The organism is Paenibacillus mesotrionivorans, from assembly GCF_046098205.1.
GTDB lineage: Bacteria > Bacillota > Bacilli > Paenibacillales > NBRC-103111 > Paenibacillus_AR > Paenibacillus_AR mesotrionivorans.
Map to the genome: position 1 here is coordinate 1 of NZ_JBJURJ010000004.1, position 57671 is coordinate 57671.

At 48.0% G+C, this 57671-nt stretch carries 42 protein-coding genes, 11 tRNA genes and 2 pseudogenes (1 of these 55 running past the window's edge); 51 read left to right on the forward strand and 4 right to left on the reverse strand.

What is annotated here, in order from left to right; genetic code table 11:
- Positions 1 to 24 precede the first annotated feature (24 nt).
- From ACI1P1_RS06680 to ltrA, 35 genes and pseudogenes are all read left to right on the forward strand, one after another.
- Positions 25 to 97: transfer RNA gene (locus ACI1P1_RS06680), tRNA-Asn, on the forward strand.
- A 6-nt stretch (positions 98 to 103) separates the two neighbouring features.
- Positions 104 to 176 (forward strand) — tRNA-Thr (locus ACI1P1_RS06685).
- 8 nt (positions 177 to 184) lie between these two features.
- Positions 185 to 256: transfer RNA gene (locus ACI1P1_RS06690), tRNA-Glu, on the forward strand.
- Between the two features lie 10 nt (positions 257 to 266).
- Positions 267 to 342, forward strand: a tRNA-Val gene (locus tag ACI1P1_RS06695).
- 6 nt (positions 343 to 348) lie between these two features.
- Positions 349 to 420 (forward strand) — tRNA-Gln (locus ACI1P1_RS06700).
- Positions 421 to 426: 6 nt separating this feature from the next.
- Positions 427 to 499, forward strand: a tRNA-Lys gene (locus ACI1P1_RS06705).
- Between the two features lie 12 nt (positions 500 to 511).
- Positions 512 to 591, forward strand: a tRNA-Leu gene (locus ACI1P1_RS06710).
- 15 nt (positions 592 to 606) lie between these two features.
- Positions 607 to 681, forward strand: a tRNA-Gly gene (locus ACI1P1_RS06715).
- A 3-nt stretch (positions 682 to 684) separates the two neighbouring features.
- Positions 685 to 758, forward strand: a tRNA-Arg gene (locus ACI1P1_RS06720).
- Positions 759 to 771: 13 nt separating this feature from the next.
- Positions 772 to 848, forward strand: a tRNA-Pro gene (locus tag ACI1P1_RS06725).
- An 11-nt stretch (positions 849 to 859) separates the two neighbouring features.
- Positions 860 to 930 (forward strand) — tRNA-Gly (locus ACI1P1_RS06730).
- 933 nt (positions 931 to 1863) lie between these two features.
- Complete coding sequence (locus tag ACI1P1_RS06735) at positions 1864 to 2673, forward strand: helix-turn-helix domain-containing protein (protein WP_416215599.1); 810 nt, start codon at positions 1864 to 1866, stop codon at positions 2671 to 2673.
- Positions 2674 to 2894: 221 nt separating this feature from the next.
- Complete coding sequence (locus tag ACI1P1_RS06740; RefSeq protein WP_416215600.1) at positions 2895 to 3917, forward strand: ABC transporter substrate-binding protein; 1023 nt, start codon at positions 2895 to 2897, stop codon at positions 3915 to 3917.
- Positions 3918 to 4020: 103 nt separating this feature from the next.
- Complete coding sequence (locus ACI1P1_RS06745; RefSeq protein WP_416215601.1) at positions 4021 to 5067, forward strand: FecCD family ABC transporter permease; 1047 nt, start codon at positions 4021 to 4023, stop codon at positions 5065 to 5067.
- Between the two features lie 2 nt (positions 5068 to 5069).
- Positions 5070 to 6110, forward strand: a complete 1041-nt coding sequence (locus tag ACI1P1_RS06750; protein ID WP_416215602.1) for a FecCD family ABC transporter permease — start codon at positions 5070 to 5072, stop codon at positions 6108 to 6110.
- Positions 6111 to 6151: 41 nt separating this feature from the next.
- Complete coding sequence (locus ACI1P1_RS06755) at positions 6152 to 7438, forward strand: nitrogenase component 1 (protein ID WP_416215603.1); 1287 nt, start codon at positions 6152 to 6154, stop codon at positions 7436 to 7438.
- Positions 7439 to 7454: 16 nt separating this feature from the next.
- Positions 7455 to 8699 carry a nitrogenase component 1 gene (locus ACI1P1_RS06760; protein ID WP_416215604.1) on the forward strand — a complete coding sequence of 415 codons (1245 nt, stop codon included), beginning with the start codon at positions 7455 to 7457 and terminating at the stop codon, positions 8697 to 8699.
- 35 nt (positions 8700 to 8734) lie between these two features.
- Positions 8735 to 9694: an alpha/beta hydrolase gene (locus ACI1P1_RS06765; protein ID WP_416215605.1), complete on the forward strand. Its 960-nt coding sequence runs from the start codon at positions 8735 to 8737 to the stop codon at positions 9692 to 9694.
- Between the two features lie 143 nt (positions 9695 to 9837).
- Positions 9838 to 10845, forward strand: coding sequence for an ABC transporter substrate-binding protein (locus ACI1P1_RS06770; protein ID WP_416215606.1), 1008 nt, complete (start codon positions 9838 to 9840; stop codon positions 10843 to 10845).
- Positions 10846 to 10850: 5 nt separating this feature from the next.
- Positions 10851 to 11861, forward strand: a complete 1011-nt coding sequence (locus ACI1P1_RS06775) for a FecCD family ABC transporter permease (protein ID WP_416215607.1) — start codon at positions 10851 to 10853, stop codon at positions 11859 to 11861.
- 10 nt (positions 11862 to 11871) lie between these two features.
- Complete coding sequence (locus ACI1P1_RS06780) at positions 11872 to 12876, forward strand: FecCD family ABC transporter permease (RefSeq protein ID WP_416215941.1); 1005 nt, start codon at positions 11872 to 11874, stop codon at positions 12874 to 12876.
- A gap of 16 nt (positions 12877 to 12892) precedes the next feature.
- Entirely contained in the window at positions 12893 to 13690 is a 798-nt protein-coding gene (locus ACI1P1_RS06785) for an alpha/beta hydrolase (RefSeq protein ID WP_416215608.1), read from the forward strand.
- On the forward strand, positions 13690 to 14583 hold the full coding sequence (locus ACI1P1_RS06790) for an alpha/beta hydrolase (protein ID WP_416215609.1): 894 nt from the start codon (positions 13690 to 13692) through the stop codon (positions 14581 to 14583). Before ACI1P1_RS06785 ends, ACI1P1_RS06790 begins: the two co-directional genes overlap by 1 nt.
- Positions 14580 to 15443 carry an ABC transporter ATP-binding protein gene (locus ACI1P1_RS06795; RefSeq protein ID WP_416215610.1) on the forward strand — a complete coding sequence of 288 codons (864 nt, stop codon included), beginning with the start codon at positions 14580 to 14582 and terminating at the stop codon, positions 15441 to 15443. Before ACI1P1_RS06790 ends, ACI1P1_RS06795 begins: the two co-directional genes overlap by 4 nt.
- 777 nt (positions 15444 to 16220) lie before the next feature.
- Positions 16221 to 19010: a phosphoenolpyruvate carboxylase gene (gene ppc, locus ACI1P1_RS06800; RefSeq protein WP_416215611.1), complete on the forward strand. Its 2790-nt coding sequence runs from the start codon at positions 16221 to 16223 to the stop codon at positions 19008 to 19010.
- Positions 19011 to 19424: 414 nt separating this feature from the next.
- Complete coding sequence (locus ACI1P1_RS06805; protein ID WP_416215612.1) at positions 19425 to 20342, forward strand: DMT family transporter; 918 nt, start codon at positions 19425 to 19427, stop codon at positions 20340 to 20342.
- Positions 20343 to 20387: 45 nt separating this feature from the next.
- Positions 20388 to 20966 (forward strand): RNA polymerase sigma factor SigW, encoded by a 579-nt coding sequence (sigW, locus tag ACI1P1_RS06810; RefSeq protein ID WP_416215613.1) that lies wholly within the window; start codon positions 20388 to 20390, stop codon positions 20964 to 20966.
- Positions 20967 to 21042: 76 nt separating this feature from the next.
- Positions 21043 to 21651 carry a zf-HC2 domain-containing protein gene (locus ACI1P1_RS06815; protein WP_416215614.1) on the forward strand — a complete coding sequence of 203 codons (609 nt, stop codon included), beginning with the start codon at positions 21043 to 21045 and terminating at the stop codon, positions 21649 to 21651.
- A 137-nt stretch (positions 21652 to 21788) separates the two neighbouring features.
- Entirely contained in the window at positions 21789 to 22622 is an 834-nt protein-coding gene (cdaA, locus tag ACI1P1_RS06820) for a diadenylate cyclase CdaA (protein ID WP_416215615.1), read from the forward strand.
- Positions 22615 to 24000 (forward strand): CdaR family protein, encoded by a 1386-nt coding sequence (locus ACI1P1_RS06825; protein WP_416215616.1) that lies wholly within the window; start codon positions 22615 to 22617, stop codon positions 23998 to 24000. Before cdaA ends, ACI1P1_RS06825 begins: the two co-directional genes overlap by 8 nt.
- Before the next feature lie 128 nt (positions 24001 to 24128).
- Positions 24129 to 25469, forward strand: a complete 1341-nt coding sequence (gene glmM / locus ACI1P1_RS06830; protein WP_416215617.1) for a phosphoglucosamine mutase — start codon at positions 24129 to 24131, stop codon at positions 25467 to 25469.
- Between the two features lie 742 nt (positions 25470 to 26211).
- Positions 26212 to 28041: a glutamine--fructose-6-phosphate transaminase (isomerizing) gene (glmS, locus tag ACI1P1_RS06835; RefSeq protein WP_416215618.1), complete on the forward strand. Its 1830-nt coding sequence runs from the start codon at positions 26212 to 26214 to the stop codon at positions 28039 to 28041.
- Positions 28042 to 28221: 180 nt separating this feature from the next.
- The gene (locus ACI1P1_RS06840; protein WP_416215619.1) at positions 28222 to 28425 is read left to right on the forward strand and encodes a helix-turn-helix domain-containing protein; all 204 of its coding nucleotides are present in this window, start codon (positions 28222 to 28224) and stop codon (positions 28423 to 28425) included.
- A gap of 472 nt (positions 28426 to 28897) precedes the next feature.
- On the forward strand, positions 28898 to 30946 hold the full coding sequence (locus tag ACI1P1_RS06845; protein ID WP_416215620.1) for a hypothetical protein: 2049 nt from the start codon (positions 28898 to 28900) through the stop codon (positions 30944 to 30946).
- A 497-nt stretch (positions 30947 to 31443) separates the two neighbouring features.
- Positions 31444 to 32833, forward strand: a pseudogene (gene ltrA, locus ACI1P1_RS06850) (group II intron reverse transcriptase/maturase).
- A 460-nt stretch (positions 32834 to 33293) separates the two neighbouring features.
- Here the strand turns inward: ltrA and ACI1P1_RS06855 are convergent.
- Both ACI1P1_RS06855 and ACI1P1_RS06860 read right to left on the reverse strand, forming a co-directional pair.
- Complete coding sequence (locus tag ACI1P1_RS06855; RefSeq protein WP_416215621.1) at positions 33294 to 33932, reverse strand: DUF6037 family protein; 639 nt, start codon at positions 33930 to 33932, stop codon at positions 33294 to 33296.
- Positions 33933 to 34055: 123 nt separating this feature from the next.
- The gene (locus ACI1P1_RS06860) at positions 34056 to 34991 is read right to left on the reverse strand and encodes a DUF5677 domain-containing protein (protein WP_416215622.1); all 936 of its coding nucleotides are present in this window, start codon (positions 34989 to 34991) and stop codon (positions 34056 to 34058) included.
- Positions 34992 to 35208: 217 nt separating this feature from the next.
- Here ACI1P1_RS06860 and ACI1P1_RS06865 point away from each other — a divergent pair, with 217 nt between their 5' ends.
- Positions 35209 to 35571 (forward strand): hypothetical protein, encoded by a 363-nt coding sequence (locus ACI1P1_RS06865; protein WP_416215623.1) that lies wholly within the window; start codon positions 35209 to 35211, stop codon positions 35569 to 35571.
- 259 nt (positions 35572 to 35830) lie between these two features.
- On the opposite strand, the gene ACI1P1_RS06870 is transcribed toward ACI1P1_RS06865, so the two are convergent.
- The gene (locus tag ACI1P1_RS06870) at positions 35831 to 36304 is read right to left on the reverse strand and encodes a helix-turn-helix domain-containing protein (protein WP_416215624.1); all 474 of its coding nucleotides are present in this window, start codon (positions 36302 to 36304) and stop codon (positions 35831 to 35833) included.
- A 168-nt stretch (positions 36305 to 36472) separates the two neighbouring features.
- Between ACI1P1_RS06870 and ACI1P1_RS06875 the strand changes: the two genes are divergently transcribed.
- From ACI1P1_RS06875 to ACI1P1_RS06915, 9 genes and pseudogenes are all read left to right on the forward strand, one after another.
- Positions 36473 to 37303: a TnsA endonuclease N-terminal domain-containing protein gene (locus ACI1P1_RS06875; protein ID WP_416215625.1), complete on the forward strand. Its 831-nt coding sequence runs from the start codon at positions 36473 to 36475 to the stop codon at positions 37301 to 37303.
- Positions 37300 to 39456, forward strand: coding sequence for a Mu transposase C-terminal domain-containing protein (locus ACI1P1_RS06880; protein WP_416215626.1), 2157 nt, complete (start codon positions 37300 to 37302; stop codon positions 39454 to 39456). The genes ACI1P1_RS06875 and ACI1P1_RS06880 overlap by 4 nt, the downstream gene beginning before the upstream one ends.
- A gap of 1 nt (position 39457) precedes the next feature.
- The gene (locus ACI1P1_RS06885; RefSeq protein ID WP_416215627.1) at positions 39458 to 41218 is read left to right on the forward strand and encodes an AAA family ATPase; all 1761 of its coding nucleotides are present in this window, start codon (positions 39458 to 39460) and stop codon (positions 41216 to 41218) included.
- A gap of 66 nt (positions 41219 to 41284) precedes the next feature.
- Positions 41285 to 42667: a TnsD family Tn7-like transposition protein gene (locus ACI1P1_RS06890; protein WP_416215628.1), complete on the forward strand. Its 1383-nt coding sequence runs from the start codon at positions 41285 to 41287 to the stop codon at positions 42665 to 42667.
- Between the two features lie 32 nt (positions 42668 to 42699).
- Positions 42700 to 44586: a TnsD family Tn7-like transposition protein gene (locus ACI1P1_RS06895; RefSeq protein ID WP_416215629.1), complete on the forward strand. Its 1887-nt coding sequence runs from the start codon at positions 42700 to 42702 to the stop codon at positions 44584 to 44586.
- 283 nt (positions 44587 to 44869) lie between these two features.
- A pseudogene (locus ACI1P1_RS06900) lies at positions 44870 to 45712 on the forward strand (AlbA family DNA-binding domain-containing protein); the annotation flags it as partial.
- 87 nt (positions 45713 to 45799) lie between these two features.
- Positions 45800 to 46213 (forward strand): hypothetical protein, encoded by a 414-nt coding sequence (locus ACI1P1_RS06905; RefSeq protein ID WP_416215630.1) that lies wholly within the window; start codon positions 45800 to 45802, stop codon positions 46211 to 46213.
- Between the two features lie 147 nt (positions 46214 to 46360).
- Positions 46361 to 46540, forward strand: coding sequence for a hypothetical protein (locus ACI1P1_RS06910; RefSeq protein ID WP_416215631.1), 180 nt, complete (start codon positions 46361 to 46363; stop codon positions 46538 to 46540).
- Between the two features lie 145 nt (positions 46541 to 46685).
- A complete protein-coding gene (locus tag ACI1P1_RS06915) occupies positions 46686 to 48116 on the forward strand; it encodes a hypothetical protein (protein WP_416215632.1) in 1431 nt (476 codons plus the stop codon).
- A gap of 86 nt (positions 48117 to 48202) precedes the next feature.
- On the opposite strand, the gene ACI1P1_RS06920 is transcribed toward ACI1P1_RS06915, so the two are convergent.
- On the reverse strand, positions 48203 to 49225 hold the full coding sequence (locus ACI1P1_RS06920) for a DHHA1 domain-containing protein (protein WP_416215633.1): 1023 nt from the start codon (positions 49223 to 49225) through the stop codon (positions 48203 to 48205).
- Positions 49226 to 49506: 281 nt separating this feature from the next.
- On the opposite strand from ACI1P1_RS06920, the gene ACI1P1_RS06925 reads away from it, so the two are divergent.
- The 6 genes from ACI1P1_RS06925 to ACI1P1_RS06950 form a co-directional block, all read left to right on the forward strand.
- A complete protein-coding gene (locus ACI1P1_RS06925) occupies positions 49507 to 53115 on the forward strand; it encodes an AAA family ATPase (RefSeq protein ID WP_416215634.1) in 3609 nt (1202 codons plus the stop codon).
- 63 nt (positions 53116 to 53178) lie between these two features.
- Positions 53179 to 53601 (forward strand): hypothetical protein, encoded by a 423-nt coding sequence (locus tag ACI1P1_RS06930; protein ID WP_416215635.1) that lies wholly within the window; start codon positions 53179 to 53181, stop codon positions 53599 to 53601.
- 926 nt (positions 53602 to 54527) lie between these two features.
- A complete protein-coding gene (locus tag ACI1P1_RS06935) occupies positions 54528 to 54956 on the forward strand; it encodes a MarR family winged helix-turn-helix transcriptional regulator (RefSeq protein WP_416215636.1) in 429 nt (142 codons plus the stop codon).
- 145 nt (positions 54957 to 55101) lie between these two features.
- Positions 55102 to 55293, forward strand: coding sequence for a hypothetical protein (locus ACI1P1_RS06940; RefSeq protein WP_416215637.1), 192 nt, complete (start codon positions 55102 to 55104; stop codon positions 55291 to 55293).
- 274 nt (positions 55294 to 55567) lie between these two features.
- On the forward strand, positions 55568 to 56299 hold the full coding sequence (locus ACI1P1_RS06945; protein ID WP_416215638.1) for an NADPH-dependent F420 reductase: 732 nt from the start codon (positions 55568 to 55570) through the stop codon (positions 56297 to 56299).
- Positions 56300 to 56761: 462 nt separating this feature from the next.
- A protein-coding gene (locus tag ACI1P1_RS06950) for an MFS transporter (protein ID WP_416215942.1) crosses the window boundary here: on the forward strand, positions 56762 to 57671 show its 5' portion. The gene runs 191 nt beyond the window's last position; the window shows 910 of its 1101 coding nt (coding positions 1-910); it begins with the start codon at positions 56762 to 56764; its stop codon lies off the right edge, out of view.

Sequence of the window (57671 nt, forward strand, 5' to 3'; positions counted from 1 at the left end):
CAAGCTCTGAACTGTAGTGTATATTCCCTGATAGCTCAGTCGGTAGAGCACTCGACTGTTAATCGAGTTGTCGCAGGTTCGAGTCCTGCTCGGGGAGTACCATGCTTCCATAGCTCAGTAGGTAGAGTGCATCCATGGTAAGGATGAGGTCACCGGTTCGATTCCGGTTGGAAGCTTTGCAGTTGGCCCGTTGGTCAAGGGGTTAAGACACCTCCCTTTCACGGAGGTAACAGGGGTTCGAATCCCCTACGGGTCATACATATCCCGGGCGCTTAGCTCAGCCGGGAGAGCATCTGCCTTACAAGCAGAGGGTCGGGGGTTCGATCCCCTCAGCGCCCACCATTGTATTGGGGATTAGCCAAGCGGTAAGGCAACGGACTTTGACTCCGTCATTCCTAGGTTCGAATCCTAGATCCCCAGTATTATGAGCCATTAGCTCAGTTGGTAGAGCACCTGACTTTTAATCAGGGTGTCGTAGGTTCGAGTCCTACATGGCTCACTTTTGTCCTATGCGCGTGTGGCGGAATTGGCAGACGCACTAGACTTAGGATCTAGCGGGCAACCGTGGGGGTTCAAGTCCCTCCACGCGCATTTTACCTCTTTTTTGCGGACGTGGCTCAGTGGTAGAGCATCGCCTTGCCAAGGCGAGGGTCGAGGGTTCGAATCCCTTCGTCCGCTCCATATGCACCCTTAGCTCAGCTGGATAGAGCGTTTGACTACGAATCAAAAGGCCGGGAGTTCGAATCTCTCAGGGTGCGTTTTATTGTTTAACGGGACGTAGCTCAGCTTGGTAGAGCACCTGGTTTGGGACCAGGGGGTCGCATGTTCAAATCGTGTCGTCCCGACCATATTTTTTAATGCGGGTGTAGTTCAATGGTAGAACTCCAGCCTTCCAAGCTGGTAGCGTGGGTTCGATTCCCATCACCCGCTTAGCAAAAGCCGTCGCTGGACGGTTTTTTTGTTTATGATGGGAAGCGAACGTCAGGGTTCGACCGCTCGGCGAAACTCCAGCACAGCGGAGAGAGCCCTCAAGCGAGCGTCCGCGTCCCGAACGGCCAAAAGATTGGCCGAAAGACACGGAGTATTCCCATCACCCGCTTAGCAAAAACCGTCGCTGGACGGTTTTTTTGTTTATGATGGGAAGCCAACGTCAGGGTTCGACCGCTCGGCGAAACTCCAGCACAGCGGAGAGAGCCCTCAAGCGAGCGTCCGCGTCCCGAACGGCCAAAAGATTGGCCGAAAGACACGGAGTATTCCCATCACCCGCTTAGCAAAAACCGTCGCTGGACGGTTTTTTTGTTTATGATGGGAAGCCAACGTCAGGGTTCGACCGCTCGGCGAAACTCCAGCACAGCGGAGAGAGCCCTCAAGCGAGCGTCCGCGTCCCGAACGGCCAAAAGATTGGCCGAAAGACACGGAGTATTCCCATCACCCGCTTAGCAAAAACCGTCGCTGGACGGTTTTTTTGTTTATGATGGGAAGCGAACCCCAGGGTTCGCTTTTTTTGTTTTAGCTAACGGACACAGAGGCTGCTATAACGCCTAAAAGGGGTGATCCGCCAAGCTTACGGACCGTAGGGACGTTATATGAGAAAATCTGAGGGGTTTCTGGGCCTAATGATGACAATAAGGTTTCCTGTGTCCGCGAAAAGCCCGGAATCCTGCAAATTTGCGGAATAGCGGAAGGAAGGTCCGTTAGATTCCTCCTTTACCAATTATCAAACAACCTTCACGAATTCACTCCTTGGTAGGGCTTGTTATTTGCTATAATTGAAAATGATAATCAATATACATGATACGGCTGTGCGTTCTCAATTACCTGTATATGTACTTAAGGGCAAAGCAGAGGAGGCTGTTTCCGGACATGAATATCAATGAAATCATGGAGGAGTATACGTCGGAGCCGATTATGATTTTGCCGACCTATTACCGCCGCCACCCTGTAGGTTATGTGGAGCCCGGGTATATGACCAATGTATCGGCCTTCCTCTTTCCGGTGAAGGGAGAGGGATATTTTCATTTGGACAACCAGTCCTTCCGCTTCCGCCCGGGTATGGTGATTCACGGTTGCCCCGGCAAGTGGCTAACCTCCGGGAATATCACGGACAAGCCGCTGGAGTTCTACATTATGTATTACCGGCACGAGAAGGACAGTGACGGTTATATGCACCGGGCATACGAAATGGAGATTGGCTCCAGCCCCGGTTTGTTTGCCACTCTCAAAATGCTGACGGATGTGTCCAAACACCCGGATACCTTTTCCAAGTTCCAGGCGAAGGCTCTAGTTTACTCTGTGCTGTCGGAGCTGTTCGGCATTCTGAAAAGCGCCCGGAGCAATGAGGCTCAGAGTATGGTAGAGGAAGCGAGGGGTTACATCGAATTCCACCATATGCGGCAGCATACCCTATGCGACTTGGCCGGGCGGTATGGGATGTGTCCCAAGTATTTTTCGGAGGTGTTCAAAAAGTATATAGGTATCAGTCCCATTGATTACTTAATCGCATACCGGATGAAGGAAGCCCACCGCCTGCTGACGTCCACCTGTGCCACTGTCAAGGAAATTGCCGAGATGGTGGGCTACACCGATGCCTATTATTTCAGCAGACTGTTCAAAAAGCAGTTTGGCCTCGCCCCTACCCAACTCCGCGCACTTCCCATCGAACAGGCCAACTAAAACGAGCCCTATAGTATCGAAAGACTTCGCAGGTACCATCCCATTCCTTTTGGGGGAGTTTCGAGATAAGAAGGAAATTGTCCATCCCCGGTTCAGGAAATCCTCCATTTCTCTCACACTATGCACATGCTAGAATGCTTTATATGTTGCAATTGCGAATCGTTATCAATGAGGAGAGTTGCATAATAGAGAATCTGCATTCAAAAAGTGGAGGGATTAGATTGAAGAAGCTATTGGTATTATGTTTGACATTCGCATTTGCAGCCGGGCTGATGGCAGGCTGTGGCGGTAAAGATGCGGCTGATGGGAATGACTTGGCTGCCGGAGCAAGCCCCGCCGCAACCGCTGCGGCAAGCGCAAGCGCCGCTGCCTCTGCAGCTCCGAAAGCAGACACGGCTGTTTTTCCGCTGACATACAAGGACGCTCTGGGAAATGATGTTGTCATAAAGGAACGCCCGAAGCGCGTAGCGGTTGCTTTTTTCCATTTCCTTGAGCCCTGGTTTTCCCTGGGGGTGACCCCGGTAGCGGCGGACAATGCAAACTCTCTGTTCGGCTTCCTGTCCTTCCAGCCCTTCATCAAGGAGCAAGCCAATGTCCTCGATTTGGGCACCACCGTCAGTGTGGAAAAGGTACTGGAATCCAAGCCCGATCTGATTATCGCGGCTACCCCTTATAACGACAAGATTATGGACCAACTGAAGCAAGTGGCACCCGTTGTGGTATTTAAGAATGACCTGGATTGGAAGGGCCGCCTGCTGGAATTCTCCAAGCTGATCGGCGAGCCCAAGAAGGGCCAGGACAAGGTAGCAGAGATTGAGAAGCTGATTGTCACCAACCGTGAAAAGCTGGCTGCCAAGAAGGATCAGACAGTCGCCTTCATTTCCTTCAACAATAAAGGTACCTATACCGCGTTTGGCCTGGACCGTTGTGTGGCCTTCTATGACAAAACCGCAGGTTTGGGGCTGACCCCTCCTGCCAATTACCCTGCCGTGCATGGCAAGGATAACATCTTTACCCTGGAAGGGCTGCTCCAGCTGAACCCCAGCTATATCTTCCTGTGGGATGATATGACCAGCAATTCCGAAGAGACCACCCTGGAGGAATTGAAGAAGAACCCGGTATGGAATACGCTCACTGCCGTGAAAAACAACCATGTGTTCATTCTTGACCGGGCAGCCTTCTCCGCGGGACCTCTGGGTGTGGAATATGGTGTCAAAGCCATTTCGGAGTTTATGTTGAAATAATTGAAGCCCGACATAAACCAAACAGGTATCCGTCCAAATTACAAAGGGGCGGGGCCTGTTTTGGCATATTGTCCATGAGGTTACGGCGTAGGAGGCAACAGGAATGAACCGTGTTTCGGCAAAAGTGCTGGCAGTTCCCGGGGCTGTCAACAAATTTAAAATCCATACCGGCTGGCTGATTATTCTGGCCGGGTTTGCTGTATTGTTAACCGGAATGCTCTATTCCGTCTCCAAAGGCGCCATGCCCATTCCCTTTCAAGTGGCATGGGATGCGGTCGTTCACCGGGACGACACCAACCCGCAGCATATGGTCATCTACAATCTCCGGCTGCCCCGGGTGATTGCAAGTGCTTTGATCGGCGCCTCCTTCGGAGTGGCAGGGGCTCTTATGCAAGGGATGACCCGCAATCCCATGGCGGATGCGGGACTGATGGGCTTAAACGCGGGAGCAGGATTTATGCTGTCCATCTGCTTTGCGTTTTTTTCGGGAGTCTCCTATCTGCAAATTATGATGCTCTCCTTCGTCGGTGCTGCCCTGGGAGCGGGGCTCGTATATGGCATCGCCTCCTTGCAGCGCGGCGGGGCCTCCCCCATGCGGCTGGTATTGGCGGGAGCGGCAGTAACGGCGCTGTTGACTGCACTCAGCCAAAGCATTGCCATCTACTACAACGTAGCGCGCAGCTTGATGTTCTGGACCTCCGGCGGTGTGGCGGGAAGTGACTGGAGCCAGCTGAGGCTGGCGGCACCTATAATTATCGTAGCTATCCTTGGAGCTATGCTGCTCTCCCGGTCGGTTTCCTTGATGAACCTGGGTGAGGATGTGGCTCAGGGCTTGGGGCTGAAGACGGCGTTGGTGAAGACCATCGGGACCGTCCTCGTGCTTCTGCTGGCGGGGGTGTCTGTTGCCGTGGTGGGTGCAGTGGGCTTTATCGGTCTGGTGGTGCCGCATATGTGCCGGGCGCTGGTAGGCGTGGATTACCGTTACATTATTCCCGCCTCGGCAGTATTCGGGGCTTTGCTATTGGTGACAGCGGATCTGGCGGCGAGAACCCTCAACCCGCCTTCGGAAATTCCCATCGGGGCATTGGTGGCCCTGATCGGCGTGCCCTTTTTCCTTTATCTGGCCCGTAAACAAAGGAGGGCTGGTTAACGATGGCGCAAATCAGCTTGACCATGGAGCAGTTCCGCCGGAAAACCATCCGCCGGAATGTGGCCGTGGCGGTGGTGATCACGCTTCTGCTGGCCGTTTCTTTTGTCATCAGCATGAACACGGGTTTTTCCCGGCTGACGCCGATGGATACCATCCGGACCCTGTTCGGGGGTGGTACCGAGAAGGAGAATATGGTGCTCTTCCAATTCCGCCTGCCCCGGATTGTCCTCTCTCTGCTGGTGGGGGCTGGCTTGGGCGTAGCCGGTTCCATTATCCAGGGGGTAGCCCGCAATCCGCTGGCGGACCCCGGTTTGCTGGGCATCAACGCAGGCGCTGGGTTGATGGTCGTGCTCTTCATTATGGTGTTCGGCGCCAAATCCGCCGGTTCTATCTTCCTGCTGCCGGTTCTGGCATTGGCCGGAGCGGGTATGGCTGCCATCGTGATTTATGTCCTGGCCTACAAAAGAGAGGAAGGCATCAGTCCGATACGGCTGATTCTGGTGGGTATTGCTTTGCAGGCCGGCATTACATCTGCCATGACCGTACTGGTGATGAGTCTGGATGAAGCCCAGTTCGATTTTCTGGTGCAGTGGCAGGCGGGCAGTATTTGGGGCTCCAACTGGAAGTTTGTGTGGGCGCTTTTGCCCTGGCTGATCGTGCTGCTGCCCTATGTTTGGTCCAAGTCCCGGATGCTGGATGCCCTGAACCTGGGGGATGATGTGGCCGGAGGGCTGGGAGCCCGGGTAGAGAAGGAGCGGCGCAGCCTGCTTATAGCCGCAGTCGGACTGGCTGCCTCGTGTGTGGCGGTCAGCGGCAGCATCAGCTTTGTAGGGTTGATTGCCCCGCATCTGGCCAAAATGCTCACCGGCACCCGCCACCATGTCCTGCTTCCCATCTCTGCTTTGACGGGAGCGTTGATTGTATCCGCCGCCGATACCCTGGGACGGATTGTGGTCAGCCCCGATGAGCTTCCCGCGGGCCTGATTGTGGCAGTGGTGGGTGGGCCGTACTTTCTTTATCTCTTAATCAAAAGCGGGAGATAAGCCTTATTCAATTATTAAAAAGAAAGCGGGTGAGTCCGACGATGATTCAAGACAGCACGGCTTCCGGGCTTAAGCACCTGCGCCGGTTGTCCGCAGTGAAGTCGGAGCGGGCAATTGAAATGCTGACTCCGGCGGCCAACCCGGGCAGCCATTGCCCCATGCACACCACCTTGTCCCTGGCCGGGCGGATGGCCGGTGTGTCCACCTTGGTGATCGGCATGCCGGAATGCGGCACCTACAGCAAAATGGTTATACCGGAGCCGTTCGGCAAAGCTGGCGAGCTGCATTGGGTGTACCTTTTGGACGGAAACGAAGTGGTATTCGGCTGCAGCAAGGGACTGGGCGAGGCCATCAAGGAAATGGATGCTGCGGGAGCGCGGGCCATTCTGCTGATTGTCACCTGCATTCCTAATCTGATTGCGGAGGATGTGGAGCTGCTGGTCCAGGAGATGGAGCCGCAGCTTTCAACGGCAATGCTTGCCGTGGTACAAGCCGCCCATTTTACATGCAGCAGCTATCCCACTGGATACTGGCGGACGTTAGCCGCCATGGGCAGCCTCATGGAGGAAGGGCCGGAAACCGGAACTGCCCGCACCATGAACATCATGAGCTTCGGAGCGCAGCGGACTGCTGCAGGTCCGGAGCTGGGGGAGCTGTTGGAGGGGCAGGGCTGGCGCATCAGGCATCTGGGTCCCGGCTCAGCCTTAGAGGACTATCTGGAGGCGCCCGAGGCGTCGCTTAACATTGTGGCTTCCCCGCATTTTGCCGAGCTGGCGGCTGTGATGGAGAAACGCTTTGGTATTCCTTCCGTTCAGCTGCACAGTGCGTATAGCTGCACGGAAATCGAGCAGGCGTATGAGCGCATTGCGGAGCTATTGGACATTCCCCAACAGAAGGCAACATACCCGGCACGCCAGGAAGTGCTTGCGCTGGAGCGGGAAATAGAAGCACGTATGAAGGGGGTAACCTTTGCCATTACGGAAGGGTGTGTAGATCCGCTGCCATTGGCGGCGTATTTTACCCGGTTGGGGCTGGAGCCCGTTCTGATTCATATGGAAGGCTTCGGACATGGAGATAAGGCGTGGGGGCGGACTATTGTCAAAAGCGGGTTTGATCCGCTGGTTTGTCACATGGCCAGTCCGGAAACGGACGGAGCTGTTATAGCGGAGCTGTCACCGGGCCTATGTGTAGGACGGCCCTTGATCCCCCGTGCACAGGGAACGGTTTATCTGGAGGGGCAGGCTACATCTGCGGCCACCTGCGGCTTCGGGCGTAGCATCCGGCTGTTGGAGAGTTTGTCCAAGGCCATGGCTATGCAGCAAGAGTAAAAAGGAGGAGAGTGCTGTGGGATTGTACAGGTTTCGTCCCCCTGCATCGGGGCGGATGGGAATCCTGTGGACCCTGTCCACCATCCGCAATGCCGCCTTGGTGGAGTTTGGCTCCATGGGGCATATGGTGTATGCGCGGGTTACCTTGGAACGGATGGGAGTAAGCGGGGCTTGCGGATTATATGCGACGCACTTGAACGAAAACGATATTGCATTGGGCTCCACGGACCGGCTGCTGGACGCAGTTCGGAATGTTATCCAAAAGGATGCGCCGCAGGCGGTATTCCTGCTGCCTTCCTCTGTTCCGGAAATTATCGGGACGGATCTGGGGGCGTTGGCCCGGGAGCTGGGCGGGCTGTACCCGGAGGTCCCGGTGGTGGCCTTTGGCAAAGGGGGCTTTCACGAGGTTGCCTGCCATGGCGTGGAGGAGGCGCTGGCTGTTCTGGCCCGGGAGCTGGCTCGGCCGGCGGCGGGCCAGCAGCCGGAAGGCGGGCGGAGGGCAGAACCCGGCACCTACAACATTATCGGCTCCTGTGCCGACCGTTTCCGCTTCCGGGCGGAGGCCGCCGAGCTGGAGCGCCTGATGTGGGGAGGCCTCGGGATGAAGCCTCAATGTGTTATGACCGCAGGGGCTTCGGTGGAGGAGCTGCGCACCCTTGGCAGTGCCAGCCTTAATCTGGCGGTGCGGGAAGAGGCGCTTGCTGCAGCCGAATGGCTGAAGGACAACCATGGGACCCCCTATGTGTTGGGCTGCCCCTACGGAATAGAAGGAACCACCCGATGGCTGGTGCAGGTGGGTGAAGCCATCGGACGCAAGCCGGATGCCGGATTTATCAGCCGGGAGTCAGCGGAGGCCAGACAAGCCTCCCGCCAGTTGGTGCCGGCTATCCGTTACCGGAAGGGAAAGGCCCGTCTGTTTTTGGGCGGACCTTCCGAAAGTGTGGCGGGAATAGGCGCTTTTGCCAGAGAGGAGTTGGACATGACGGTGGAAGCCGCGTGGCGCGACAGTCCCTACGGGAATAGCAGCACACTGCCATTTTACACGGAACGGCAGTGGATGGAGGCGGCCAAGGCTGCAGAGGGCGCCATCCTGATGGCCAGCGGCCAAACCCTGCAATGGGCGGGGCAGCCGGATACCCTGCAGATCGCCAACCCTGATCTGGCCTGGCGGATCAATCCCTATGCACCACCTTTTGCCGGCTACCGGGGGGCGATGCACCTGATGGAGCTCTGGGCTAATGAAATCAACCGGAACGGCTGAGAAGCTGTACGATCAGAGAAAGGGGAGTCCGGCCAATGGCTAATGAAATGCCGCGAAAAACTGTGGATTTGTCAACAAAGGAGCCTGGGGCGGGAGATGGATTTGCTTTGGCGGGTACGGAATGTATCGAGGTCTGCTCCTCCGTCTCCGGCCGGGAATACCGGATTATGCTTGCCACCCCGCAGACCTCGTCTCCCGCTGCCGGGTATCCCGTTATTTATCTGCTTGATGCGGAAATGTGCTTCGGCACAGCCGTGGAAGCGGTGCACTGGCAGACGAAGCCGCCCAAGGGATATGATCCCGCCGTGGTGGTTGGCATCGGGTATCCGTCCCGGCTGGACCGGGTGCGGGAACGGTTCCTGGATTATACGACTCCTGCCGACCCAGCCCAGCTGCCTGTCCGGGGAAACAGAGAACCTTGGCCGCCCTTAGGCGGGGCGGATGCATTCCTGGACTTTATCGAGCAGGAGCTGATGCCGGTGGTGGAGGCCCGTTATCCAGTGGACCGGAGCAGACAGGCGTTTATCGGGCATTCCATGGGCGGTTTTCTGGTGCTGCATGCGCTGTTTACCAGAGCACCTGTGTTCCGGACCTATGTGGCGGGCAGCCCCTCCATCTGGTGGAACGGCCATACCCTGCTTGAAGAGGAGAGGGCCTTCCGGCGGAGGCTCATGGAGAGGGCGGACGGGCAGAAGGCGGCCGAGTCTGTAGGGAGGGTTGAGTCTCCTGAGAGGGCGGAGACCCTTAGTTCGGCAGATCCCGAACGTCTCCTGCTGATTGCCGCAGGCGGGCATGAAGGCGGGGGAGACAGCCGGATGCTGGAGAACGCCATGGAATTGGGAGCCCGTCTTTCGGCTCTTCACCACCCGTTGCTGACTGTAGTTGTGAAGGAATTCGAAGGAGAAGGCCATATTTCGGTGGTGCCGGCCTTGTTGGCCAAGGGAATTCGGCTTTCATTAGCAAAGACCCGGGAGGAGCGGGAGTGGAATGTGTAACGATGTTCTGACCGCTGGCCGGAAAAAAGTCTTGCGTACGGGGGCCTATCCTCTTATAATGATAACAGTTCTCATTTAGAATGATAATGCGAATCATTATTATTTACGGGAAACTAAAAGCCATGAGGGGAGTAATTGGTGTTATGAAAAAGGTTGGTTTGACAGCATCGCTCGTATTGGGTCTGGGTATGATTCTGGGGGCCTGCGGCAGCAGCAACAATGCGGCTGATCCCTCCACCGCTGCTTCTGCCAGCCCGGCAGCCAGCGCACCAGTTGCAGCTTCTGCAAGTCCTGCTGCAGCTCCGGCGGATCAAGGCCCCAAGACCATTACATATTTGGATAAGCAATATCAGCTGGCCGGCACGAAGAATATCGTCGTCGCCAGTCTGGAGGCCATGGAGGATGCGGCTGTTCTGGGCGTGAAGCCCGTAGGCGCCGTAACCGACGGCGTGAAGATTCCCGAGTATATGTCCAAGGCCATGGAGGGTGCCGTGGAAGTGGGCAACCGCCAGCAGCCCAATGCCGAAGCCATCCTGAAGCTGAAGGCCGACGTTATCATGGGCACCTCCAAGTTCCAGGCTGCCGTGGTGGAGCAATTGAACAAGGTTGCCCCTATGATTCCCGTCTCCCATATTTCCTCCAACTGGGAAGCTAACCTGCTGGTGATGGGCCAAATTGCCGGCAAGGAGGCGCAAGCCAAGGACATTATCGAAAAGTACAAGAAGGATGCCGCTGCTGCCAAGGAGAAAATCGCCGCTAACGTGAAGGACAAGAAGGTCCTGATGCTGCGCGTCCGCACCGGAAGCCTTTACGCGTATCCTGCCGATGTGTATTTTAACCCTTCCTTCTATACGGATTTGGGTATTGCCGTTCCGGAAGAGCTCAAGGCTGTGAAGGCCCAAGAGCTAGTTTCCATCGAAAAACTGGCCGAGATCAACCCGGATTACCTGTTCGTCCAATTCGCCGAGGCCGAGAACAAGGACCAGCCCAAGTCTCTGGAGGAGCTTCAGAACAATCCGATCTGGAAAAGCCTGAAGGCTGCCAAAAACGGCAAGGTTTTCGTGAACATTGTAGACCCCAGCGCCCAAGGCGGCACCTCCTGGAGCAAGCTGGCATTCCTGGATAAGGCCGTTGCCGCTCTCAGCCAATAAGCCCCATGTCGCATAAGGCGGTTTCACCCTACCTGATTTTGGCGGTTTCACCCGTTGCCATCGTGCTGGTCCTGCTAGCCTCCGTCATGTATGGGGCCAAGTCCATGGACTGGACGGTGGTAAGGGATGCCTTCTTTCATTTTGATCCGGATAATGTAAACCATCAGATTGTGCTCCACTCCCGGCTGCCCCGGGCGGCGGGGGCCCTTCTGATCGGCGGCTTCCTGGCCATGTCGGGCGCCATGATGCAGGGGATGACCAGAAACTATCTGGCGTCCCCTGCCATTATGGGGGTCTCCGATGGGGCCGCTTTTGCTATTACCTTGACCATGATTCTGATGCCCAACGGCTCCATGCTGGGACTGGTAGCAAGCTCGTTTATCGGCTCGGCCTGCGGGGTGGCCCTGGTTTTCCTGCTGTCGTGGATGATGCCGGGAGGAATGGCACCGGTGCGGATGGCGATTCTGGGGACGATTATCGGGACGTTCCTGAGCAGCGCCTCGGCAGCGCTGGCCATCTCCTTCAATATCTCCCAGAACGTCAGCTTCTGGTTCAATGCCAGACTGCACCAGATGAACCCTGACCTGGTAAAGCTGGCGCTGCCGTTAGGGCTGATTGGACTGGCTGTGGCCCTTGTGCTGGCCCGGTCCATCACCATCATTTCCCTGGGGGATGATATCGCGGCGGGCCTGGGGCAGCGCACCTTCTGGGTGAAGCTGGCCACCATGGCCTGTGTAGCGCTGCTGACGGGAGTATCCGTGGCCTTGGCAGGCAAGATTGCCTTTGTCGGGCTCCTGATTCCCCACATGACCCGCTATCTGGTCGGTGTGGACTACCGTTGGGTGGTTCCCTGCTCCGGGCTGATGGGGGCTGTGTTCCTGGGGCTGTCGGATGTACTCAGCCGGTTTATGAACTACCCCTTCGAAACCCCCATCGGGGTGGTCACCTCTGCTGTGGGCATCCCGTTCTTCCTGTACCTGATCCGTACGAGGGGAGGCGGCGAGCGTGCAGCCTAGAACCACACCTTTGCGGTTAGCCGTTGTGATTGTGACGGGGCTGGTGTTGTCCGTGATCGTGGCGTACCTCAGCCTCACCAGCGGGGAGTTTGATCTGAGCGTGCGGGAGGTTGTGAATACCCTCTTCCGCCTGGAGACAACCCCGCAGTGGGATCTGGTGATTTTTGACTTCCGCCTGCCCCGCATTGTGCTGGGGGCATTGGTGGGCGCCGGTCTGGCTGCAGCGGGCGCGGTCATTCAAGGAGTCAGCCGCAACGGCTTGGCAGACCCGGGCATTCTTGGCATCAACGCAGGAGCCGGAGCTGCCATTGTCACCTTCATGTTCTTCTACCAGGGCCAGATCCGCACCACCGGGTGGTCCGCTATTCTGGCCATGCCCTTCTTTGGCCTGGCGGGGGGGATTGCCGCCGCTGGCCTGATTTACCTGTTTGCCTGGAAGTCCGGGCGGCTGGACCCTCAGCGTCTGCTGCTGACGGGAATCGCCATCAGCTCCGGCTTTGGGGCGTGGACCCTGTTTCTGTCGTTGAAAATGAACGCTTCCGATTTTGAAATGGCCACCGTCTGGCTGTCCGGGAGCATCTGGAGCGCCAACTGGAAGTTTGTCGTATCCATTGCCCCTTGGCTCATTATCCTGCTGCCGGTGATTTACCGGAAGTCCTATGTTCTGGATCTGTTCCAGCTGCACGAAAGCAGCGCCATCAGTCTGGGCGTTCGTACGGAGCGGGAGAAGTCTCTCCTGCTCTTGGCCAGCATCGGCATGGTCAGCGCCTGTGTGTCCATCTCGGGAGGCATCGGCTTTGTTGGCCTGCTGGCCCCTCATATTGCCAGACGGCTGGTGGGCCTGCACCACCGCCATATGCTGCCCGTTTGCACCATTATGGGCATGCTGCTGGTGATCCTGGCGGATTACATCGGCAAAAATGTGGTCGCCCCTGCCGAGGTTCCCGTTGGCATTGTTATCGCCATTATCGGCGTCCCTTATTTTGTCACCCTGCTTATGAAACGCCCTGCTTAGAGGAGGCTTGAACCGCATGCTTATGAAAGGCAGCCTGATTAAGGACCAGTTGGACAACCGGGAGGTCACCCTCTACATTCCCCCCTCCTGCGGGGCCTGCAGCCTGACCTTCCCCCTGCTTCTGGTCCAGGACGGGGATTCTCTCTTCGCCTCCAATACGGAGTTATTGGAGTGCAGCTTCGCCCAAGGGAAGCTGCCGGAGATGATTATCGCGGGTGTGAAGCCGGTGAACCGGCTGAATGAATACACCCCCTGGCCTGCACCGGCGCTGGTGCCGGAGCGGCCGGATTTCGGCGGGGAGGGCCCGGCATATATCCGTTTTCTGGCGGAGCGCCTGCTGCCGTATCTCCAAACCAACTACTACGCCGACGGCCGCCGGGAAATGACCGGCATCCTCGGAGCCTCCTTGGGCGGGCTGCTGTCCTATTATGCCGGGGCGGTCCGGCCGGATGTGTTCGGCAGGATAGGGCTGCTGTCCGCTTCGCTGTGGTACCGGGGGATGATGGACTTTATCCGGCAGGATGCCCCGGCGGCTGCAAGGCGGGACCAGCGCCTGTACATGTCCGTGGGGACCCGGGAGGGGGAAGGCAAGGAAACGGTCCAGAAGGACATGCCTGCCCTGAACCGGGCAGCCTTCGAGCTGCTGGCCGGCAGCGGGCTGGGACCCGACCGGCTCCGCCTGGATATGGAGGAAGGCGCGTTTCATGAGCAATCCAGCTTTGTGCGGCGTTTCCCGGAGGCAGTGGAATGGTTGTTCGGGCAGCCAACGGAGACGGCAGATAAGGTTTCTGCGCCAGGAAGGAGGCTTGAGTGATGGAGCAAACCGATCATAGACTTGCTGTGTCCGTTACAGAGGAATCCGGCCCCGTCCTGGTGCCCGGCACAGAGGCCTGGACGATGCAGTGGCCGGAATCCGGCCGCTCTTACCGGATCATGGCGGCGTTACCCTCTGGCGAGGCTCCGCCGGAGGGTTACCCCGTTATCTATCTCCTGGACGCGGACTCCTGCTTCGCAATAGCTGTGGAGACACTGCGCCTGATGACCCGCAAGCCCCACGGCTATGATCCGGCCATCCTCATCGGCATCGGTTATCCCGCAGGAATGGAGGCCTCCAAGGAGCGGTTTCTGGACTACACCACACCAGCGGAGGAGGCTATGCTGCCCAACCGGGGAGACGGCTCCCCGTGGCCAGAGATCGGCGGTGCCGAGGCGTTTCTGGATTTCATCACCGGCGGTTTGCAGCCGTTGGTGGCCCGCCGTTATCCCGTGAATGCCCGTCGGCAGTCGCTGTTCGGGCATTCCCTGGGCGGTTTCCTGGCGCTGCACGCGCTGTTCACCCGGAGGGGAGCATTCGCCGCTTATGTAGCCGGCAGCCCCTCCATCTGGTGGGCGGACCGGGTGCTGCTTCAGGAAGAGGAGGTTTTCCGGCAGCAGGCGGAGGAGAGAGCGGCGGGCGGTGAGGGTTCTGTGCCTCCCATTCAGTTGTTGATCGGTATCGGAGAGCTGGAGAAGGGGCATCGGAGCCGGATGTGGGAGAACGCGGAGGAGATGGCGGAGCGGCTGATCTCCAGGCCTCCTGCGGGGCTTGCGACCACATTCAGCAGGTTTGAAGGAGACGGTCATGTTTCGGTGATACCCGCGTTGATTGCCAAAGGCATCCGGGTCGTTTTATCCACATCCCATGACGAAAGGGGACGCATTATATGAAGGATCGTTTGTTTACCCAGCAACTGGATATTGCCTATGAAAGCCGCTTGATCGTGGAGGATCTGAACCTCTCCATTCCCTCCGGCAAGATTACGGCTCTGGTAGGAGCCAATGGCTCAGGGAAGTCCACCATCCTGAAGACCATGTCCCGGATATTGAAGCCCCGCAAGGGCAGTGTATTCCTGGACAGCAAGGCGATCCACCAGCAGTCCACCAAGGATGTGGCTAAGCAATTGGCCATCCTGCCGCAGAATCCGGTAGCTCCGGACGGTTTGACGGTGGGTGAGCTGGTGGGTTATGGGCGTTTCCCCCACCAGAAGGGCTTCGGTACTCAAACCCGGGAGGACCGGGATATTATCCGCTGGGCCATTCAGGTGACCGGGATGGAGGATTTTTTCGACCGGCCGGTAGACCAGCTCTCAGGGGGCCAGCGGCAGCGGGCTTGGATTGCCATGGCTCTGGCGCAGCAGACGGACATTCTGTTCCTGGATGAGCCCACCACGTTCCTGGACATGGGGCATCAGCTGGAGGTGCTGAAGCTTCTGCAGAAGCTGAATCAGGAGGAGGGCAGAACCATCGTGATGGTGGTTCACGACCTGAATCATGCCACCCGGTATGCGGGCCATATGGTGGCCATCAAGTCCGGCAAGGTGGTCAGCCAGGGTACACCCACGGAAGTCATGACCCGGGATGTGCTGCGTCTGGTCTTCGGTATTGAAGCGGACATTATCTCCGACCCGCGGACGGGAGTTCCCCTGTGCCTGCCGTTTGAGCTGGCGCGGGAGGAAGCCGCGGAGCCAATGCCGGAGCAGGCTGCGGTCCGAAGTGAGCTGCTGGCGGCAGCCGGACGGGGCCGATAAGGGGTTCTCACGCCGGTTCGGCGGGGAAATCGAGTGTATGGTGATATGCAGAAACGAAAACAAGAACGAGAAGAGAGCCGTTTTCCGCTGATGGAGAATGGTTCTCTTTTTTTGCGCCGGCGATGTCCTCCTGAAGGGTATGCTAACGGACAGAGAGGCCGCTAATGGGCGTAAACCTGGCGGTTTTTCATTTTCGCGGACCGGGAGGCCGTTATTCTTCTAAATGTGGACTCAAACAAGGTTTACCAAAGCACATAGCGTCCCCCCTGTCCGCAAAAGCCAGGGAAAGAAGGATTTTGCCCAAATAAGGGATTGTCGGTCCGTTAGAATCACCTATGGTCCAGCGGGACCATCACCATCAACGAAAATACCGGGCAGACGCGGCACTTTCGTATAAATCCCGGCTGCAGAGCTGGGAGGGGCGGACCTCGGTCAACCATACGAGTGAACCCCAGAAAAGTCGATGTGACGACGAGCAGCCTGCAGCCATCCTGCCGTCCAATTCACATATGACTACTACCAGGGGACAAATTTCCATCCCTAAAAAACAAAAATCATTTTGACAGACGGAATCGCGCATGCTATTTTTGTATGAAAAGCAATTTTTGCAGGCGGCGGGATTGGTGATTTGTTTGAAAGATCCGAATTTTTTATCGTATTCCCTCTATATTTATTCGGATCAGCTGTGATAAAATAAACTAATCTAAGTTTTGAGTCTGATAAAGACTGATTAATGCGGAACGGCGCAGAACCATTTAGGCTAACGGGGTGAGGAGCATGTCGGAATACATATTGGCTGCCAAGGGAACCAGCAATAATCTGCTGCGGCGGGACATCCGCTTTCTGGCGAATATACTGGGTGAGGTATTGGTAGGCCAAGGCGGCGAGGAATTGTTGAATGTAGTGGAGAAAATCAGGGAAATGAGCAAATCCATGCGGCTTGCTTCTGACTCGGATATTTATAAGGAGTACATGTCGACGATTCACAGCTTAAGCCCAGTGATCCGGCATCAGGTAATCCGGGCGTTCGCCATATATTTCCAGCTGGTGAACATTGCCGAGCAGAACCACCGCATCCGCCGGAAACGCGACTATGACCGCACTGCCGGAGAAACCATCCAGCCCGGCTCCATTGAGAGCATCATCAAGGAGCTGCAGATTCGGGATATTACCGCGGAGGAGATTCAGGATATTCTCGAGGGCATCTCCCTTGAGCTGGTGATGACGGCGCATCCCACGGAAGCGACCCGCAAGGCTGTGCTGGACATCCACCACCGGATTGCCGACCAGATGATGGAGCTGGATAATCCGATGCTCACCTACCGGGAACGGGAGCAGCTGCGCAGCTGTCTCCACGGAGAGATTCTGGCGCTGTGGCAAACCGATGAGCTCCGCGACCGGAAGCCTACGGTACTCGACGAAGTGCGCAATGGCCTGTATTATTTTGACGAAACTCTCTGTGACGTGCTGCCGGAGGTATATGCGGAATTGGAACGGTGTTTGGAGAAATATTATCCCGACCAATCCTGGCATGTTCCGACCTTCCTCCGGTTCGGCTCCTGGATCGGCGGTGACCGGGACGGCAATCCTTCGGTTACCTCCAATGTGACCTTCGAGGCCCTGGGCATGCACAGGGGGCTGGCCCTTCAGAAGTATGAGGAGTCCCTCCGGGAAGCTCTGAACTATATGAGCTTCAGCACCAGCATTGTCCAGGTGACCGATGAGCTTTTGAAGTCCATCGAGGACGAGCGGGATTGTATGGATCTGGACATTGAGGATGCCTGGAGAAACGAGAAGGAGCCTTACCGGGTCAAGCTGACCTACATGCTGGAAAAGGTGCAGAACACGGGGAACCCCCATTTTCATAACCCTTCCGCCCGTTATTGGTCTCCCGATGAATTCATCAGCGACCTGCGGATCGTGGACCGCAGCCTGCGCAGCCATTATGCGGGACAGATTGCCGACCGGTTCATCCGCAAGCTCATCCGGCAGGTGGAGCTGTTCGGCTTCCATATGAGCACGCTGGACATCCGCCAGCACAGCAAGGAGCATGAGAATGCCATCTCCGAAATTTTCAGAATCATCGGATTAACCGATCATTACGGGGATTTGCCCGAGGACGAGAAGGTCACCCTCCTGACAGAGGTGCTGAACGACCCGCGCCCTGTTACCTCCCCTTACTTCGAATATTCCGAATCCACTACGGAGTGCCTGAATGTCTATCGTACCGTCCAGGCGGCCCAGAAGGAATTTGGCGTCAATTGCATCAAGAGCTACCTGATCAGCATGACCCAAAGCGCCAGCGACCTGCTGGAGGTGATGGTATTCAGCAAGGAGGTTGGTCTGTACCGCAGGGATAAGGAAGGCAATCTGATTTGTACCCTGCAGCCGGTGCCCCTGTTCGAAACCATCGACGATCTGCACGACGCACCGTCCATTATGGCTACATTGTTTGCCATTCCCGCTTACCGCGATGCGGTAGCCAGCACCAACAACCAGCAGGAGATTATGCTGGGTTACTCCGACAGCAACAAGGACGGCGGCGCTCTCACAGCCAACTGGGAGCTTCGTTTGGCCTTGAAGGATCTGACCGAGATGGCCCGTGCCTTCTCTGTGAAGCTGAAGTTTTTCCATGGCCGGGGCGGAGCCTTGGGACGCGGCGGTATGCCGCTCAACCGCAGCATTCTGGCCCAGCCTCCCGAAACCATCGGAGGAGGCATTAAGATTACCGAGCAGGGCGAGGTGCTCTCCCAGCGGTACTCCATGAAGGGGATTGCCTACCGGAGCCTGGAGCAGGCCACCTGGGCGCTTTTGACGGCTGCAGTGATGTCCCGTCACCCCCAAAGCGACATTCACGAATACAAGTACGAAACGATTATGAAGCAAATTTCCGATGCCTCCCTGAAGAAGTATCAGGAGCTGGTCTTCGGGGATCCGGACTTCATGGCGTTCTTCCGGGAGTCCACGCCCCTGCCCGAGGTGGGCGAGCTGAATATCGGCTCCCGCCCGTCGAAGCGCAAAAACAGCGACCGGTTCGAGGACCTGCGGGCGATTCCCTGGGTGTTCGCCTGGACCCAAAGCCGTTACCTGTTCCCTGCATGGTATGCGGCGGGCAGCGGCCTGAACAGCTACTACAAGGGCAAGGCCGAGAACATGAAGCAGCTGCAGAAAATGTATGCCAAGTGGTCCTTCTTCCGGACCGCTATCGACAACCTTCAGATGGCCTTGGCCAAGGCGGATTTGAACATCGCCCGGGAGTACGGCAAGATGGTGAAGGACCGGTCGATTGCCGACCGGATCTTTCAGGAGATCAGCGACGAGTTCAAGCTGACCTCCGAGCTGATTCTGATGATTACCGGCCAGAAGGAAATTCTCGATAATGTGCCGATTCTCCAAGAGTCCATCAAGCTCCGCAATCCGTATGTGGATCCCATGAGCTATATGCAGGTGCTGCTTCTGACGGAGCTCCGGGATTGCCGGGAACGCGGCGCAGATGACGAGCGGCTGATCCGAGAGGTGCTGCTGACCATCAACGGCATTGCTGCAGGGCTGCGGAATACGGGCTGATGCCATAAACGAGTGTCATAACTAATAGGAAGTTGTAAATCGGGGACCTTAAGGATCATATACCTTATAGGGCCCCGGTTTTTTGTCTGAAGGCGGGGAACGGCGTGGGAGCGAAGGCAGAGGATTTGGTTTCGTAACGGAACCAGGAGGACCTTAGAACGTAAAAAATGGGGATTTCCAGCTGTAACGGAACTCAGCACTCTTACACCGCTAAAAGCGTCATTTACAGGCAATATTAGCCTTCTAAGAGCTTCTGAGTTCCGTTAAAATTGAGAAGCGGCGGTTTTGGGGGGCTAAGAGTCGCTGAGTTCCGTTAAAATCGGGAGAGGGCTGTTTCGGTGGCAGCTGTGCGCTTATGAGTTCTGTTACTGAGCAGCGTAGGTTACATTTAATATGAAGGAGCACGTCAATCGCATGAAAACGATGTTTTCGTATAAATGGGTGGCAATTCTCTGTATTGTGATCGGAGCCTCCAGCTATGGTTTGCTTTCGCCGGTGATTAAGCTGGCTTTTGCGGATGGTATCAGCGAGGGAAATGTCACCTCGGCCCAGGTTACCATGGGAGCGCTTATTATGTGGCTGCTGGTCCTGGTGACGCCGGCGGCACGTAAGAGCTCGTTTACCGGCCCGTGGATCAAACAGGCGCTCATCGGTATGAGCGGCTTGTCCCTTACTACTATTTTTTATAATCGAACATTGTCGGAATTGGACGCTTCTTTGGCAATTGTATTGCTATTTCAGTTTACTTGGATTACCATCGTAATGGAATGTATTGCTGAACGGAAGTGGCCGACCCGCTACCAGGGCGGCGCAATTGCCGTGGTGATGGCCGGCACCATCCTGTCCGTGAACCTGTTGTCGGCGGATTTGTCACGGTTCAGCGTGAGCGGGATTCTTTTTGGTCTGGCCTCGGGCTTCACCTACAGCCTGTTCTTGTTTCTGGCGGGACGGGTGGAATCGGACCAGCATCCTTTTTTGAAATCGGCTTGGATGCTGACTGCCGGACTTATCGTGATCTATTTGTTCTATCCGCCGGTTTTCCTGGTTGGCGGAGCCCCTGATACAGGCTCCCTTATCGTGTGGGGTCTGGGTCTGGGCCTTCTGGGACAGGTGATTCCCACAGTGGCGTTTCTCATTGGCATCCCCCGCACGGGAGCATCGCTTGCGGCGATGGCGGGGGCCATGGAGCTGCCGGTTGCACTTATTGGAGCATACTTGCTTTTGGGCGAAAGTATTACCGGCATACAGTGGCTGGGCATGGGGCTCATACTGGCAGGGATTGCCCTGTCCGAGCTTAAACATACAGAAGGCGGCGCGAAATCCTTGTCATAACTGGAGAGACGGGGATTTCGGGTATAGCCGGGTGGAGGAGTTTTTGTGAACTACGTAGAGGCGCGGCTGGTGAGGCTGGCGCGCAATGGGGACAGACAGGCTTTTGAAGAGCTGGTGGAGATGTATAAAGACAAAATCTATCATCTCGGCTACCGGATGCTGAGCAACTCCATGGAAGCGGAGGATGTAACGCAGGATACTTTCCTGCGGGTCTACATGAATCTGGACCGCTATGATGAGAACCAGAAATTTTCCACCTGGATCTACCGGATTGGCACCAATCTCTGCATCGACCGTCTGCGTAAGCGCAAACCGACTTATTCGCTGGACGCGGAGATGCCGGAGGGGGACGGAACGGACTGGTATTCGCTGTTGAAGAGCGACCAGGACACTCCCGAGGAGGAGGTTGTGCTTTCGGAAACACAGGACCAGATCCGCGGCGCCATCGAAACCCTTCCTGAAAAATATAAGTCCGTGGTGATTCTGCGTTATCTTCACGACATGTCCCTTCAAGAAATCGGGGATGTGCTGGGTATGCCCGTCACTACAGTCAAAACCCGGGTCCACCGGGGGAGGGAATTCCTGCGAAAAAAGCTTGAGCCTGAATTCGGAGGCGGCATTTAAAAATGAAACCAACCCAATCGCCGATACGTATGATACATTGTCAACCAGACGAGTTATGGAAAGGGGAGGCTTAACGATGCAATGTTCCGATGCCCTTCCTCTGATACATGAATACCTGGACGGAGATCTTGAAGGGGCAGACGCGGTGGAGCTGAAGAAGCATCTTCTGATCTGTCCGGACTGCAACAAGCTGTTCAAGCAGATGGAGCAAACGGAGGCCTGTATCCGTTTGTTGCCCAAGACACCGGTTCCCTCCGATCTGACAGCCCGGATTATGGGCAATATCCCAGTGAAGAAGAAGCGGCGCGAGAGCTGGCTCAAGTGGCTCCGCACACATCCGGCTTTGTCGGTGGCTTCGGTTTTTTTGCTGGTGATGGCTACAAGCTTCCTGTCGCTGTGGGATCAGGATAAGGACATGGTGGTTAAAGGCCCCAGTCTGGATCAGGTAGTCATTCAAGGAGATACCGTCATCATCCCCCAAGGGCACACTGTCCAGGGCGATTTGACGGTGAAGCGGGGAAAAGTTCAGGTGGACGGCAGTGTGGATGGGAATGTAACGGTGATCGACGGAAGCTACAATCTGGCCTCCACCGCTTATATTTCCGGTCATGTGAATTCAGTGGACGAGACGCTGGAGTGGATTTGGTACAAGGTAAATGAGGTTTTCTCTTGGGTGACCCCGTGAAGACGTAAAGAAAATGATTAACCTTCCCTTAGATTTTTATGAAGGGGAGGTTTTTTGTTTGAAAATTTGTTATGATGAAATGAGGGCTAAAGGCCCGTTTTGTCAAAGAGATAAGGACCTCGGGGGATGCCAAATATATGGACATATTCAGCGATCTCACCTTTAGGGGATCAATCAAGGAAATCATCGACATACTGATCGTCAGTTATGTGATCTATAAATTAATTCTGGTCCTCCGCGGCACACGGGCCATCCAGCTGCTGCAGGGGATTTTTGTGGTGGTGCTGGCGTGGGCCCTGAGCTTTCTGTTTAATTTGAATACGCTGCAATGGCTGATGAACCAGATGTTCACCTATGGGGTGATGGCCCTGATCATCATCTTCCAGCCGGAGCTCAGGCGTGCATTGGAGCAGCTGGGACGCGGGAAGCTGTTCAGCCGCACTGCCTCTGACGAGGAGCATGCAGTGAACCAAAGAATCGGTGAAATCGTCAAAACAGTAAACCACTTATCCAAGCGCAAAATCGGAGCTCTTATCGTCTTCGAACGGGAGACAGGCCTGACGGATTATATTGAGTCCGGCATTCCTCTGCGATCCGACATTTCCTCCGAGCTGTTGATTAATATCTTCATTCCCAATACCCCGCTGCATGACGGGGCGGTAATTATCCGCCAGAACCAGATTATGGCCGCAGGCTGCTACCTGCCCTTGTCCGAGAATCCGTTTATCAGCAAGGAATTGGGGACCCGGCACCGGGCGGGAATAGGACTGAGCGAGGTGTCCGACGGGATCTCCGTAATTGTCTCCGAGGAGACGGGACAGATTTCCTTGGCGCTGAACGGCCAGATCGTACGGGATATCGGGGAGGAGTCGCTGATTTCCAAGCTGTATGCGGAGCTCCGGCCCCCCAAGAGCCAGCCCGGGGAGAAAACTCCCTTCTGGAAGCGGAAAGGCGGTGGCCCCATTGGATAAATGGTTAAGCAATACCAACTTTGTCCGGATTCTCGCGCTTTGTATCGGCGTACTTCTGTGGGTGGTGGTCCATCTGGATGTGCAGTCCAATACGTCGGTATCGGCCACGGATTCCAAGAACACCGTAACCAATGTGATGGTACAGGCTCTCTATGACGAGGCGCAGTACAGCATTGTTTCCATTGAGCCTGCCGAGGTAACCGTCACCATGAAGGGGGACGCCGCCAAGATCAAGCAAATGAACCCCGGCAATTTCAAGCTGGTGACGGATCTGAGCAAGCTGACGGCAGGCACCTACGAGCTTCCGGTGACCACGGAATCCGAGCTGTTGAGGGGCGTCACTTTGGAGATTGTGCCCAACAAGGTCAAGGTAGTTATGGAAGAAAAGAAGATGAAGGAGGTTCCCGTGCAGATTGACCTGAGCGGTCAGCCTGCCGCAGGCTTCCGGGCCGGAACGCCTGTTATGAACCCCAGCCGGGTCTATATCTCCGGGCCGGCCAGCAAGATCGAAAGTGCAGAATCCGCCAGAGCCACTATCAGCATTGACGGAGCCAACCAGAACGTAATCAAAAAGGTGAAGCTCACCGCCTATGATAAAGCCGGCAATGAGGTGAAGGGCACCATCAGCCCGCCGGTTCTGGAGGTAGAGGTGCCGATTACCCTGCCGGTGAAGGCCATGCCCCTGCAGATCAAGTGGACCGGCCAGCCTGCATCGGGCTATGCCGTATCTGCCATCGCGCAGAGTGTGGAGCAGGTGAATGTGTACGGAACTCAGGATATTCTAGATAAAATGGAGTTTTACGACGGTGTGGAAATCGACCTGAACGGCCTCCGGGAAGATAAGGTGTTCTCCCTGGAGATCCCTGTAAAGAACAAGTCGCTTAAGGTGGAGCCTGCCAAGCTGGAGGTGAAGGTGACGGTGGTTCCCTCCGTAACGAAAACCCTGGAGGGCATCCCGCTTACCTTGACCACGCCGCCCGCCAATGTGGACGTCCGGTTGACCGCTCCGGCCAGCGGGCTGGTGAGCATCACCGTGGAAGGGGCGCCTGCCATCATCGACCGCCTGCGGCCGCAGGATGTGACGGCGCAGGCCAATGTGGGCAATCTAAGCGCCGGCAGCTATGAGCTGCCCATCAACGTCAGCCTGCCGCAATTCGTGAAGCGGCTGGACGGCAATAAGGCGGCGGTGGAGGTAACGGCCAAGGCAAGACCGGAGACCTCTCCGGCACCTACGCCGACACCTTCTCCAACTCCTGTTCAAACCACGGCGCCGCCGACGGATGTTCCGGCTTCGGCCTCCGTTCAGCCTTCGCCAGCGGTCTCACCGTCGGCCACTGCGTCTCCGCACGCAGCTGGGGCTGCGTCGGCCTCGCCATAAGAGCTCTGACGGCGCTTGCCCGGGCGCAGAATGGGGGCAGCGGTCACCAGCCGCCCACCGGCAGCATAACGTAATGACATCTGGGCTTACCTGCAAGTTGCAGACACATAAAGGAGAGAAGAATTCAAATGGGGAAATATTTCGGCACCGATGGAGTACGCGGCATTGCCAATCAGGAATTGACACCGGAGCTTGCCTTTAAGATCGGCCGCTGCGGCGGTTATGTGTTAACCAGACAAACCCGGCATCCCAAAATTGTGATCGGATTGGACACGCGGGTGTCCGGGCTGATGCTGGAGGCTGCTCTGACGGCGGGTTTGCTGTCCATTGGCGCCAATGTCATCCGGCTGGGTGTGGTTTCCACCCCCTGCGTTGCATATATGACCCGGAAGCTGGGAGCGGATGCGGGTGTTATGATCTCCGCCTCCCATAACCCGGTAGAGGATAACGGTATCAAGTTCTTCGGCGGCGACGGCTACAAGCTGCTGGACGATACCGAGCTGGAAATTGAAGCTTTGATGGATGCGGAAAAGGATGAGCTGCCCCGTCCCATCGGTGCTGACCTGGGCACCGTCACAGAGGAGCCGGAAGCCAAGCTGGCTTACCTGGAATTCCTGAAGGAAACGGTAACCTCCTCCTTCGCGGGCCTCAAAGTCGTATTGGACTGCGCCAACGGAGCTGCGTATGAGCTGGCTCCCCGGGTGTTCCGCGAGCTGGGTGCAGAGGTAATTGCCACAGGTGCCACGCCCAATGGCCTGAACATCAACGACGGCTGCGGCTCCACTCACCCGGAAGCACTGGTGGAGGAGGTTCGCCGCCACGGAGCGGATCTGGGGCTGTCCTTCGACGGGGACGCCGACCGCCTGATCGCCATCGACGATCAAGGCCAAGAGGTGGATGGGGACTATATCCTCACGATCTGCGGCGATGCCATGAACAAGGATGGACGGCTGAACCACAGCACGGTGGTTACGACAGTAATGGCCAATATCGGTTTCTTCAAGGGAATGGAGAAGCTGGGGCTGAATGCGGTGCAAACCGCGGTAGGCGACCGTTATGTCATGGAGGAAATGCGCCGCGGCGGCTACAACCTGGGAGGCGAGCAGTCCGGGCATGTGATTTTCCTGGATTACAACACCACCGGAGACGGCATTCTGACTGCTCTGCAGCTGGTGGATACCCTGGTGAAATCCGGCAAGAAGCTGTCCGAGCTGAAGGCATCCATGCGCAAATTCCCGCAGGTGCTGGTGAATGTGCGGGTGGCGGACAAGAGCAAGTACAAGGGTAACACCGCCATCGACGAAGCGGTTGCCGCTGTGGAGCGGGAGCTGGGGGACAACGGCCGGGTGCTGGTTCGTCCGTCGGGCACCGAATCCCTCATCCGCGTGATGGCGGAGGGGCCGGAGAAGCATCAGGTGGAAGCCTACGTGAACCAGATTGTCGAGGTTGTACAGCGGGAGCTGGGCTAATCTTATATAGGAAAGCTGCAGTGAACCGCCGCCTTGGTGCGGCGGTTTCCCATAGCTGCCGAAATTTAGGCCAGGCTGAAAGGCCTTGCAAGAATAAATAGTTGTTGCAACCGGGTATGAAAATGAATAAGATGATGATATGTCATTTCAGCAGGAAAGCGAGGGTTGGGGTTATTGCAGGACAAAGCGCCAGAGCTTGGGGCGCGGTGAGGACAGTATCGGAGCAGTTTGCCTTGAAGGAATGCAAGTCCGGCCGGGAGCCGGCGGCTGTGGTGCCGCGGCAGGTCAGATTTGATAAGGCGGATGTACGATGTTGAGCTGTCTTGAACCGGCGCAAGCTGACGAGGTGAAGGTGTTCGGATTTTTCGGCGGGGACCTTCCGGTCTGAAGAAAGTACACATCCAGGCCGTTAAGCTGGAAGGCAAATCGGCGCGGGCAACCGGCCGCACAAGATTCCAGCAGGATGCTTGATGAATATTGAACTTGCCGTCCGTGTGGATACGGATGTGCTATATAGCGTTGCCTAGTTTGATGAGCCCCCATCTTTGAAAAATTTCTATATGGGGACCCTGGTTTCACATTGTTAAAAACGGGAATGGGAAATGACGCTATAAGTCTGTCTGCTTGGCCTGATTTGGCTTATAGGAAAGCCTCCATGCCTTTTTTCTCGAAAAAAAGGACATCCGGAAGGTCTGTTCAGTTCTGCTCTTATGAAAACTTAAAACAAATGGAGGAATTATATATGTGCGGTATTGTAGGTTATGTGGGTAAACGGGATTCCAAGGATATTTTGATCGAGGGTTTGAAGAAGCTGGAGTACCGGGGTTATGACTCCGCGGGGGTAGCGGTATTCACCCAAAACGGGCTCGAGGTCCGCAAAACCAAAGGCCGTCTGGCGGTTCTGGAATCCGCATTGGATGAGAAGCCGCTGCATGGCTCCATCGGCATCGGGCACACCCGCTGGGCAACCCACGGTAAACCCTCCGATGTGAACTCCCACCCTCATACAGACAACGCCCTTAAGTTTTCTGTGGTGCATAACGGCATCATCGAAAACTACATGACATTGAAGGATGAGCTGATCGCAGGCGGCGCTAACTTTGTCTCCGAAACCGATACAGAGGTCATTGCCCATCTGATCGCTTCCGTTTATGAAGGGGACATCGTGAAGGCTGTACAAAAGGCCGTTTCCCGTATGCGCGGCGCTTTTGCCCTGGGAGTATTGACCGAATATGAACCGGAGAAGCTGGTGGCTGTACGTCTGGCCAGCCCGCTGATTATCGGTGTAGGCGAAGGGGAAAACTTCATCGGCTCCGACATTCCGGCGATCCTGGAGCACACACGGAACGTATACATTTTGAACGACGGCGAAATGGCTCTTTTGACAAAAGACGGCGTCGAATTGATGACAATCGAGGGGAACTTTATTTCCCGGGAATTATTCCATGTCGATTGGGATATTACTACTGCTGAAAAAGCCGGATTTGATCACTTCATGCTGAAGGAAATTCATGAGCAGCCGAAGGCTTACCGTGACACAATGGGAGCACGTCTGAACGACGAGGGTACTGCCGTCCAGCTGCCTGAATTGAAGCTGACTGCCGAGCAAATCAAGGGTATCAGCCGGATTCATATCGTGGCCTGCGGCACCGCTTATCATGCAGGTCTCGTCGGCAAAAATATGATTGAACAATTGGCCCGTATCCCGGTGGAAACCGATGTGGCCTCCGAATACCGCTACCGCAGCCCGATTATCACCAAGGATACCCTGGTAATCGTGGTGAGCCAGTCCGGCGAAACCGCCGACACTCTGGCCGCTCTGCGCGAAGCCAAACGCAACGGTGCCCATGTTCTGGCCATCACTAACGTGGTAGGCAGCTCGGTAGCCCGTGAAGCGGACAGCGTAATCGTAACCTGGGCGGGCCCGGAAATCGCCGTGGCTTCCACCAAGGCATATACGTCCCAGTTGATCGCTTTCTCCCTGTTCTCCCTGTTCCTGGCGCAAACCCTGGGCACTCAAACAACAGAAGCGATTACCGAAACCATCACTGCCATGAAGCAGCTGCCGGAGCAGGTGGAAAGCATCCTGGCCCGGGGCGACGAAATCAAGGCGTATGCCGAGGAAATCGCCAAGCACAAGGACCTGTTCTTCATAGGCCGCGGCGTGGATTATGCCGTTGCCCTAGAAGGCTCCCTGAAGCTGAAGGAAATTTCCTACATCCACTCCGAAGCCTATCCGGCCGGTGAGCTGAAGCACGGCACCCTGGCCTTGATCGAAGAAGGCGTTCCAGTCATCGCCTTGGCGGTGCAGGAGGATCTCTTCGAAAAAACCGTCAGCAACGTCAAGGAAGTCAAAGCCCGCGGCGCTCACGTCCTGGGCCTCGGCCAAGAAGGCCACGAGGAGCTGCCCAAGGCTGTGGATCAAGTATTCAGCATCCCGCGCACCGTCAGCCTGCTGACCCCGGCCCTCTCTGTAGTGCCGCTGCAGCTGCTGGCCTACTACGCCTCCCTGGCCCTGGGCCACGATGTAGATAAGCCGCGTAACCTGGCGAAGAGCGTTACGGTGGAGTAAGGAATAATACAAATAGAGCCGAGCTGTCAGATGATAAAAAAGTGTGGAACCAGTAAAAAAACTATGGAACTAGTTAAAAAAGTATGGAACCAGTAAAAAAACTGTGGAACCACTGTAAGGCATCAAGGGCCGTCCTAAAGGTGAGGACGGCTCTACTTTTGTTTGAGTGGAGGCATCAGGATGAATAAAATAGGAGCGAAAATTAGAATCCTTCGAAAACAACTAAATTTAAACCAGAACGATTTTGCAGAGACAATCGGGATTTCTCAGGGAAGATTGAGTGAAATCGAGCAGGGGAAAACAAGACCATCGGCAGAAACCCTTTACGAATTAAGAAAAAGATTTAATATTGATTTGAACTGGCTATTCGATGAGGGACAGTAATATGGACGGTATATGAGTCGGTCAGAGCCATATAGTAACAAGTGAAGCTTTAATATACAGGGTCATCCTACTATACTGAGATATTATTTTGTGCAGAAATAATAAAGTATTAGAATATAAAAAATAATATTATACTGACGCCGCAGCATTAACTAACAGGCAGTTATCTTTAACTACAAGTAAAGAGCAACAATTGGCCTTAACGAACAAAGATGAAAAAGCGCACTTGACATTGGAAATTTTTTTAGCCACAATGTAATAAGTACATAAATTCTCTGCAGCATTGCTCATAGATGTTGGGCAGTGTATGATGCGTCAGAATTGAGATGTGTTCAAAATGGTGAAAATATGCAAGGTACATCGATTACGATGGTTCCTCGCTATTTCAATATTTGACATGGACTCACTCTTCTGATGAATCAGAAGAGTTTTTTATGTGCAATTTAATCCGATTAAAGAGGAGAGAATGCACATGGTAGAAATGAACGTCAAGAAAGCGGTCAAGGCAGTAAAAGGGAAGGGGGATCCCGTTGTTTTCACGGGAACGACCAAGAGTGGCAAGACTACAGGAATGTCCGCATGTGCGAAGAATGAGGGGGTTCAAGAATTTCTAAGTTTACGTGAGGCCAATGGAAAAGGAGGAACATCTGAGGTCGAATTAATCGGCACTGATTGTATCGCGATTCCGGAAGATAGTCTAATAGTAAGTGCGAAGCTGGGTCTACAGAAAATTTCTGATTGCAGTGATGACAACGAACTGTTAGGGAGTATTCTATATTCTGCAGCCAAAGATTTTTCAAAACAGCAGGACCCTGAAGGATTTAAAAATAAGATTCAAAAAACGCTTCAAAACACGTTGCAACATCCGTCTAATGACTCGCTTGGTTATAAAATCAAAGGAATTACGGAGCAACATATCAACCAAGTGCTCAATTTGTTAAATCAGTTTCCTATTGATGAAGTCATGAACGTTTATAATGAAATGATTGCAAAAACCCCCAAAAAGGGCCAGCAGGGGATTCGGATTTTTATTGAACTCATTTCAAGTAAACCGAGTCTTTCATATCTTATTGAGGCTTTTTGGAATTTGATAGTGGAGATTATAAACCAAGATGTGAAAGAGCTACGGGATGATCTTGTACAAAGTGGAGCAGACTTTGAGGCAGATGGCGAAGAGTTCATAATTGTGTTAAATCAATCGAATAAAGACAACAAACTCGTTAAAACGCTATTACAAAGTGAAGATGGCTCCAAGGAATATCTCATATCTGAGTTCTCTTTGATTTTTAGAGGAGCTGAAGGCCTCTTTCAAGGGTCAAACCGTCAACTATTGACGGTTGTAGAATATAACGGACAGAATATCAGATGCTTACGTCTTATTGACACACAAGGCCTCTTCCATGCGACAGGGGTGAAATCAAAGGAAGAATCTGAACGGATTATTGATATGCTATCGCAATATCACAGCAATAAACTTGTCATTGTCATAAATTCGCACATTACAGACACGGTAAAGGATGGGTACGAAGCGATTCGTATGATGCTTCAGGAGACGAACCGCGAGATTGAAATATACCTTTTGTACACCCACTGGGATGAGTACCTCAAAACGTACAGTCAGCAAAGACGTGGAGCAAGCAAATTTGATAGGGGTCAAGAAACGGTGGACTGGGAACAAAAATTTAAAACTGCACTAGCTGATCAGGAAGAAATGATTGAAATGTTACGAGCAAGTTTGGAATCGAATCAAGCTAAGAAAAAACCCAAATTAATGGGGGTCTATCGCGCGGCCATTCTGACTGACCCAGATAATAAAATGGAGGATTTCTTAGAAGCTAAAGATTTCGTCTATCCAGAGGCACTGAATCGGCTTCTGAATGACCTGTTGAATGAACAAGCGAAGCATGGATCAAAACCGAAGGTAACTGAAGGGATCGAACGTTGTATTCAGGTAGATTTGAGTCAAGTATCTAAATCAAATATCAGCAGCTTGTATAACAACTTAGTTGTCGATTGTAAAGGATTAAAACTGTATGCATCCACGGTGAGAGCGTGCATTAGAAAGTGGTGCAAATCTGGAACGAAACATAAATCTAATGTAGTAGTACCCAATGATTATGGCTATGCGCATATCGAAACGGAATTCGTTCAAGAAATTCGAAATTACACGTTGAACATGTTGAAAAATCGATTCCAAATTGATGCAACTTCTTATATTCCTGATGAAACAGATCGGGAGAAATTTAGGGAAGAACTCACCAGATATCTATTTAATTCACAGGAAGTGGGTCGTGAGGTTGCGGAGTTGATTGGAAAAGAAGCTCATATCAATGGGTTCGAGAAAAATAAAGGGTTCGCTTATCAGTATGATCGGTTTAAGGATATGCTCCAGTACACACAGGATCAATATTTTAATAATCCTGTTATTGATCCTACTCCAACATTTGCTTCCATTCTAAACCAAGCGTTACAAAATTGTGTGCGTCAATATGTCGATGCAAACTGCATAATGGTCTATTGACGATGGTCAAGGGCCAGGATTAATCGAATCAGAACCCACTTTAATGAAACATAAGGCATGCATTCAGAATTGAGTGCATGCCTTTTCATAGTACGCCCAGCATGGGCGTCATCTTTAGGGTGAAAGTCCCGAACGGGGGCTGGCGAGCGCCTACCGTAGCCAAAGGCAAGGGTGTCTGTCGCGAGGCGGAATCTGAAGGAAGCCGGAGGCAAATGCACGGGCCAAGGTACACGAACCCAATTCGAGGCAGTGTTAGTCGGATGAGTCTCCTAGACAAGATAAAATCCGAAGCCGCCAAGGGCTGACGCTGTAAACTTGGGTGGCCGCGGGCAGACAGATGACGCTCTTATCTGGGGAGGCCTGCGGAATACGCGAAGTCATTTCGTAACCGTGGTTGAAAGACCGCGCTGAATCCGCAGGAGTCAGCAGAAGCCATAGTACGGAAGTACGGGACGCCGGAAAACGGAAGGGCCGAACCGAAAGGAGAGAGGAAACCGATGCGTTCGCGTGAAGAGCAACAACAGCCGAATATCTCACAAGAGAACTCGCAGCAAAGAGAAGCGGTGAAGCCGTCAGGGTATGCTGGAGTGCCGAGTTCTTCACCGGCACAAGTCGACCTTTCCTCTCGCGAAGTCCAGAATGACGTATTGGAGCGAATGCTCGAAGGAGACAACCTACTTGCCTACAAGCAAGTGGTACAGAACGGAGGAGCCCCCGGGGTGGACCGTGTAACGGTAGCGGAGCTACAAGCTTACCTGAAAGCACACTGGGAAACGGTGAAAACCGAGCTTCAAACGGAAACGTACAGACCCATGCCCGTCAGACGGGTGGAAATCCCCAAACCCGGAGGCGGAGTGAGGCTTCTGGGAATTCCGACCGTGATGGACCGCTTCCTCCAACAAGCCCTTCTGCAAGTGATGAACCCCATCTTTGACGCCACTTTTTCCTGGTACAGTTACGGTTTTCGACCGGGAAAACGGACCCACGACGCGGTAAAACAAGCCCAACGTTATATCCAAAGCGGCCTGCGATGGACGGTGGATATGGACTTGGAGAAGTTCTTTGACCGGGTAAACCACGACATCCTCATGGCAAGGGTTGCAAGAAGAGTGACGGACAAACGTGTCCTGAAGGTTATTCGAGCTTACCTGAACGCGGGAGTGATGGACGATGGCGTATGCCAGAAAACAGAAGAAGGAACACCGCAAGGTGGTCCACTGAGTCCGCTCTTGGCAAACATCCTGTTGGATGACTTGGACAAAGAACTGACCAAGAGGGGATTGAAGTTCGTCCGCTACGCGGACGACTGCAACATCTTCGTGGGGAGCAAACGCGCAGGGGAACGGGTCATGGAATCGGTGGTCCGATTTGTAGAGGGGAAAGCTGAAACTGAAAGTGAACCGGGAAAAGAGTGCGGTAGACCGTCCATGGAACCGGAAGTTCCTGGGGTTTAGTTTCCTGTCGAACAAGCAGGCAACAATTCGATTAGCTCCGAAAACGATCTCTCGATTGAAAGAGAAGATTCGGGAGTTAACGGAGCGGAGAAAGCCGATCCCGATGGAAGAGCGAATCCGGCGGCTAAATCGCTATATCCTTGGCTGGCTAGGTTATTACAAGCTGGCCGCAGCCAAGAAGCATTGCGAACAGTTCGACCAATGGATTCGCCGAAGGCTGCGCATGTGCCTATGGAAGCAATGGAAACGAGTGCGAACCCGAATCCGCGAGCTTCGAGCACTAGGGGTTCCAGAATGGGCCTGCCTCATGATGGCAAACTCCCGCAGAGGACCGTGGGAAATGTCCCGGAACACAAACAATGCCCTTCCGACTTCCTACTGGGAAGCAAAAGGGCTCAGAAGTATGCTGACTCGTTACTTGGAACTTTGTTAACCTTTTGGAACCGCCGTATGCGGACCCGCATGTACGGTGGTGTGAGAGGACGGGGGCTAGGCGCCCCCTCCTACTCGATTGCCTTACGCCATCGAACAGATCTCTGTCTGCGCTAAACTAAAGGGCAGCATTAGGAAGTGTTCTTGTTTCTGAGCGTATAAAGAATGAATTTGAGCAACGCCAAATAACGGGGATTCAATTCGCTCCTGTCTTTAAGTAGGCGATAAACCTTTTGAAATTAGACATGAAAATGAATTTTATATGAGATGATAGTTACAAGTTATTCTATGTCGCTTCCGAGTGCTGAAATAATATCTACTTGCGATTACTGTGGGAGAGAAACTTTTGATAGTAATAAGTGTTCGTTTCTCTCAGTTTATAACTTTATTTTCACGGGACAAAAATACAGAAAACGACCGCCAAGGGTCGCTAAAGTTATTCGTAATTCATTGTAAACTATTTAATTTCCCGTTTTCGCCCAATTTGCTAGTATCTCTTCGTCGGTCTTTTTATCATTTACATTTCCTGAAAAACAAAAACTAATATTCTTATCGTCTTTGAATTTTGAATACAAATCTGGCAGTAAGATTCTTGCTTTGTTATCGTTGTAATCACTTCTTTGGGCTAATTCCCCGTTAGATTTAATCCCATTCCTTCTAACTTTGAAACAATACACTTTATTTGGATTTTCCGAGTCACTTCTGCTTAATGAAGATACCATTACACTCAATTGGTCCTTACCTTTGTTATCCATCACTTCTACGGGAATAAACCTCGAGAAATTTTCGTTGAACTGCTGCAGTATATCCCTTAGGTTTTCACTGAATTGGATATTAAAATACTCCCGAAGCGTTTTTACGTCAACAAGTAGTCCGCTAGAATTGGCTTCCACTTGCAAGCTGCTGCTCACGTCAATCCGCCTTAAAAATTCTAATTTCACGAGTGCGTATGGGTTCTGCTTCTTTTCCTTTTCCGCAAACAACTTTACTAATATGATAAACTCCTCATTTTTGTATTTAAAAATAAACGAGTCAATTACCCATCCTTTTGCTTCCATATCACTTTTTAGTAACTTCAAATCCCCAAACACGTTAGCCACCTTTGCTTCCCTCCTATGCAGATATCTCCAATTTACGATTCTAAACTAGTTCCACCCACGTCGGGACATAGCTAAAAGTCGGCCTATATCCGCTTAATTGGCGTAGTTTCGCTTTGTTTCTGTTTATTCCACCATTGGAATTGTAAAGCCCTGACGTTCCAGTTCCTCGGGAATGAACATGAGGTCAAACCCGTTTAGATGCGCGAATATGTACATAAATATAAGCATGTAGTTAGCAGCCAGGCCAATAGCGGCCACGTTGTTAGCGTGGTCACTTACGCCAATGATTATTGATCCTACGTTTCCCTCGGTTTCATATAACGGTTCAAATGCTCCGCTCTCTCCGTGGGCGTATTCGCTTGTGTACTTGTAGATGGCTATATATTCTGCTTCAAATGAGAAGTCGGGAAAACCGATAATTTCTTTTTCGGGGAATCCACGTTGTATTTTTTCGGTATCATCCAGCGCTTGAGCACGTTTTATCATGGCGTTAATTTTAGTCCATTCGCGATTCCTTGAGCTTGTTGTATATGGGTAATCGTGTTCGTATTCATTAAAGTCATTTGTAAGACGTTCTTTCGTTTCGTCGGAAAATAATTCGTCAACGGTCTTACCCTTTGCGGTTTGACGCTTCTTGTACGCTTCCCAGTATGTATGGACGGAATACCGTGAAACCTTGTAATATTCTGCCCAAGCGTTCCGTTCGATTGCGTCACCGTTTATATCCTTGCACAACCATAAATACGCAAGGTCAATTAGCGATTCAAGCATAGAACGGCAGATAATTAGCGCGGGATTGCAATACCCAATTTTAGTAAGTTGGTAAATACTGCAACCTAACTGATAAGTGTGCGCAATTACAAAATGGCTAATCATGCGTAATTGATCGGTATTCTTGAACTTACTTTTGTCCATATCGGCTAGCATGATTTCGCAGGTTTGAAGCATAATGATTAGGTTTTTATACTTATCGGCTGGAGCGAACCGTAAGGCCTTCGTTTCCTCGATTTCCCTGCCCCAACGTTCATAAATTTCAACTTTATCCAATTTCTTCACCATGCCGGTCCCTCCACAAAAAAATCCCGAATTATTACATTTTCTTCGTGCCGTGGCCGAATCCCTTCTTAATCAAATCAACAAAATACACCGTAAATACATAAGGGGAAGAGGGGAATGAATTAATCACGATCGCTCCGGCAACGCAACCAAATCAATAAGTATAAAATATCCGAAAACGGATAATTACTATACTATAAACGGAAAGGAGAGAGATTATATGAATGAAATAGGGATTGGTAGAGTCACAGAGAGAGGAATCGTTTTTAATGAACTCCGCTACTCTTGTGACGCAGCAATAAAACATCAGTGGTTTGAAAAGGCGAGGACTGAAGGAGAATGGATGGTGATAGTTATCTCTGTAAAAAGTAACCTGGAGAAAATTTTGTTGATCGAGCCGTACAGTAGAATGCTGCTGGATTGCAATGTTATTCAACCTAATAGTGTGTCAGCAGTGAAACTCGAAAAGTATTTCGATAGCATCCAAAAGCTGAAAGCAATGCGTTCCCTGAGGCAAAATCGTAATAGAAAAGCGCCGCGTCAGATTAATCCGGAAGGGGGGGCAACTGAGAGATCTCATTGAAGAGATGCAAGCTATAGTAAAGAGATTGTAAAGATATACGGTCAACAAGTGGAACTGTTATGAAGCGCTCCTAATCAAGTTTGATGGAGAGTGCAAACGAACAATTGTAGGCAACCGAGGATACGAATTTGATAAGCGTATCGAATGGAACTGAAGCGCTAATCAGGTCATCTCACTGTTGCTGCTCGAAAGGAGTTGGTCGAGTACATCAAAAACTAGAATTAAGGATTGTGCAATATCAAAACCGTACGGAGAGATCTTAGAAGAGAGTGTCATCGTTAGAATGTCTCTTATTCTCTTCCTCTTCTTTCATTTGCTGGCGCACCTGCTGAATTCTGCTTATAGTTTGTTCCACCAAAGCAGACAAGAGTCGTTTATCTTCCAAAGGTAACAATTCATCATTTATAGAGAGGTCAATTCCTGAATCAAGTAATTTTACTAGATCCCAGCTTGCCCCCCTAATAAAAGAGTAATCAATAGCTGGTAGAAAGTAAATCTGACCGAATGGGTCACGGAACTGTGGTTCAGGATATTCTGTAAGTCCAAGTAAATAATCTGCTGTAACCTCAAATACATTAGCCAACATGGCGATTTGCTTATGATCGGGATTGGCGACACCACGTTCCCAATTGGATATTACGTGCTTCGTTGTCTCCATTTTCTGTGCAAGCACCTCTTGAGTCCACTGACTGAGCGTTCTTCGTTCTTTGATTTTTTCCCCTATCAATGACACTACTAGCTCACCATCCTATGATTACATAATAGCATTCGAATTCAATATAGTAAATTATTTAACCGTAGAAGTTGACAGGTTAAATAATGTTCGTATATCATTACAGTCAATAATGATTTAACTAGTATATAGATAATGTAGAAAAATAATTAACAAGGAGGAGTACATGTGGCTAAGCGACGTACGGCTTCGACCGCTTCATCGATTGCAAGGCGAATTCGGGAGGGAAGAGGGGAAGGCCATTTTGCAGCCTACAAACCATGGCTAACCATTCATGATGTACCTTCAATAGGAGTTGTAACACGAATTTTTGGATGGAAGAGCCGGCGACTACATCACTATCTCTCGGAGCATCTAGAGCTCGCGCATCATTATCAGATGGAATGGGCGGAAGATGTCATAGATATTCGAGAGCAGTTTCCATTGTTGCCGTTAGAAAGGACGCTATTCATTGCGCAAAAACTAGGCATAAGACATCCTGTAGATCCGAAAACGAAATACCCTGTTGTGATGACAACTGATATGTTGCTGACGATCAAAATGGGAGATGATATCAGTTTTGCAGCACATTCAATTAAGCCGTCTAACAAGTTAAGCAAACGTGTGTTGGAAAAACTGCAAATCGAAAAGCAGTTCTACAAAGACCAAGGAATCGACTGGTCGCTAATCACTGAAAAACAAATAAATTATGACCTTGTTCGTAATGTGGAATGGTTGCACTCGGCAAGATCGCTGGAAGGCCATATGCACCTTACACCCGAGCTCATAAAGCATATAGAACCGTTCCTCGGTCAAGCGATCTCGCAAAGTGATTCTCCCTTGACGGATGTCACTCTGGAACAGGATTTTAAGCATGGATTGCCGACGGGTACCTGCATTCAGATTGTAAGGCACTTGATAGCTAATCGTTATTGGAACGTTGATATGACAAAACGAATTCTACCTACATTGCAGCCGCTTCAAATTCACGCAGTCTGTCACCGGGGAGGTATTGTATGAACATTCTTGTTAACAATGTTATGAAGCGTGAGGAAAACGGCAAGTTGCTTGATTGCGAAAGGGTGCTTTGGATAAACAAAGAAAAAGATGCGGTTATTACAATCTCCATTATTAACGATAGCGCTCTTCCCCAATTTAAATCCCTCTCCAATATGGAGAATGAGTTGGATTCTGGGCAAGTTATTAAACTGCAGTACGATCCCTATGCAAAGTTCATGGTTCCTGAGGATAAGCTTAGTAAAAATGAAATTAAGATTAGAGACCACGCCTGGGCTTGCATTAAAGAGATCGTAGAAATCGAGCCTAACATATATGATTCAAAAGAACGGTATCGGATGATCAAGGAACTATGTGATCGTACAGGTAAAGGTAAGAAGTTTATTTATAAATACCTTCGCTATTACTGGATGGGAGGCAAAAAGGAAAATGCTTTGCTCCCTCGTTTTCGGAAGTGCGGTGGTCTAGGTAAGCCAAAAAACCCAAAACAAAAAATGGGGAGGTCACGGCTAACTGTCACTGTTGATCCCGGACTATCAGGGGTACTAGTTGATGAGGAAACCAGAAGGATTTTTGATGATTTTATTCGCAATGTGTACTTGAAGGTCAATAGACGAGATTCGGTCAAATTTACATATGTTGAGATGTTGAAGAAACGCTTTGGGGTCGAAACAAAAATGGTTAGGGGAATCGAAATTCCAATCATCCTCCCCGATCATAAAGTCCCAAGTATCGCCCAGCTTAGATATCACATTAGGACGAGATATACGAGACGCAAAAGAATGGTGGCACGTGAGGGAAAAGTTGCTTTTGATCGTGATTTTAGACCATTGTTAGGTTCAGAAACAAGACGCGCTACAGGTCCTGGCCAAATCTTTGAGATCGATGCTACGGTTGCTGATGTTTACCTGATTAGCACAGATAATGTCGATCAGATCATAGGAAGACCAGTGGTCTATATTGTGGTGGATGTTTGGACGCACATGGTCGTTGGCCTATACATCGGTTTTGAGGGACCTTCATGGTTAGGCGTAACGATGGCCGTTGAGAATACTGTAGTGAATAAAGTTGAGTTTTGTGCAGAATATGGGGTTGAAATCACAGACGACGAATGGCCATGTCATCATATGCCTCAACACTTTTACGCCGACCGTGGAGAAATGGAGAGCAAAAAGGCGGACTCGTTGGCGAAAGCCTTAGGTATTAAATTGAAAAATGCCCCTCCATATCGCGCTGATCTAAAAGGGATTGTTGAACAGCAGTTTCGTACACTAAACCTAACGCTTCAACCTTGGATGCCAGGTGCAGTAAAGAAAGAATATAGAAAGAGGGGAGGCCCCGACTATGTTCTTGACGCAAAACTAACTATAAATGATTTTACTAAGATGGTTATTGAGATGATTTTGCATCGGAATAATTATCATTACATGGAGCATTATCCTTTAGACAAAGCATTGTCTAAAGACAATATAAAGCCTATCCCCAGGGAATTATGGAATTGGGGAATGCAACGTGATCACTTTTTGCACGAAGTACATCCTGATATTGTACGCCTAAACGTGTTGGAGGAAGCTAAGGCAACAGTAAGCAGTGAAGGAATCCAGTTCGAAGGGATGTATTACGGGTGTGATGAACTGGTGGAACTGGGGTGGTTCGTTCAGGGGAAATCAACTAAAGCTGTCATCGCGTTTGACAGACGAAACATGAACCACATTTATATTAAACGGCGTGACGGTAAAGAGTTTATGAAGTGTTATCTATTGGATAAGTCTTCAAGGTTTCAAGATTTGACCTTGGAAGAAGTGGGAATGAAACGATTCGAGGAGAAGCTTCAAAAGAGTCTATATCAATCCACGAGGAACCAACAAGATGTAGACCTAAGTACTCGATTAGAAAAAATCAAAAAGGATGCAGAGGTACGAGTGAATGCCGAAAGAGATCATTCACTGACGAAAACTGAACGCAAGGCAGATATCCGGACAAACCGAAAGGAAGAGCGTGATAAATTACGCAAATTACAGAGTTTTGAGTTAAACAAGGCTAACAGCAGCAGTGATTATGGAGTAGTGATGGCTGAGGATGATGTAGAAAACGAGACCTCTTTCACCCCAAGGTCAAAGCTTGGTTTATTATCAAGGATCAGAAAGGAAGGGTAAGATGGATCGAAGAGTTAATATCGAGGGAATGTATCACTTTACTCAAAGTCTTATTGGTCGTCAGGTTAATGCTGAATATTTGGCACAAGAAATCACCGGATACAAAAATAACCCCTTTATTGAAGCCTTGCCGCCGATTTTTGAGGAAGAATTCGTGGGATCTAATATCGCAAGGTTTCCTGATCATAATGAGGAGCAACGCAAGTTAGGGAAACAAACAAGGCTCCATTTAATCCAACAGATTGCGGATTATGTTGAACCTTTGCCTTCACACCTGCTTATCGAACAACGGCTCTCGCGACTAATGCGTCACGGGTACAAAGCGAGAAATCCATTGACACGGGAATCAGTTAAACAGTTCCATATTGGCTTTCAGAATATACTTGAGTCCGGGGTGAATGATGAGGGCATCAATCTGGTGGGCATTCGGTCGACTGCGGCAGGGTTTGCTATTCTCGGTGTAAGTGGCCAAGGAAAAACAACTGCTATCGAAAGTTCGTTGCTGTTATACCCGCAGGTTATCCACCACTCGACGTATCAAGGGCAGCCCTTTATTCGTAAGCAGCTTGTGTGGCTTAAGCTCAACTGCCCTCACGACGGTTCGCTGAAGGGATTATGCTTTAACTTCCTGCAAGCTGTTGACTCTGTGCTAGAGACAAATTATTTTAGGAAATTTGCATCAAAAGGCTCATCGGTCGACATGCTTTTACCTGTCATGGCCCATATTGCAACGCTCCATGGACTTGGCGCACTCGTCATCGATGAGATTCAGAACCTCAGTTTTATGAAAAGTGGTGGTGCTGAAAGAATGCTAAACTACTTTACGCAATTGATTAATACAATTGGTGTGCCCGTTATTTTGATCGGGACCTTTAAAGCAATGAAGCTGTTGTCGGGATCATTTAGTCAAGCGAGAAGAAGCACTGGTCAAGGTGATATGATCATGGATCGATTGACAGAAGGTGAGGAGTGGGATTACTTCATTGAACGGTTGTGGAAATATCAGTGGACAAATTCCTCTACAAAGTTGACTGACCCCCTGAAAAAGGAAATGTACAAGCTATCTCAGGGGATCGTGGACATCGCTGTAAAACTCTATATGTTGGCCCAATGGGAAGTCATCATGGACGGGGATGATACTAAAGAACGCGTTACAGTCGGGTTGCTTAGGGACGTCGCGAGAAGACATATGCAACTGGTTCAGCCGCTTCTTCAAGTTCTAAAGCGAAATGATCCTTCGGCTAAAATTCTTGTGGATGACTTGTATCCGCAGTGGGATGTATTAGACCAGTTCCTGCGCAATTCAGAAGAGAAGGTCAATCTTCAAGGGGAGATACGTTCTAAGCTTTTGCGAGACGAGAATATTGAACTCGATCAGGCCAGATACCTTGAGTTGGTTAAAACGGCAATCGACTTTGGAGCCACGGCTGAGAGTGCTGAGGAGCTGGCGAAACGTATCTTGCTGCGGAACGAGACCGAGAGTGACCTGGTCCGGTTGAGAAAAGAATTGTTTCAAGAAATTGAGTTCAATGGTGCCGCGGCAGATATTCACAATCCTATAACAGACAATCAAGCAGAGCAAGAGCAAAATAAACAACCAAGGAAAAGGATGACCAGAAAAACGGCGCCTAGTAATCTGGACGTAGATGATTTGAGAAATGCTGCCACAAGCGGCGCGGCAAAGAGTGAAGAAATCTACCAAAATCTGGTCAAGCTTGGTTCCATACCCACAGAAGAAGATTTGTCCAAACTGATTATTTGAGGCTGTACTAAATGCACAACATGAAGGGAAAACTACTAATAAAATTTTTGCAAAGGAATGATTCTATTGGTAGCCCATTTCCCTTCTTTATACCCTGATGAGCTGCTTTATAGTGGGATTGCGAGATATCACCAAATCTCCGGAAACACCGCGCAGAAGCAAACGATTAAAGAACTATTTGGTGATCGCCTTGTATGTGCAACGGTTGATTTGCCGAGCCATCTGAGGCATCTATCTGAACGACTGGGTTCAGTTTATACAGTTGAGGATCTTATCATGAGGCACACTCTGTATCCGTATTACAGTGCATTTCTTCCGCAAGAAAAAGCCCAAACCATCTTTAAACTAATGAGTGAAGGAGCCCCATGGGGAGAAGTCCATATAGTACTAGGAATACCAGCAAGCCTCATCAAATTGCCAACACATTTAAAATACTGCAGGTCGTGCTATGCCTCGGATATTTCAGATTACCATGAACCGTATTGGCATAGTTCCCACCAAATTCCGGGCGTATTTGTGTGTCCCAGACATAAGGTTCCCTTAGAGAACTCGAATGTTTCCTATACGACGCGCGAGAAGAAATTTGAATTCAGTTTGCTGAGTAACGTAGGCACAGCTGATACGTCCAGCAGTATTCAAATTAATTCTGACCTATTAAATCATTTTGTAATGGTCGCGGAACAGTCTAGTCAACTACAACAGGTAGACAGAGCAAATATGGATTATTTCGTTGAGTTTAAGCAAAGTTTTCATGACAAGGGCTATATAACAGAACATGGACGTATACGCTTTTTGAAGCTAATGCGAGAGTTCAACGAATATTTCTCCCCAAAGTTTCTAAAGCAGCTGCAGTGTGAAGTCAATGAGCGTCAATTCGAAACATGGCTTCACAAGATGGTTAGAGGTAATGACTTAATGTTTCATCCCCTTCGTCACATTCTGCTGGCTAGTTTTCTAGGGATTACCAACTTTAAACAAAGAAGCTCCGAGGGGACCCCAATCAACATATTTTCACAAGTACAAAAGGCAGAGCTAATAACTTCTTCGGTAAAAGAGCGAGAGGGGGATCTTAGAACGGCAATAAAAGATTGGGATGAACGTGATCGGGTAACTTTGATTGAAGTACAACATGCAGTTTTTGCTTTAAAGAGGCAAACGCTGAAGCCGCAACGGATTACCATTTCAGCAGTGTCACGATCTCTAAATCGATCAAAGGTTCCTTTTGTCTTGGAGAAGTGTTTAAATAAGCTTCCGGAAACAAAGCTTTTTCTGGATCGAGTATGTGAAACGACTGAGCAATTTCAGATTCGGCGTCTTGGATGTGCTACCACACGCCTTGCCAATCGAAGTATAAGGATTCAGGGTTGGAGATTACTAAAAGAGGCTGGTTTAAATGTACCTTTAAGAGAACCAGTTGAAATGTATTACAAGATGATTATGACGGGATAGAGTCATAACCTTATTTCAAGAGGTGAGGTTTATTGTTAGCCTTTTTTCCTCGTATTTATGAGGACGAAGATCTACGGAGTATTATTTTTCGATACCATAAAATGTCTGGAAATAGACGGTTTGCACATTCATTAACTGAACTTTTTGGAAGTAAGAGTCATACAAACGTCCCTGTTCCAGAAAATATAACATATTTACAAAATCAATTAACTGACAACGTGGATAATTTGATTGAGAAACACACTTTGCATAATTATATAGCTCCTTTTTCAGCCAACAATATTTACAGTGCAAGACATGCAATGTTTACTGGAAAGAAACTCCTCTCAGAGAAAATCCGTTATTGTGCTGTTTGTATAGAAAGCGATTTTAATTCCTTTGGAGAGTGTTACATTCATAAAACACATCAAATTGAGTTCTTAACGCTATGTCCAAAGCATAGCGAGGTTCTAATTACTAAATGTCCTGAATGTAACGCTTACCTAACCTCCCCAGCAGGTGACATACTATTAAATGCTCCTTATTGCCCAAACGGTCATGTAATTAAAAAAACAATTGGTCAATGTATATCACAGCTTGAGGAAATAATGTACCAAGAATTTGAGGATTTTAAGCATTATTCAACAGGTCTCACTCGACCCATATTTTTGTCAAGGATTGAGAACTGGCTCGGGGAAAAAGGGTATTACTCATTCACTGGAAGTGTATTATTTCGTCGAAAGTTAATCAAAGACATTATAGATCAATTTGGTGAGTCCGAATTAGATAAGTTAGGACTGACCTCAGCGTATCTTTATTCGAGCAGTACTTTACAGAATATGATTAATTCTAAATCAAAAGGTTCAGTAAATGTCATCTTTTTTCTACTATTAATGAAGTTTCTTGCCGGCTCAGTCCAGAACTTTTTTGAAACCCAGCCAACTTATACTCTTCCTATTCCTTTTGGGAACGGACCATGGAAATGTATAAATAAGATTTGTCCGTATTATAATACAAAAATTATAAGTCAGTGCGTGCGATCTAATGACCGTGGTTTTCGTATAATCTGTGAGTTTAGATGTAGTTTTTGTGCAAGTTCATACAAAAAATTTTGGCATTGGCCTGAAAGAGACGAGCAAGATGAAAGACCTATGGTCTTAAAAAGTAAAGAATTTTATGAAACGATTCTCATGCTCAACAAACAAGGTAGTACCATAAGTAGTATAGCAAAACAACTTAAAACATCGTATGTAACTGTTAAAAAGACCCTGACTAGATATGGAGTTTTAATAAGGGGAATAGAGTTAAAAGAGGAATCTGCTCAGTTAGAAGAGATAAATGCGTCTTTTGCCCAAGTTTCTTGCAGCAGGGAGACAATAGACAGAAGGATGTTATACAGAAGTAAATTCAAAGATTTATTGCTTGGAGTGGATGAACTGAAGAGAAGCAAACTAAGAAAGAAGGATGCAACTACCTATGATTGGTTACTAAAAAATGATAGGACTTGGATAGAGAATTTATTGCCTGTATCGAAGAAACACACGGAGAAAGTTAATTGGGAAAAAGAGGAGAGGGAGATATGTCGGAGAATTGATGAGGTAGCTAGGCAAGTGTATAAGTCCCCTCCACCAGACAGACGTATAACCTCTGCTATGATTTTAAAGAACCTTCCGATTATTGATAGAAATCGCATAAGAAAGGTGCCGTATAAGTTGCCGATAGCCAAAAGTAAGCTCAAACAATACTTCGAAGACCCAGAGAAATTTCAAATTAGATTTCTTCCTGTTGCATTAAAGAGATTAAGTAATGCTGGATTACCACTAAACCTTCGCTCTCTTAGAAAGAGGTTTCCAACCGTATATATAAACATGTCATTAAGACAGCAAGAGTTAGTATCTGATTTAGTTTTAGACTGTACTATGCACATGAAAAGTACATGAGAGTTGGATGATAAGCTAACCGTACAATTAAGTGATTTGCTTAAAAAATAAAAGGATGAGTAGCACGTGTGCTAACACGATCGCTATTCATCCTTTTTAATATGCTGCTATCGGTCTATATTCTTGGGAAAATCTTGGGGATAGGGTAGGATTTTCTTGTTTGATGTAGAATTTTTACTGTAAATATATAGTGCGTTATACATAAGGTTATAGTGAGGTGCCAATGGATAAGATTTCTGAATTAATTGAGTTCGGCTATGAGTGCGATTAACTAGACTTTAAAGAGAAGCAATACCATAGAGACAAGAGTATGGACTTACTTATGGATATAATGGCGATGGCTAATTCACGGCATAATGGAGAAAAATACATCATTGTTGGAGTCAAGGATCGACCAGAATGTAAGGAGATAAAAGGAATAGATCCGCAAGAATTTATAGATTCGTCTAATTATGTGCAGTTAATTCTGAATAATATCGAACCGGAAATACAGTTTGATTATTTCAAATATGAATATAAAGGTTCGGTGCTAGGTGTTTTTAAAATTTATAAAACAGACAATAAGCCATACATGATAAGGAAGAAATTTGACAGATTGAACGAGGGATATTGTTTGATTCGCAAAGGAAGTACGAATACGGTGGCTAAACGCAGTGACTTTGATTATATGTATTTAAACAAAGGACTGTTCGAGATAAGATTTCTAGAACATTCATTACACGCCGTACATGATGCAAAAGGTTGCGCATCAATAGAAGTAGTATTGGCGAATACAACAGAATTGCCTATTACAATAATCGGGGGCACGTTGTACATTCGCAATGATCAAGGAAAAGAGTTATCAAGGCATCACGTGTATGGATTGGATGAATTTATTGGAGCGGATTTCAAATTAGCATTGCCACCAAAGTCAGAAGTAGTTGGACATTTGATGGTTGGTTTTGAGTCGTCAGATCCTTTTAGACTAAATATTGATGAATACGGCATATGCGCTGAGCAATTTGATTTTGAACTTCTGCTAGTTGATGCACGAGAAAAACGATATTCCGCAACAATGAATAAAGCAAGTGTTTTTGTAGACGGCGACTTTCTTTGGAAGGTGAAGCAACAAATTATTTTGAATTAACGCTTAGGGATAGCCGCGGTAGGCTTTCGAACCTGGATTGCTCGTAATGACAAGGGGATTACTTACAAAAATAAGAAGCTGATTGAAATGGAGACTGTAGTCAGTTCCTTAAGAAATGAAAAAATTATATCTTCGTTTGAAGAGGCGTATCATGCTGCCCAACTAATTGATTGTATTTGGTTTAAAAACGGGAAATTGATGCCTGCTGTAATGGAAGTTGAACATAGCACAGGTGTTACAAGCGGATTAAACAGAATGATGAGGCTAAAGGATGCTTTACCGCCATTCTTAACCAGATACGTTATTGTAGCCCCTGACGAATTAAGGGAGAAAGTATTTAGAGTAGCCAACGAAGAACAATTTAAGGATCTAGATACAAGGTACTTCCCTTATTCAGCCGTTGATGAATTATACGCTTTATGTCAGCGAAGAAAAATCCGCGGCGTCACAGAAGAATTTCTTGATTGTTATATGGAACCTACACTCCAACGCTTAGCTTAGGTATTCCAAATATTGGTTGAGAATGTTTAATGAAAATTTGGTATGATATAAAAAACATATGAAACGGAAGAACCGTATTCAATTTGACCCGTTATGTGAGTCGATTTTGAGTACGGTTTTTTTGTTGTTAAAAGGAGAGCGAAAAGAATGGCTAAAAGAGCAACCGATCATGAACTTAAAAATTTGGTGGAGACGAAACGGGTAGTGCGGATAATGATGGGCGGGAGAACAGAACATGAAGGGGTAATTATAGGATTTAATGATATGAGCATCCAAGTCATAGATGGATACTTTTTAAGGGATAACATTTTGATTTTGAAACCCTAACTTTTGATCTTTATTATAGTGATAGATTTTCTTTTAATAATTCAGGAAAGAATTTACTGTATTATCCAACCATTTAAGATACAATAGTGGGGGGTATTTGAAAACGATGCCGATAAATAATCTATACATATATGAGGTGGTAAAAATGTCAGAACAAGAAGTAACGGTAGTGTCAGGGAATCAATCTAATCCTTCAATAATAACTTCAAGCGGTTTTCAAGCATATTTAAAGGGATTGGGTCTCCCATCTGATGGAATTTTAGTCTCGGATCACGAGAGAAACGTCATGGCAATAAATCTGCCAATGACTTTAGGTCAAATACCACCTGAATTAAAAAAGGACGCTAGGTACCTTTCCAAATTTGTTGCAAGTTCGGCAATTGGTTTATATGATGCTTCACTAAACTATTTATGGAATGAAGTAATCCTTTCACTAAGGGAAAAAGTAAACTTATACGGTTTGGATTTATTTTATGATGCTGCTGTAGGTGGAGAACTTCGAGAGACCTATTCCAGTTACGAAGACCTTGGAAGTATCAAGGATGTAGTCTTAATTGACACATGTAAAAAGTTGGAGTTAATTTCTGACATCCTTCATGAAAAACTTAAGCATATTTTATTTATGCGGAATCATATAGGGGCCTCCCACCCAACAGACGAACCAATATCGACACATGAGTTACTAGGTTGGTTAGAAGTATGTGTTACTCAAGTTATTGCTGATAGACCGTCTGAAGCCGCTATATTTATTCAGCAATTAGTTACAAATCTCAGAAATGAAAGCCTGGAAATTAGCGAAGCAAGCGTTAAGCAGATAAGTGATACATTGCAACAACAGAATCGAGCAATTGCAGGTAATTTATTAGTAACCCTGTTTGGGATATTTACAAAAAAAAATACCCATCCTAAAGTAAGGGAAAACATATTAACATTAGCCCCAATTGTTTGGGATTGTAGCCGTGATGATAAGCGGTATGAAGTGGGGCTTAAAGTTGATAAGTATTCAATAAATTTGGATACAGAGACAACGGCATTAGCAAATAGCTTTTTGCTTAAATGTGACGGAATGAATTACAAAAGTGAAGGGACTAAGTCTAGGGAAATTGATATTCTACTAGATCGGCTTTTAAATGTTCATGAACAACGTGATAATTTTCACCACGAAGTGCCGATAGCAAAGGAAATAAAAAACTATATTAAAGAAGAAAGCGATATTTTGGAATACTTTGAGGATAAATTAATAGAAGCAATTTTGATTTGCAGAATTGGTAACGGTACTTGGTATCACGATGGAGTTTCTCCTATGGCAAGACCAATTTACGATTATATAATAAGTTTATTAAACTCCAAGAGGGTCAATAAATTAGTGAAGCTGCTCTCAGGACCTACTTTGCGAGTTCAATTATCCTACGATAATTGTAGAAGTCATGTAAAAGCAATACTTGGTTTAATCAATTTAGATCTACAGGAACCAAGAACTAAAGAATTAATCGAATTAATTTTAACAAACTTAGATGCAGCAAAAACAAGAATCTTTCAAATTAAAGAAATACAGGAATGTATGAAATACTTATAATTGATCACCGCTTGTTCTTAAATAAGTGAGGGTTAAGGCCATAATTTCCAACAAAGAAGCAGAATCCTAAATCGATTCTGCTTCTTTTAACAATATTCTGTAACAATAAACTCCTTTTTATTGTGGTTAAATGAAGGCTTATAGAGAAAATCAATCCTCTGGTCGGGTAGAGCGTTGAACTGGTTGTTGTGGTAAAACAGGATTGCTTTATTTTTTTTCGTCTTAATGTTCATATGGGCATCTTGTTTACCGAACGGTTTCCATTTCGTGATGATGGTATCTTTGGAGTAATAAACAGGTTTACGGTTTCCGTTTCCGAATGGCTCCAACAGAAAGAGATCCTCGTACATTTCGTCTTGGAATTGATCGATATTTATTTCATGATCAAATGTTATGCTAGGACGAATAGCGGGTTCTAGTAAGGCGGATTGTTGGATTTCATAACGGAAAGCCGATAATCTTTCAACCTCAATGGACAACCCTGCAGCGGCTTGATGCCCTCCAAAACTCTTTAAATTTCCTGATGCACGTTTGATAGTTTCAATGATAGAGAAGCCTGAATTCGGCACACTACGAGCCGATCCTTTGCCTTCCTGAGTAATAACAATGGATGGCTTTTTGTATTTTTCGGTTATCCTTGATGCCAAAATTTCGATAATCCCTTCGTGTAATTCTCCTTGAACCACGATCACTTGGTTTTCGTGAAGGTTTTGACTTTGGATGCGGGCATCAACCAAAAAGAACTGGTCAGCCGTTATGACTTTTCGCCGCTCATTGTAACTGATCAAATCCGCTATGGTCCGTTCATCAGAGGCTGAAACTAGTAAAAGTTGAACAGCTTTATTAGGATCATCAATTGGTCCGATCGCATTAAAAATAGGGGCTATTTTATAGTAGATGGTATCACAAGTAAACGAACGGACAAAAAGTTGCCGAGTTAATTCTCTAAATACAGGCGAAGGGGTTTGTTTGAGCTTCATCATTCCGAGCTTGGCTATGATTCTATTTTCCCCCTGTAGCTGCATGAGATCCGCCATCGTACCTAAACAAGCATACTCAATAAACTCCCCAAAAAAATCACTCCATGCTCTTCCTGAGTGCTGAAACAAAGCTTGTACAAGCTTAAAGGAAACACCAGCTCATTGGGAAGCGTTGCTTTGATGCACATGATTAATTTCATGCCGTCGCTTACATGCAATCCTCATTTCAAACAGTTCCCTTAGGGGAGCTGTTTTTATTTTTTATATACCAATATTTTTTCTGGACGATTTTATAAGATCACAGGTCAACGAACATGGGATTTACCCCCTTTAATTCCCAATAAAGAAGGTATAGGCTGTTTTAAAATCGAATACCTAGTGTTATTAGGCGATTAGAAGGGATGACTATCATGCATTTAACGGTAAGAATGGCTTGGCATGATAATAAATGGAATGGTAAGGTTTGCAGTAACCCTGAGGAAAATGTATATTGCACGGGAACTAATTCATTATTATCTGATCGGATAGCTCAAAACAAAAATGTTGATCTCGAAAAGGAGTATTCGGAAACCGATATTCAGTTGCTTCCAAGTGAGTATCAGGTTCCTTGTTATTGGTCACTGAATGCTTTTTCTGATACTGATAAGCCCATTCTCCATTCACACGCGTTCACGGGCATAAAACACAAAATACCAGAAACATTAAAGGCATATTCCGTATTTACTTGGCCTTTCAAACTTTCTTTTGTTCACAATGATGAAAATAAGAAAAAATACGGAAATTACCCGCCAGACCTTGAGAAACGGGTAGATAAATTCATTGAGAAATTTCCTGAAAAACAATCAATAATATTCTTTTATGCCAATTATGACAATCCTGTTTCCGCAGATGAGATGAAATACTTATTATTGGGTTGTTCATTGATATCAGAAAAGCCACAAAAGACATGGTTCCCGCTATCCAAAGAGGAACTTGATTATTACCGCAAGAAACCACAAAACAAGTACTTCCCAACATTAAATTGGTCTCTTCAGTTTACACATGCTTTCAAAGACTATGGGATATTATTGCCATACCATGAGTATTTGCGGTATATCGAAGAGAATCCCGCTGATGAAGAGAAGTTATCGGAAATAAAAGCTGTAGTTGACGAACCTTCCATTATCCCTGCTTTTAAATATGTAGCAATGGACATGGATGATGATAAGTGTTTGTTCCTCTTATACAAGATCAGAAAGTCACTGCATAAAATTGAGGAACATGGATTTGTAGCCGATCAAGATGAAACAAAAACATATCTTGATCGGATAAATAAATTAATACAAATTGCTTGGAGCAACCGCGGTCTTTATCCGTCCTTAAAACACATATTTAAGTACTTTGACATGGATGAAGAAGCAGCTTCCCGTGTTTCAACCATTATTAATGAACAAGCTAGGACATCTCCCTTATCAGAGGTTTTTAATCAATTACGCGATGGCGATGTTCCTGACTACTTAGAGGGATTTGAAGATGAGCTACTAGAGGTATTGGATACCTCTTTATTCATAAAAAACATTGAAATATTTAAACGATTAGCGCTCGTTAATTTAACTTGTAATCAAATCGAAAAAATCATTAAAGATCAGCAACTTTTGAAACAATTTTATAATAATCCTTACTCTCTTTACGAAAGGTACCTTCCCGACGAAATTGATTTGGACAATACCGAATCTACAGATGAAGAAATAGATTTTTATAAGATCGATTTAGCTTTTATGCCTGATATTAAGTTCCTTAAGAAGGACAAAGCTTTACAAAAGATGAAGCCAGATAGCCCTGAACGTTTACGTGCAGTGATCACAAGCCATTTGTACCAAATCGGGAGTGGTTTAGGTCATTGTTATGATTCCGATACGAATATTCTCAAAGTGATCAAGGAATACCCGTTATTCTATAAATCGGACATCAAAATCGACGAAGAATCTTTGTTGTCTCTTGAAGACGAGTATAAAAATCACTTTCAAGAACGGTTATTTATGCTCCGTTCAGGGGGAAGTCAGTATTACTACTTAAAGGAAGCAAAATTTGCTGAAGACGCAATTAAACAAGCCTTTGAAAAATTGGCAAAAATACAACACAAGTCTATTCAATTAGATTTCTCTGATTATATTCAGAGTAGCATTCAGAGAATAAAAGAGAAAAACCCACATTTCGATGATAAAACATTCAGCAATGAAAGAGGTCTGTTGTATCGGAATGTTTTAAAGCAAGCATTTTATATTTTGACGGGAAGAGCAGGGTCAGGAAAAACAGAGGAAACTAGCAAAATCATTTCCACACTTACTTCAAACCTCAACGAAAAGGTTGTTGTTTTAGCTCCAACAGGGAAGGCTGTATTGCGTATTGCCGAAAATCTAAAAACCAGAGGACTCTCAACTTATGTAACGCCCAAGACAATAGATAAATTTATATTTGAAAATGGTTTTAAAGAGTTATTGTTTTCAACAGATTATTCAGGAATCTTGGAGTTGGAAAATGCCAAAAAGATCAGACTTGATAATCTTATTATTGACGAATGTTCCATGGTAGATCTCTTCAAGATGGCTATTCTTTTCAGCATTATTGATCTTGACAGTGTCAAACGGATCATTTTGGTTGGGGATGAGTATCAACTGCCTCCCATTGGTTTTGGTAAGCCATACAAAGACATCATTGAACACGTGAGTGTGTCCGAGTTTAAAAATAACCACTATATTCGATTAGAAAGTAACTGTAGAATTATGGAGTCCTCTCCATCTGGTGATAATAAGATCCTTGAACTTGCTGAGATTTTTACTTCGCAGTCATCGTACTTCGAACCTATTCTAAGTGCTGTTGACCAAGATATCTTTGAGAGCGATGAACTGCACGTGTATAAATGGACAAACAAAGAAGACTTAGAACAAAAAATTTATCAGCAATTTGATCGTCTTATTGAACAATTTGGATATGACCCAAAAAAGGACACAATGAAAGCTCGATCTGCCGCGGTAAATCTTGCATTCAATTTATACGATAACGGTTGTGCTAAAAACTTTTCTTGCAAAGAAATAAAGTTAGATACCATCCAGTTGCTAAGTCCATACCGCTCAGGATATTATGGAACTCTATCTTTAAATAAGAACATACAAACCACCTATAGGGATGGCTATCCCAAGTGGAATAAAGTCTTTAAACATGGCGATAAGATCATAAGATTATTTAACTGGTATAACAAAAGAACAAAGGAAATGATACTATCTAATGGATCTATCGGATTAGTAAATTATAATAAGGATGCTGACAGATACTTATTTTCCGAGTTGGATTATCCATTAAAATGGATCGATAATGAGGATAATTTTGATTTGGCATATGCGATAACTGTACATAAATCTCAGGGTAGTGATTTTGAAAACGTATTTTTGGTAATCCCTCGTAAATATGCATTGTTATCTAAAGAATTAATTTATACCGCATTAACACGCGGCAAAACACGGCTGTTCGTATTCATTCAAGAAAACCAAGGAGAAAGTCTGTGGGATATTGCTCGCAAAACCTCTTTCGTGGACCGCCGAAATACATCTGTATTCTCAACTCCAACAAACAAAACGGGAACATTGCAACCAGCACCTGGAGTTTGGGTTGAATCAAAGGTTGAATACATCATTTACAAAGCATTACAAGAGAGTGGGTTAAAGTTCGAGTACGAAGAAAAACTTAAACTCCCTCATAGAGGTTTTTTTATAAAACCTGATTTTAAAATTACCCTTTCGGACGGTTCAGTAATCTATTGGGAACATCTTGGCTTATTGAACAAAGAAAGCTATGTAAGCAAATGGATGTTGAAAAAATCGGAGTACACCACTATGGGGCTGATGGGGAATCTGGTAACTACAGATGATTTAGGTGGAATTGATGAACAAAAGCTACTCTCGGTGATTGACCATATTCGACAAAAAAAACTGGTGAAATCATCCGATAATAGGTATTCGAATCATCATTATACTCTCTACTAAAGTTAATATTTAGGAATTGACCCTATTGGTCTTAAAAGTAAACTTTGAAAGGGGATACACACAATGCTTAATCAACGAGCAACAAAGTTAAATCTAGATATGAAAAAGGTATCAGCAGATCGCTTGCTATTGCATGACGAAGCTTCACGTGAGGCAGCGAATTATCTAAATGGACTAAAGATTACAAGTCAAGTAGTGGCTGGAAAGGCTGTTGCGAAAGGTTTTGACGTTCAGTCAAACTGTGGAATGTATGTCGGAGAGGTATATACAGCCGTTGCAATTGGTAGACATGGGGCAGGTACAAAGAAGAAAATTCGGAATGACCTTAATAAGTTAGCATCATCAGACGCGAGTTCAAAATACTTTTTTGTATTAGGTGATCCGATTCGACAAGAAGCTAAAAGTCAAATTGCATCAGATCCAGTACTTCAAAATGCTAACATAACAGTTCTACTATACGATGACCTAACTCAAACCTTTATATAGTTAACAAAGTCGGTTAGGTCCTTACACGGTTGCAGCAAAAGGATTAATGTAAAACATGGGTTTAAATAAAGATCAGTAGTTATCCTTTGGTATTAGAGAGAGTTGCTGAGCCAATATTAGCCTACATAGCAAATATAGTGAACGATTACCCGGATTTATCTTTCTTGATTTCGAAAAGTTTATTTGATTACGCAGGTGAGAAAGTAACAAATCAATCTAACTCTCTATATTTAATTACTGATGATCTGATTAGCATTTCAATATCGTTACAGAGAAATATATTGCATCGAAGCAAAGGAATTGAATTATTTGAAATGTTGCTATCCACGCTAGGGAGGCCAAAGAGGCACTGGAATTGTTAGAGCGACTCTGGGTTTCCACTACAACAAATGTGACAAGACATAGACCTCGGAGACGGAGAAAAGGAAAACCCATTTAATATTGTGTGTTTGGAACGATTTGAATCATAGCAAACGTAGTTATGAACGCAACAGAAAAGTTAGTTGACATTTTCAGAGTAAGAACTAATGAATTTTGGGACGTCACTATCGGTTTCCATATTTCTTTGCATGGTAATTTTAGGTGGTTCCCGACTTTTTACTTTTCATGTTTATCACGTGCCGCGGCAAACCCAATAAAATCAACAAAATTGGTTCCAGAGTTTTTTATCACCCGACACGAGCAAATCCAGGATGATTTCCTGATATTTGCCCGGCTTTTTTTATTAGACCAGGAAAATAAGGTTGTAGGCGGCATCTTACTGTTTGAAGAAAATAAAGTTCTAGACTGAAAAATAAAGTGTTAGACACGGAAAATAAAGATGTAGACTGAGAAATAGAGTATTAGACTAACGTTGACACAAACAATTTCATTGTGATATATTTAGTGGGCTAAATATTAATTCATGGACTGCTGAGGAGTTATTAATGACAAATACTGTTGATTGTGATATTCGCCAGTCGTTGGATAGAATTTCCTCACAAATGCGTCGAGATTATAGCGAGTCACTAAGGGAACTTAATCTTTATGTTGGCCAAGAGAATTTACTTTACCGTTTGTGGTTAGGCGATGGAATAACACAAATGCAACTGTGTGAACATCTAAAATGCGAGCCGCCTACGGTAACAAATATGGTTAAATACCTGGAGCAAAACGGATTTATATACCGTAAACGCGATCAAGATGATGCAAGAGTTATGAGAATTTTCCTAACCGATAAAGGCAAAGAATTAGAAAACCCGGTTGATATCAAATGGAAACAGCAGCAAGAAAAATTACTGCATTCCATTTTACCGGAAGAGCGCTTATTATTAAGGCGGCTCTTGAAACAAATGGAGAGTAACTTATTCGAATAAGTTATCTCTTGCACTTTTATTTAGCATGCTAAATAGTTAGCTAAAACTGCTCAAACAAGGGCTATCCATTCGAGACGTTCTTGTCCATGGGGTTATTAACTATCATCCCGTAGTTGCAGGTGTCCCCGTACAAGTTGCTGACTTCTTGGAAGAATGGTTTTTGGCGGGGACATGTGACGGTTTCTCGGTTGTTCCGGATATAGCCTATGATGGAGTTGCTGATTTTGTGGAACTGGTTGTCCCAATTTTGCAAGACCGCGGTTTGATCCGCAGAGAATATGAGGGCAAAACACTAAGCGATAAAATGGGCGTTCCTTACACCAATACGGAAGGCTAAAATAAACAATAATAAAAAGAGGAGAGGATCAAATGAATACAACATAATCAAGGATTTGCGAAAAAATAAACGATTTATTTTTATATACAAAGGCTGGATCCCGAAATGTGTTTTTGTTTGCAAAGATTATCTCATTGATTGGCTTGGTTATGGCAATCTTCATCCGCCGCGTCGTAGTAAATGGCGCGATGATGAAATCAATACATTGATATACAATGGCAAACCGACGAGACGATCGATGAGGCCAAATAAATCTTAGAATGGAGAAATGAAAATGAATTTTGGAATAATAGGTGCAGGACCAATTGCTTCGAACATCGCAAAAAAATTAGTTGGGAATGGACATAATGTCAAAATTTCAGATGCTCGCGGTATTGAACGGTTAGAAGGAAAAGAACTTGCAGGAACACCCGTGAGTGTAGAGGATGTAATTACAAATATTGATGTTCTAGTAATATCGATTCCATTCCATGCACTGCCAAGCATTCGCAACATTATTGATAAAGTTGGGGAGGAAGTAGTCATTGTTGACACTTCAAATTATTATCCTCACTTGAGCGGTAAAATCGAAGAAGTTGAGAACGGGATGGTTGAAAGTGTTTGGGTATCCAAACATTTAGGAAAACCCATCATTAAAGCATTCAACAATTTCTTAGCCTATACGTTAGAGCATCATGGAACTCCCGAAGGGACGAATGGACGCATTGCTATTGCGGTTGCTGGCGATGACCTATCCCATAAACAAATCATCATGGGTGTAGCAAACGATCTAGGCTTCGATGCCGTAGACAGTGGTTCTTTAAATGATTCGTGGAGACAACAGCCAGGAACCCCTGCGTACTGCACTGAACTTACAAAAGAGGAACTAGCTATAGCCTTAACTAAAGCGAATAAAGAAAAAGCCCCGTTCTTACGGGATCAGGTGAGAGAGAAGCTGACAGCTTCCCCAGGTGAATTTTCAATTAAAGAAATTGTTAAATTAAATAGAGAAATATACAATTCTTAAGATAGAAACCACTTATTGAAGTATTTAGTTAATGGCAGCGGCCAGTCTAGGACTTTATTATCTCGTCCTGGGCTGTCGCTTTTTTATTTTCTAGGGTTAGTCTAATACTTATTTTATCGAGTCTGAAGGGTTTAGCGACTCAATAAGCCCATGAAATAAATAAATCCAGTCTAATACTTTATTTTCTGCTGATACTTACGATACTGTCTCTTACCTTTAAAATCATGAAATTCCTATTGAAATAAAAGAATTTTCCTCGTAATTCACTTCATCCTCCTTTAATCATCCATGTAAAGAAGTGCTTTATTTATATATGCTTATACGAAAGCGAAAGCTTTTTGAGGGCAAAAAATAAATAAAGGAGATTGTTACGTGAACTCAAACCGTGCTCTTATAAGAAAAGGCTGAGCAAAGGTGCCGTCTTCTGCACGTCTTCCGTGGGGCGGGCTGCTGGCCTTGGCCATGGCAGGATTCATCTGCATTCTTACGGAAGGCCTGCCTGCCGGATTACTGCCGCAAATTGCAGAGGACCTTGGGGTCACAGAAGCTCTTGCCGGGCAATTGGTCACCCTGTATGCGGTTGGATCTCTTCTAGCCGCTATTCCTTTGACCACGGCTACCCGCGAGTGGAGGCGCCGGCCGCTTCTGCTGCTGTGCATCATCGGCTTTCTTGTTTTTAACACCATCACTGCGTTATCTACCGTTTATGTGCTGACGCTTGCCGCACGATTCTTCGCAGGTGTCTCGGCAGGTGTACTATGGGGGATGACGGCCGGTTATGCGCGGCGCATGGCGCCTGATTCGCTGAAAGGAAAGGCGATGGCCGCAGCCATGGTTGGCACCCCCCTGGCATTGGCGCTGGGCGTTCCGCTTGGCACTTTTTTCGGTGCATATACAGGATGGCGGTTCATTTTTGGAGCTGTATCCTTTTTGGCTGCTGCCCTTATTGGCTGGGTGCTCTGGAAGGTGCCGGATTATGCCGGTGAGCCTGCCAGTGATCAGCTCCCGTTTCACAAGGTTTTCCGGATTCCTGGGGTAAGGCCCATTCTGTTCGTCGTTTTGGCGTGGGTACTGGCTCATAATATTTTGTACACCTATATTGCACCGTATCTTGCGGAAACCGCGTTTGCCCAGCGAGTGGATTTGGTTCTTCTTCTTTTTGGAATTACCTCGGTTGTTGGCATTTGGGTGATCGGCATGCTGATTGACCGTTTTCTAAGAAAGCTGGTTTTGATCAGCATTACGGGATTTGCTCTGGCTTCTGCAGCCTTGGGAATCGGAATGGATCAGCCTGCTGTCATCATTCTTGGTGTTATGGCATGGGGGCTTACGTTTGGCGGGGCAGCCACTTTATTGCAAACAGCAATAGCGC

Excerpts from the sequence above, each read along its gene's own strand:
- ACI1P1_RS06745 (WP_416215601.1), top strand. The coding sequence starts at position 4,021 with ATGAACCGTGTTTCGGCAAAAGTGCTGGCAGTTCCCGGGGCTGTCAAC.
- ACI1P1_RS06790 (WP_416215609.1), top strand. The coding sequence starts at position 13,690 with ATGGAGCAAACCGATCATAGACTTGCTGTGTCCGTTACAGAGGAATCC.
- ACI1P1_RS06885 (WP_416215627.1), top strand. The coding sequence starts at position 39,458 with ATGGATCGAAGAGTTAATATCGAGGGAATGTATCACTTTACTCAAAGT.
- ACI1P1_RS06750 (WP_416215602.1), top strand. The coding sequence starts at position 5,070 with ATGGCGCAAATCAGCTTGACCATGGAGCAGTTCCGCCGGAAAACCATC.
- ACI1P1_RS06915 (WP_416215632.1), top strand. The coding sequence starts at position 46,686 with ATGTCAGAACAAGAAGTAACGGTAGTGTCAGGGAATCAATCTAATCCT.
- ACI1P1_RS06945 (WP_416215638.1), top strand. The coding sequence starts at position 55,568 with ATGAATTTTGGAATAATAGGTGCAGGACCAATTGCTTCGAACATCGCA.
- ACI1P1_RS06860 (WP_416215622.1), bottom strand. The coding sequence starts at position 34,991 with ATGGTGAAGAAATTGGATAAAGTTGAAATTTATGAACGTTGGGGCAGG.
- ACI1P1_RS06755 (WP_416215603.1), top strand. The coding sequence starts at position 6,152 with ATGATTCAAGACAGCACGGCTTCCGGGCTTAAGCACCTGCGCCGGTTG.
- ACI1P1_RS06845 (WP_416215620.1), top strand. The coding sequence starts at position 28,898 with ATGGTAGAAATGAACGTCAAGAAAGCGGTCAAGGCAGTAAAAGGGAAG.
- ACI1P1_RS06925 (WP_416215634.1), top strand. The coding sequence starts at position 49,507 with ATGCATTTAACGGTAAGAATGGCTTGGCATGATAATAAATGGAATGGT.
- ACI1P1_RS06910 (WP_416215631.1), top strand. The coding sequence starts at position 46,361 with ATGGCTAAAAGAGCAACCGATCATGAACTTAAAAATTTGGTGGAGACG.
- ACI1P1_RS06880 (WP_416215626.1), top strand. The coding sequence starts at position 37,300 with ATGAACATTCTTGTTAACAATGTTATGAAGCGTGAGGAAAACGGCAAG.
- cdaA (WP_416215615.1), top strand. The coding sequence starts at position 21,789 with ATGGACATATTCAGCGATCTCACCTTTAGGGGATCAATCAAGGAAATC.
- ACI1P1_RS06770 (WP_416215606.1), top strand. The coding sequence starts at position 9,838 with ATGAAAAAGGTTGGTTTGACAGCATCGCTCGTATTGGGTCTGGGTATG.
- ACI1P1_RS06775 (WP_416215607.1), top strand. The coding sequence starts at position 10,851 with ATGTCGCATAAGGCGGTTTCACCCTACCTGATTTTGGCGGTTTCACCC.
- ACI1P1_RS06785 (WP_416215608.1), top strand. The coding sequence starts at position 12,893 with ATGCTTATGAAAGGCAGCCTGATTAAGGACCAGTTGGACAACCGGGAG.
- ACI1P1_RS06815 (WP_416215614.1), top strand. The coding sequence starts at position 21,043 with ATGCAATGTTCCGATGCCCTTCCTCTGATACATGAATACCTGGACGGA.
- ACI1P1_RS06765 (WP_416215605.1), top strand. The coding sequence starts at position 8,735 with ATGGCTAATGAAATGCCGCGAAAAACTGTGGATTTGTCAACAAAGGAG.
- ACI1P1_RS06805 (WP_416215612.1), top strand. The coding sequence starts at position 19,425 with ATGAAAACGATGTTTTCGTATAAATGGGTGGCAATTCTCTGTATTGTG.
- glmM (WP_416215617.1), top strand. The coding sequence starts at position 24,129 with ATGGGGAAATATTTCGGCACCGATGGAGTACGCGGCATTGCCAATCAG.
- ACI1P1_RS06905 (WP_416215630.1), top strand. The coding sequence starts at position 45,800 with ATGGAGACTGTAGTCAGTTCCTTAAGAAATGAAAAAATTATATCTTCG.
- ACI1P1_RS06735 (WP_416215599.1), top strand. The coding sequence starts at position 1,864 with ATGAATATCAATGAAATCATGGAGGAGTATACGTCGGAGCCGATTATG.
- ppc (WP_416215611.1), top strand. The coding sequence starts at position 16,221 with ATGTCGGAATACATATTGGCTGCCAAGGGAACCAGCAATAATCTGCTG.
- ACI1P1_RS06930 (WP_416215635.1), top strand. The coding sequence starts at position 53,179 with ATGCTTAATCAACGAGCAACAAAGTTAAATCTAGATATGAAAAAGGTA.
- ACI1P1_RS06795 (WP_416215610.1), top strand. The coding sequence starts at position 14,580 with ATGAAGGATCGTTTGTTTACCCAGCAACTGGATATTGCCTATGAAAGC.
- ACI1P1_RS06865 (WP_416215623.1), top strand. The coding sequence starts at position 35,209 with ATGAATGAAATAGGGATTGGTAGAGTCACAGAGAGAGGAATCGTTTTT.
- glmS (WP_416215618.1), top strand. The coding sequence starts at position 26,212 with ATGTGCGGTATTGTAGGTTATGTGGGTAAACGGGATTCCAAGGATATT.
- ACI1P1_RS06935 (WP_416215636.1), top strand. The coding sequence starts at position 54,528 with ATGACAAATACTGTTGATTGTGATATTCGCCAGTCGTTGGATAGAATT.
- ACI1P1_RS06840 (WP_416215619.1), top strand. The coding sequence starts at position 28,222 with ATGAATAAAATAGGAGCGAAAATTAGAATCCTTCGAAAACAACTAAAT.